General features: G+C 29.6%; 63 protein-coding genes and 1 other annotated feature (1 of these 64 running past the window's edge). Of the genes, 55 read left to right on the top strand and 8 right to left on the bottom strand.

What is annotated here, in order from left to right; genetic code table 11:
• Both ACVHXK_RS07525 and ACVHXK_RS07520 read right to left on the bottom strand, forming a co-directional pair.
• On the bottom strand, positions 1-282 hold the 5' portion of the coding sequence (locus tag ACVHXK_RS07525; RefSeq protein WP_461205762.1) for a chemotaxis protein CheA. Its footprint begins 1728 nt before the window's first position; 282 of the gene's 2010 nt are visible here — the first part of the coding sequence; its start codon is at positions 280-282; its stop codon lies beyond the left edge, outside the window.
• Between the two features lie 54 nt (positions 283-336).
• Positions 337-2064 carry a methyl-accepting chemotaxis protein gene (locus tag ACVHXK_RS07520; protein ID WP_461205761.1) on the bottom strand — a complete coding sequence of 576 codons (1728 nt, stop codon included), beginning with the start codon at positions 2062-2064 and terminating at the stop codon, positions 337-339.
• Between the two features lie 215 nt (positions 2065-2279).
• Between ACVHXK_RS07520 and ACVHXK_RS07515 the strand changes: the two genes are divergently transcribed.
• The 43 genes from ACVHXK_RS07515 to ACVHXK_RS07305 all read left to right on the top strand — a co-directional run bounded on the left by ACVHXK_RS07515 (position 2280) and on the right by ACVHXK_RS07305 (position 37534).
• Positions 2280-2636: a response regulator gene (locus tag ACVHXK_RS07515; RefSeq protein WP_461205760.1), complete on the top strand. Its 357-nt coding sequence runs from the start codon at positions 2280-2282 to the stop codon at positions 2634-2636.
• Between the two features lie 115 nt (positions 2637-2751).
• A complete protein-coding gene (locus ACVHXK_RS07510; protein ID WP_461205802.1) occupies positions 2752-3219 on the top strand; it encodes a chemotaxis protein CheD in 468 nt (155 codons plus the stop codon).
• Between the two features lie 42 nt (positions 3220-3261).
• Positions 3262-3594, top strand: coding sequence for a chemotaxis protein CheX (locus tag ACVHXK_RS07505; RefSeq protein WP_461205759.1), 333 nt, complete (start codon positions 3262-3264; stop codon positions 3592-3594).
• A 294-nt stretch (positions 3595-3888) separates the two neighbouring features.
• Positions 3889-4884 carry a flagellar motor switch protein FliM gene (locus ACVHXK_RS07500; protein ID WP_461205758.1) on the top strand — a complete coding sequence of 332 codons (996 nt, stop codon included), beginning with the start codon at positions 3889-3891 and terminating at the stop codon, positions 4882-4884.
• Positions 4884-5285, top strand: coding sequence for a flagellar motor switch protein FliN (gene fliN, locus ACVHXK_RS07495; protein ID WP_461205757.1), 402 nt, complete (start codon positions 4884-4886; stop codon positions 5283-5285). Before ACVHXK_RS07500 ends, fliN begins: the two co-directional genes overlap by 1 nt.
• Before the next feature lie 368 nt (positions 5286-5653).
• Complete coding sequence (gene flgM, locus ACVHXK_RS07490) at positions 5654-5968, top strand: flagellar biosynthesis anti-sigma factor FlgM (protein WP_461205756.1); 315 nt, start codon at positions 5654-5656, stop codon at positions 5966-5968.
• 2 nt (positions 5969-5970) lie between these two features.
• Positions 5971-6411, top strand: a complete 441-nt coding sequence (locus tag ACVHXK_RS07485; protein WP_461205755.1) for a flagellar protein FlgN — start codon at positions 5971-5973, stop codon at positions 6409-6411.
• Between the two features lie 12 nt (positions 6412-6423).
• Positions 6424-8067, top strand: a complete 1644-nt coding sequence (flgK, locus tag ACVHXK_RS07480; RefSeq protein ID WP_461205754.1) for a flagellar hook-associated protein FlgK — start codon at positions 6424-6426, stop codon at positions 8065-8067.
• Positions 8068-8077: 10 nt separating this feature from the next.
• Complete coding sequence (gene flgL, locus ACVHXK_RS07475) at positions 8078-8977, top strand: flagellar hook-associated protein FlgL (RefSeq protein WP_461205753.1); 900 nt, start codon at positions 8078-8080, stop codon at positions 8975-8977.
• Positions 8978-9223: 246 nt separating this feature from the next.
• Positions 9224-9667: a flagellar assembly protein FliW gene (gene fliW, locus ACVHXK_RS07470; RefSeq protein WP_461205752.1), complete on the top strand. Its 444-nt coding sequence runs from the start codon at positions 9224-9226 to the stop codon at positions 9665-9667.
• Complete coding sequence (gene csrA, locus ACVHXK_RS07465) at positions 9661-9876, top strand: carbon storage regulator CsrA (protein ID WP_461205751.1); 216 nt, start codon at positions 9661-9663, stop codon at positions 9874-9876. The genes fliW and csrA overlap by 7 nt, the downstream gene beginning before the upstream one ends.
• A 409-nt stretch (positions 9877-10285) precedes the next feature.
• Complete coding sequence (gene flgL, locus ACVHXK_RS07460) at positions 10286-11434, top strand: flagellar hook-associated protein FlgL (protein WP_461205750.1); 1149 nt, start codon at positions 10286-10288, stop codon at positions 11432-11434.
• A 208-nt stretch (positions 11435-11642) separates the two neighbouring features.
• Positions 11643-12038 (top strand): flagellar protein FlaG, encoded by a 396-nt coding sequence (locus ACVHXK_RS07455; protein ID WP_461205749.1) that lies wholly within the window; start codon positions 11643-11645, stop codon positions 12036-12038.
• A 16-nt stretch (positions 12039-12054) separates the two neighbouring features.
• Positions 12055-13668 (top strand): flagellar filament capping protein FliD, encoded by a 1614-nt coding sequence (gene fliD, locus ACVHXK_RS07450; protein WP_461205748.1) that lies wholly within the window; start codon positions 12055-12057, stop codon positions 13666-13668.
• Between the two features lie 121 nt (positions 13669-13789).
• Entirely contained in the window at positions 13790-14158 is a 369-nt protein-coding gene (fliS, locus tag ACVHXK_RS07445) for a flagellar export chaperone FliS (protein ID WP_461205747.1), read from the top strand.
• Positions 14143-14535 carry a hypothetical protein gene (locus ACVHXK_RS07440; protein ID WP_461205746.1) on the top strand — a complete coding sequence of 131 codons (393 nt, stop codon included), beginning with the start codon at positions 14143-14145 and terminating at the stop codon, positions 14533-14535. Before fliS ends, ACVHXK_RS07440 begins: the two co-directional genes overlap by 16 nt.
• Before the next feature lie 236 nt (positions 14536-14771).
• A complete protein-coding gene (gene flgB / locus ACVHXK_RS07435) occupies positions 14772-15176 on the top strand; it encodes a flagellar basal body rod protein FlgB (RefSeq protein WP_461205745.1) in 405 nt (134 codons plus the stop codon).
• A 2-nt stretch (positions 15177-15178) separates the two neighbouring features.
• Positions 15179-15607 (top strand): flagellar basal body rod protein FlgC, encoded by a 429-nt coding sequence (gene flgC, locus ACVHXK_RS07430; RefSeq protein WP_461205744.1) that lies wholly within the window; start codon positions 15179-15181, stop codon positions 15605-15607.
• A 13-nt stretch (positions 15608-15620) separates the two neighbouring features.
• Entirely contained in the window at positions 15621-15908 is a 288-nt protein-coding gene (gene fliE, locus ACVHXK_RS07425; protein WP_461205743.1) for a flagellar hook-basal body complex protein FliE, read from the top strand.
• Positions 15909-15948: 40 nt separating this feature from the next.
• Complete coding sequence (gene fliF, locus ACVHXK_RS07420; protein WP_461205742.1) at positions 15949-17556, top strand: flagellar basal-body MS-ring/collar protein FliF; 1608 nt, start codon at positions 15949-15951, stop codon at positions 17554-17556.
• A complete protein-coding gene (fliG, locus tag ACVHXK_RS07415; RefSeq protein WP_461205741.1) occupies positions 17546-18553 on the top strand; it encodes a flagellar motor switch protein FliG in 1008 nt (335 codons plus the stop codon). Before fliF ends, fliG begins: the two co-directional genes overlap by 11 nt.
• Entirely contained in the window at positions 18537-19253 is a 717-nt protein-coding gene (locus tag ACVHXK_RS07410) for a FliH/SctL family protein (RefSeq protein ID WP_461205740.1), read from the top strand. Before fliG ends, ACVHXK_RS07410 begins: the two co-directional genes overlap by 17 nt.
• 5 nt (positions 19254-19258) lie before the next feature.
• The gene (gene fliI, locus ACVHXK_RS07405; RefSeq protein ID WP_461205739.1) at positions 19259-20566 is read left to right on the top strand and encodes a flagellar protein export ATPase FliI; all 1308 of its coding nucleotides are present in this window, start codon (positions 19259-19261) and stop codon (positions 20564-20566) included.
• A gap of 9 nt (positions 20567-20575) precedes the next feature.
• Positions 20576-21019: a flagellar export protein FliJ gene (fliJ, locus tag ACVHXK_RS07400; RefSeq protein WP_461205738.1), complete on the top strand. Its 444-nt coding sequence runs from the start codon at positions 20576-20578 to the stop codon at positions 21017-21019.
• Between the two features lie 149 nt (positions 21020-21168).
• Positions 21169-23352 (top strand): flagellar hook-length control protein FliK, encoded by a 2184-nt coding sequence (locus tag ACVHXK_RS07395; protein ID WP_461205737.1) that lies wholly within the window; start codon positions 21169-21171, stop codon positions 23350-23352.
• Between the two features lie 10 nt (positions 23353-23362).
• Positions 23363-23770, top strand: a complete 408-nt coding sequence (locus ACVHXK_RS07390; protein WP_461205736.1) for a flagellar hook assembly protein FlgD — start codon at positions 23363-23365, stop codon at positions 23768-23770.
• A gap of 17 nt (positions 23771-23787) precedes the next feature.
• The gene (locus ACVHXK_RS07385; protein ID WP_461205735.1) at positions 23788-24207 is read left to right on the top strand and encodes a TIGR02530 family flagellar biosynthesis protein; all 420 of its coding nucleotides are present in this window, start codon (positions 23788-23790) and stop codon (positions 24205-24207) included.
• Between the two features lie 90 nt (positions 24208-24297).
• Entirely contained in the window at positions 24298-25554 is a 1257-nt protein-coding gene (locus ACVHXK_RS07380) for a flagellar hook protein FlgE (RefSeq protein ID WP_461205734.1), read from the top strand.
• Between the two features lie 30 nt (positions 25555-25584).
• A complete protein-coding gene (locus ACVHXK_RS07375) occupies positions 25585-26388 on the top strand; it encodes a motility protein A (protein ID WP_461205733.1) in 804 nt (267 codons plus the stop codon).
• A complete protein-coding gene (locus ACVHXK_RS07370; RefSeq protein WP_461205732.1) occupies positions 26381-27130 on the top strand; it encodes an OmpA family protein in 750 nt (249 codons plus the stop codon). Before ACVHXK_RS07375 ends, ACVHXK_RS07370 begins: the two co-directional genes overlap by 8 nt.
• An 18-nt stretch (positions 27131-27148) precedes the next feature.
• A complete protein-coding gene (locus ACVHXK_RS07365) occupies positions 27149-27601 on the top strand; it encodes a flagellar basal body-associated FliL family protein (protein WP_461205731.1) in 453 nt (150 codons plus the stop codon).
• Positions 27602-27642: 41 nt separating this feature from the next.
• The gene (gene fliO / locus ACVHXK_RS07360) at positions 27643-28026 is read left to right on the top strand and encodes a flagellar biosynthetic protein FliO (protein WP_461205730.1); all 384 of its coding nucleotides are present in this window, start codon (positions 27643-27645) and stop codon (positions 28024-28026) included.
• Between the two features lies 1 nt (position 28027).
• Positions 28028-28786: a flagellar type III secretion system pore protein FliP gene (gene fliP, locus ACVHXK_RS07355; protein ID WP_461205729.1), complete on the top strand. Its 759-nt coding sequence runs from the start codon at positions 28028-28030 to the stop codon at positions 28784-28786.
• Between the two features lie 10 nt (positions 28787-28796).
• Positions 28797-29066: a flagellar biosynthesis protein FliQ gene (gene fliQ / locus ACVHXK_RS07350; protein WP_461205728.1), complete on the top strand. Its 270-nt coding sequence runs from the start codon at positions 28797-28799 to the stop codon at positions 29064-29066.
• A 6-nt stretch (positions 29067-29072) separates the two neighbouring features.
• On the top strand, positions 29073-29837 hold the full coding sequence (locus tag ACVHXK_RS07345) for a flagellar biosynthetic protein FliR (protein ID WP_461205727.1): 765 nt from the start codon (positions 29073-29075) through the stop codon (positions 29835-29837).
• Positions 29838-29855: 18 nt separating this feature from the next.
• Complete coding sequence (flhB, locus tag ACVHXK_RS07340; RefSeq protein WP_461205726.1) at positions 29856-31091, top strand: flagellar biosynthesis protein FlhB; 1236 nt, start codon at positions 29856-29858, stop codon at positions 31089-31091.
• A 48-nt stretch (positions 31092-31139) separates the two neighbouring features.
• Complete coding sequence (gene flhA / locus ACVHXK_RS07335) at positions 31140-33164, top strand: flagellar biosynthesis protein FlhA (protein WP_461205801.1); 2025 nt, start codon at positions 31140-31142, stop codon at positions 33162-33164.
• A complete protein-coding gene (locus tag ACVHXK_RS07330) occupies positions 33154-34194 on the top strand; it encodes a flagellar biosynthesis protein FlhF (RefSeq protein ID WP_461205725.1) in 1041 nt (346 codons plus the stop codon). Before flhA ends, ACVHXK_RS07330 begins: the two co-directional genes overlap by 11 nt.
• Complete coding sequence (locus ACVHXK_RS07325) at positions 34191-35063, top strand: MinD/ParA family protein (RefSeq protein ID WP_461205724.1); 873 nt, start codon at positions 34191-34193, stop codon at positions 35061-35063. Before ACVHXK_RS07330 ends, ACVHXK_RS07325 begins: the two co-directional genes overlap by 4 nt.
• A gap of 19 nt (positions 35064-35082) precedes the next feature.
• Positions 35083-35811 (top strand): sigma-70 family RNA polymerase sigma factor, encoded by a 729-nt coding sequence (locus tag ACVHXK_RS07320; protein ID WP_461205723.1) that lies wholly within the window; start codon positions 35083-35085, stop codon positions 35809-35811.
• An 18-nt stretch (positions 35812-35829) separates the two neighbouring features.
• A complete protein-coding gene (locus ACVHXK_RS07315; RefSeq protein WP_461205722.1) occupies positions 35830-36594 on the top strand; it encodes a hypothetical protein in 765 nt (254 codons plus the stop codon).
• A 20-nt stretch (positions 36595-36614) separates the two neighbouring features.
• On the top strand, positions 36615-36779 hold the full coding sequence (locus tag ACVHXK_RS07310; protein ID WP_461205721.1) for a hypothetical protein: 165 nt from the start codon (positions 36615-36617) through the stop codon (positions 36777-36779).
• Entirely contained in the window at positions 36776-37534 is a 759-nt protein-coding gene (locus ACVHXK_RS07305) for a flagellar hook-basal body complex protein (RefSeq protein ID WP_461205720.1), read from the top strand. Before ACVHXK_RS07310 ends, ACVHXK_RS07305 begins: the two co-directional genes overlap by 4 nt.
• Before the next feature lie 180 nt (positions 37535-37714).
• Here ACVHXK_RS07305 and ispF read toward each other — a convergent pair whose 3' ends face one another.
• Positions 37715-38215 carry a 2-C-methyl-D-erythritol 2,4-cyclodiphosphate synthase gene (gene ispF, locus ACVHXK_RS07300; RefSeq protein ID WP_461205719.1) on the bottom strand — a complete coding sequence of 167 codons (501 nt, stop codon included), beginning with the start codon at positions 38213-38215 and terminating at the stop codon, positions 37715-37717.
• 423 nt (positions 38216-38638) lie between these two features.
• On the opposite strand from ispF, the gene ACVHXK_RS07295 reads away from it, so the two are divergent.
• Positions 38639-39559 (top strand): alpha/beta hydrolase, encoded by a 921-nt coding sequence (locus ACVHXK_RS07295; protein WP_461205718.1) that lies wholly within the window; start codon positions 38639-38641, stop codon positions 39557-39559.
• A 36-nt stretch (positions 39560-39595) separates the two neighbouring features.
• Here ACVHXK_RS07295 and ACVHXK_RS07290 read toward each other — a convergent pair whose 3' ends face one another.
• Positions 39596-39955, bottom strand: a complete 360-nt coding sequence (locus ACVHXK_RS07290) for a LapA family protein (protein WP_461205717.1) — start codon at positions 39953-39955, stop codon at positions 39596-39598.
• A 165-nt stretch (positions 39956-40120) separates the two neighbouring features.
• Positions 40121-40318, top strand: a binding site (T-box leader).
• Positions 40319-40556: 238 nt separating this feature from the next.
• Here ACVHXK_RS07290 and ACVHXK_RS07285 point away from each other — a divergent pair.
• The 4 genes from ACVHXK_RS07285 (at position 40557) to ACVHXK_RS07270 (ending at position 46646) form a co-directional block, all read left to right on the top strand.
• A complete protein-coding gene (locus ACVHXK_RS07285) occupies positions 40557-41621 on the top strand; it encodes a pyridoxal-phosphate-dependent aminotransferase family protein (RefSeq protein WP_461205716.1) in 1065 nt (354 codons plus the stop codon).
• A gap of 346 nt (positions 41622-41967) precedes the next feature.
• A complete protein-coding gene (gene serA, locus ACVHXK_RS07280; RefSeq protein WP_461205715.1) occupies positions 41968-43554 on the top strand; it encodes a phosphoglycerate dehydrogenase in 1587 nt (528 codons plus the stop codon).
• A gap of 11 nt (positions 43555-43565) precedes the next feature.
• On the top strand, positions 43566-44804 hold the full coding sequence (locus ACVHXK_RS07275) for a DUF1015 domain-containing protein (protein WP_461205714.1): 1239 nt from the start codon (positions 43566-43568) through the stop codon (positions 44802-44804).
• Between the two features lie 306 nt (positions 44805-45110).
• Positions 45111-46646, top strand: a complete 1536-nt coding sequence (locus tag ACVHXK_RS07270; protein WP_461205713.1) for an Ig-like domain-containing protein — start codon at positions 45111-45113, stop codon at positions 46644-46646.
• 215 nt (positions 46647-46861) lie between these two features.
• On the opposite strand, the gene ACVHXK_RS07265 is transcribed toward ACVHXK_RS07270, so the two are convergent.
• Positions 46862-47356, bottom strand: coding sequence for a hypothetical protein (locus ACVHXK_RS07265; protein WP_461205712.1), 495 nt, complete (start codon positions 47354-47356; stop codon positions 46862-46864).
• Between the two features lie 106 nt (positions 47357-47462).
• Between ACVHXK_RS07265 and ACVHXK_RS07260 the strand changes: the two genes are divergently transcribed.
• Positions 47463-47786 carry a thioredoxin family protein gene (locus ACVHXK_RS07260; protein WP_461205711.1) on the top strand — a complete coding sequence of 108 codons (324 nt, stop codon included), beginning with the start codon at positions 47463-47465 and terminating at the stop codon, positions 47784-47786.
• A 24-nt stretch (positions 47787-47810) separates the two neighbouring features.
• A complete protein-coding gene (locus ACVHXK_RS07255) occupies positions 47811-48113 on the top strand; it encodes an ArsR/SmtB family transcription factor (RefSeq protein ID WP_461205710.1) in 303 nt (100 codons plus the stop codon).
• Between the two features lie 36 nt (positions 48114-48149).
• On the opposite strand, the gene glgD is transcribed toward ACVHXK_RS07255, so the two are convergent.
• Both glgD and ACVHXK_RS07245 read right to left on the bottom strand, forming a co-directional pair.
• The gene (glgD, locus tag ACVHXK_RS07250; RefSeq protein ID WP_461205709.1) at positions 48150-49271 is read right to left on the bottom strand and encodes a glucose-1-phosphate adenylyltransferase subunit GlgD; all 1122 of its coding nucleotides are present in this window, start codon (positions 49269-49271) and stop codon (positions 48150-48152) included.
• An 18-nt stretch (positions 49272-49289) separates the two neighbouring features.
• Positions 49290-50435, bottom strand: coding sequence for a glucose-1-phosphate adenylyltransferase (locus ACVHXK_RS07245; protein WP_461205708.1), 1146 nt, complete (start codon positions 50433-50435; stop codon positions 49290-49292).
• A 345-nt stretch (positions 50436-50780) separates the two neighbouring features.
• Here ACVHXK_RS07245 and ACVHXK_RS07240 point away from each other — a divergent pair, with 345 nt between their 5' ends.
• The 5 genes from ACVHXK_RS07240 (at position 50781) to thrB (ending at position 55958) form a co-directional block, all read left to right on the top strand.
• Positions 50781-51725, top strand: coding sequence for a DUF6263 family protein (locus ACVHXK_RS07240; RefSeq protein ID WP_461205707.1), 945 nt, complete (start codon positions 50781-50783; stop codon positions 51723-51725).
• A 105-nt stretch (positions 51726-51830) separates the two neighbouring features.
• Positions 51831-53057 (top strand): peptidase T, encoded by a 1227-nt coding sequence (pepT, locus tag ACVHXK_RS07235; RefSeq protein WP_461205706.1) that lies wholly within the window; start codon positions 51831-51833, stop codon positions 53055-53057.
• 397 nt (positions 53058-53454) lie between these two features.
• Positions 53455-54024 (top strand): nucleoside recognition domain-containing protein, encoded by a 570-nt coding sequence (locus ACVHXK_RS07230; protein WP_461205705.1) that lies wholly within the window; start codon positions 53455-53457, stop codon positions 54022-54024.
• A 180-nt stretch (positions 54025-54204) separates the two neighbouring features.
• The gene (locus ACVHXK_RS07225) at positions 54205-54729 is read left to right on the top strand and encodes a spore maturation protein (RefSeq protein ID WP_461205704.1); all 525 of its coding nucleotides are present in this window, start codon (positions 54205-54207) and stop codon (positions 54727-54729) included.
• A gap of 326 nt (positions 54730-55055) precedes the next feature.
• A complete protein-coding gene (thrB, locus tag ACVHXK_RS07220; protein WP_461205703.1) occupies positions 55056-55958 on the top strand; it encodes a homoserine kinase in 903 nt (300 codons plus the stop codon).
• A 217-nt stretch (positions 55959-56175) separates the two neighbouring features.
• Here thrB and ACVHXK_RS07215 read toward each other — a convergent pair whose 3' ends face one another.
• A complete protein-coding gene (locus ACVHXK_RS07215) occupies positions 56176-57519 on the bottom strand; it encodes an MATE family efflux transporter (RefSeq protein WP_461205702.1) in 1344 nt (447 codons plus the stop codon).
• Positions 57520-57671: the final 152 nt, after the last annotated feature.

Here is a 57671-nt window from a genome sequence, read left to right as displayed (position 1 = left end):
GTCTGAAAGTGATGAGTAATCTACATTTTCAGGATGGCTTTCTCTCAGAAAGAAAAATAGATCTTCTATTGAGTGGGCAAGAGTACCGATATTATTAAAAACCATCATGTTTGAAGATCCTTTAATGGTGTGCATGAAACGGAATATTTCGTTAATAGCATCTTCTGAATAAGTCCCTTCTTTTTCAGAATTCATGATTGCTTGTTCTAATTGTTCTAATAATTGTTCTGTTTCAAATAAATACATGTCAAGCATTGATTCGTTAGAGTATAGTTCAGACAAATTAGTAACCCCCTTAGTGGTGTTTCTTATAATTGATTGAATACTTAATGTAATCTAGTATTTTCCAAAGTCAGTGTCGTTAATTATTATATCATCGTTATCATTAGAATAAATTGAATTTTCATAGAGTTCTTTGTTATCATTTTGTTCTTCTAGGACTTCTTTATTTTTTGACTCCATATTGTCCAAGATTTCTAGGACTTCTGGATTTAGTTCTTCTAGAGTGTCATTAACTAAGTCGGTGTCGTTACTTTTTAGCTTAAATTTATTAACTTGTTCTTTTAACATTTCAGCTTGATTAGAGAGAGTTTCACTTAGTGAAGAAGTTTGTTCTGATGTTGCAGAGATAGTTTGAACAACATTTCCTATTAATGCAACACCTTGGTTGATTTGCTCAACACCTACAGATTGTTCATTTGATGCAATAGATATATCGGATATTAAAGTGGCTGCAGACTCTATATCGTCGACAATTTTTTGTAGAGCTTCTGAGGTTATATTAGCTAAGTTAGTACCATCTTCTACCTTATTAATAGACTCTTCAATTAAAGCAGTTGTTTCCTTGGCAGCTGCGGAAGACCGGTTAGCAAGATTTTTAACTTCATCAGCAACTACTGCAAAACCTTTGCCATGTTCACCAGCTCTTGCGGCTTCAATAGCTGCATTTAAAGCTAGTATATTGGTTTGAAATGCTATTTCATCAATTACCTTTATTATTGTAGAAATATTGTTTGAAGAATCGTTGATTTTAGTCATTGCTGCAAGCATATGGTCCATATGAGCATTACCATTAACAGCGTTGATTTTGGCTCTATCAGTAATAGACTTTGCCATTTTAGCATTCTCAGCATTATGTCTTGTTTGTGAAGCAATTTCTTCAATTGAAGCTTTTAGCTGTTCAATTGAACTTGCTTGTTCAGATGCACCCTGTGATAAGGAAGCACTGGAATCGTATACTTGTCTAGCTTCTGTGGCTACTTCATTGGAAATTGAATTGATCTTTGATACAGTAGTATTTGTATTTTCGGCCATTTTGTTAAAGGCATTGGCTAATTCGTTCATTTCATCATCTGTATTCATATTAATATGAACATCTAAATTACCATCAGCCACTAAATTAGCTGAAGTTAAAATTTCCTTTATCGGGTTGTTGATTGACTTTGAAATAATTAAATTTGATACAATAGAAAAGAGTATTGCAATTATAACAAATATTATCATTGCAGTAAGGGTTGTATCAAAAGAATTTTGCATGTTTTCAGTCAATAATTTTGCTTGTAAGTTATTTTCTTCTATAAAGTTATTAATAGAGGTATCTACCGAGGTTTTTTTCCAATTGAGATCAGGGGCAACTAGCAATGCTGCATCATAATTATCTGCTTCTAAATATTTCCCCATAATTTCACTAGTGCTATTATAGTCTTCTAAACTTCCGAGAATACTATTTAATATAAGAGTTTCATCCTCTGTTAAATTATAGTTATTAAGAGTGTCAATTAAAGTAGAATTTTCATTTTTTAGTTCATTAATTGTATCTATTTGTTTATTAAAACCATTAAATCTTTTGTCATATAGTATATAGGAATAAGTGTTTTGAATATGGGATAAATTATTTTGTAATGTTGAAAGATTTTGTATAGGAATAAGTCTATCCTCATAAATTTCTTTTACGTTGTTATTACCGTTATTCATATTTATGATGCCTATTAGACCGATAGTAGCTGTTAGTATACTTATTAATGCAAAATTAATTAATTGCTTGGTTCTGATTTTTATTTTCATGTAGTAACCTCCTTCTGTATGCATATTTAAAATTGAAAATTAAGTGCTCCGAAATATGTTACAATATATATACTATTATATAATAATGTACAAATTAAACCAAGATATTTATACAATTTAGAATTGAGCCTTTAATTAGATTAAAAATTGAATAATATAAGTGCGTATGTTATAATTTCAATATAAAATGTGAACAATAGTGGAGGTGTTGCGATATGAAGAGAGTTTTAATAGTAGATGATGCTGCTTTTATGAGAATGACAATTAAAAATATGTTAGTTAAGAACGGATATGAAGTTGTAGGAGAAGCAGAGAACGGAAGAATTGCAATAGAAAAATATGCGGAATTAAAGCCTGATGTAGTTACAATGGACGTGACAATGCCAGACGTAGACGGGGTTAAATCATTAAAAGCAATTAGAGCATATGATGCCGATGCTAAGATTATTATGATAACAGCTATGGGACAAGAATCTATGGTTAAAGATGCTATTCTTTCAGGAGCCAAAGGATTTATTGTTAAACCATTTAAAGAAGAAAATGTAGTAGCAGCTCTAAATAAGTTATTCTAATATATATTTTTAAAATTAGCTATTATAATATTTTTACATAGAAGGAATTAATGGGTTTATATGGATAAAATGATGAATAAATTAATATATGTTTTGTTATGGGGTGTATTTGTTGATGATGGTGCTAGGTATAGGGGAATATTGTGTTACTAATGATAAAAGCAATACGATAAAAACGTATTCGCTTGGTTCTTGTGTGGCTTTGACTATGTATTGTTCGGCAAAAAAAATCTGTGGAATGGCACATATAGCCCTGCCTACTTCAACTAATAAAGAAAGGGATACACATCCTCCTGCATATTTTGCAGATTTGGCAATTTCTTTGATGCTGAATAAGTTTTGTTATAATTATGGTTGTAAATTAGAAAGTCTTCAAATTGGTATGTTTGGAGGAGCTTCATCAATGAGAAAAAACGATGTTTTTAAAATAGGGATAAAAAATGTGGAAACTATAAAAAGGATTATTTTGAATAATAATATGACGATTTACAAGGAAGATGTTGGGGGCCATTACAGTAGAACAGTTGAAATTGATGTTGAAACAGGTGCCGTAAAAGTTGACTGCCATCCAATCATTATTTAAAAGGATAATAACAGTATAAATTTATACTAAAGGAGATTGCTTATGAAACAAGAATATATTAATTCGTTTATCGAATCAAGTCAAAGTGTAATTGCTCAAGTTACAGGTTTGCAATCAACAGTAGGAGATATAGAGGTTAAAGATATACCATATAGAAGTGATGTTGTTGTAGTGTTGATAGGGCTAACGGGTCAGATTTATGGTAGCGTTATTATTTCTTTGTCAAAAGATTTAGCATGCAAGATAGCCTCTATAATGATGGGGGGTATGGAAGTTACCCAATTGGATGAAATCTCTAAGAGTGCTATTGCAGAACTAGGCAATATGATAATGGGAAACACCGCAAATAGCTTATATCAAAAAATAAGAAAATAGATATTACACCACCTACAGTTTTCACAGGAGATAATATGCAAGTTACTCCTAATAAAGCAGAAACAATTTGTATTCCACATATATTTGAAGATGGTGAAATTATAGAATTGGATATAGCATGTCAAGAAAAATAAGCTTTAAAAATATAAATAGTTATAATAGTAAATTGCGGGGGCGTTTTTGTCGCAATTTATTTATTTTTATTTTAAATATTAAACTCTTCTTTAGGTTGAATTATAGTTTGTGATATAATAAAGATATTTAAAATAGATCTTTAAATATTGAAGGGGAGAGATGATGGAAGAAGTACTTTCAAATACGGAGATTGAAAAACTACTTGAACAATTTGAATCTAATAACAAAAAAGAAGATAAAGCAAAAGATGATGATACCTACGATTTTTCCAAACCTCATAGTATTAAAAAAGAAAATATAGAAGCTTTGAAAATTATTTTCAGAAAATATACAAAATATTTAGCTAATTATTTTTCTGAGCTTACAAGAGAGTCTGTAAAAGGGAAATTAGATAATTTAGAATCTATAAGACAAGAAGAAATAGAATCGTTAGTCCCTAAAAATAGTATAATTGGAACTTTTACTTGTATGCCGTTGAATGGAGATTTTGTGGTTTATATGCCTGACGTTTTTCTTAGTCAGATTATGGAGATTATTTGTGGCGCTGATGTTAACGAGGTAGCTAGCTCTAAAGCTGATAAGATATTCTCTGAAACAATTTTCACTGATTTAGAAATGAGTATTATAGAGGATATTACAGATAGCATTATACAATTGCTAGTTCCTTCTTGGAAAGATTTATTGACTATGGAAGTTAGATTAAAACAAGTTCAGTCGCATAAGGATAGTGCAAAAATGGTTGATATAGGTAGATACTATTTAATTGCAACTATGTCATTGGATTTTTATGATATAAAAGGTGAAGTTTATTTATGTATTCCTTTTGAAGCCTTAGAGAATATAACAGATAAATTGAGACTTGATGATAATTTTGATACACTTACAGATAATGATAAATTAAAATATTCTGAAGATATGAATGAGGTTTTAGAAACTGTAAAGGTTAATTTGGAAGTTAGACTAGGGGAAGTAGACATGACTGTTGGAGATTTTATTCAACTAGAAAAGGGCGATGTGCTTCAATTAAATAAGCATATAAGTACTCCTCTTGACATGTACATAGAAGATAAACAGAAATTTAAGGTTGTCTCAGGGAAACAAAAGGGTAGTTTAGCAGTTAAAATTATTAAAATTACAGGTAAGGAGGGATTCTAGTGGATGATTTTTTATCAAGTGAAGAGATAGATATGTTGTTAGAAAATAGTGGTGGAGATACCGTTAAAAAGAAGACTGGAGAAGTTTTTACTGAATTTAATGATAAAGCTCAAGTAGATAATCTTCAGATGGGTAATGGGGTAAACGGAAACCTTGACCTTATTTTGGATATTCCCCTAGAAGTAAGTGTAGTCCTTGGAAAAGCAAAAAAATCTATAAAAGAAATAACAAGTGTAGTGCCAGGTTCTGTCATAGAACTAGACAAAGCAGCAGACGAACCACTAGAAATATATGCAAACGGCAAGAAAATTGCAGAAGGTGAAGCTATAGTTATTAATGAGAAGTTTTGTGTGAGGATAACTAAGATTGTGAGTAGGAGAGAACTTATTAGTAACCTTTAATTGAAAAAATTAGCAATTAGCAATTAGCAATTAGCAATTAAAAGATTAAAAGATTAAAAGATTAAAAGATTAAAGATTAAAACAAATTAGCAATTAAGGAGGATTTTCTTTCTTGCAGTTAGAAAATCTATATTTTACTTAAAAATTATATTAATGAATTAATGGATTCTCTTCCTTTGTGTAGGGAATCTTTTTTAATTAAAGATTTTCTGACCAACGGGAAGAAAATCATCCATAATTGTGCATTGTGCATTGTGCATTTCGCATTAAATTAATACCTATTCATATAAACATAATTGTGAAATAAATATAAAATAAAATAGATAAGAGCCGATAAATATTATGTAAAGACTATTAGGGGTGATTTTATGAAGATTTATAATAACAATTATTATGATAAAAATTTATATACTAACAATTCAACAAGTAAAGATAGCAAAGTATCTGAAAAAGAGAAAAAAGCTGTAAAGACTAGTAGTGGTGACAGGATTGAATTGTCTTCTACAGGCATTAAGCTAAAATCTTACATTGATAAAATAGAAGAAATAGACAAAGCTAGGATGAGTAAAATAGATGATATAAAAAGCAAAATTAAAGAAGGAAAGTATAAAGTTTCTTCAGAAGAATTAGGAGAAAAAATACTAGAGAAATTATCTAGTGATGACACAATTAAGGGAGAATAAAGATGAGTATATATCATTTGTATTCTAAGGAAGAAGAAATACTTCATAATTTAAAATCAGTTCTAATAAAAGAAAAAGAACTTTTGATAAATGGAAAGTGGCAAGAACTAAATAAAATAGTAGAAGAAAAAACTAAAATTTCTGAAAGATTAGGCCAATTAGAAAGTAAGAGATTAGCAGCAGATGAAAAAGTTTTATTAGATGAATTGACTGATGACCTGAAAGAAAAAAGTTTAATTATAAAAAATAATATAAGAGAATTAATTATAGATATACAAATACAAAATGAAACTAATACTTTACTAACAAAAAGCTCATTAAGGTACACAAAAGAAGTCCTTGGTAGTCTAGGAGTAGGTAATAAAACAAATACTTATGGTGCTAACGGTAAGGTAGGCCAGGCAACTAGAAATATAAATGTATCTATAAATAAATCTGTGTAAAGAGGCGATAATATGACACAATTGATGAGAAGTTTATATACACCTAAATTAGGAATGTACGATGCACAAAAGAGAATAGAAGTGGCAGGACAAAATATAGCTAACGTAAATACAGAGGGATATTCAAGACAAAGAGTTGAAACTGTAAGTGACAGAACTTACAACACAGATATTGTAGGTAAAAGTGAAAGTGGTCACGATACTTTAAGGGTAGCTAGGGTAAGGGATTCTTTTTTAGATAGCCAAATAAGACAAGAAAATGGAATTTTAGGAGAATACGAAAGTAAGGCAGAGGTACTAAGTGAGGTTGAAACTGCTTTCTTAGAGCCTTCAGATAATGGATTGAATAAGGCAATGTCAGAGATGTGGAATTCTTGGCAAGAACTAAGTAAGAACCCATCAGAAGTTAGTGTGAAAACTGTAGTTACACAGACAACAGAAAACTTTGCAGTAACATTAAACGTAATATCTTCGAGATTAGAAGATATAAAATTGAATTCAAAAGATGTAATAGAAAATGAGGTCTTTAATCTAAATAAGGCTATAGAAGGAATAGATAGCTTAAACGATCAAATATATAAATCAACTATTAGAAATGTTGCTCCAAATGAGCTTTTAGATCAAAGAGATTTGCTTTTGAATGAAGTATCAAAATCCTTAAATATAGATGTATCTCTTGATAAATTTAACAGAGCAACTGTTACAACTAGTGGACAGACATTAGTTGCAGCAGAACCAGATGTGGAAATTGAATATGAAGTTTCTTTTGTTGATTCTGTTACAAAGAATACAGCAGGTGATTATGAAGTTAAATTATCATTAGCAGGTGATGGAGTTGATAATTCAAAGACGATAACGATAGGGGCTAGTGATATCCCAAGTGGAAGTAGTTTCGAAGAAGAATATCCACATCTAACAGAAGGAAATGTTGTTTTCACAAAGAAAGATTTTGTTGATAAAACATCAATAGAAAAATTTGATAATGACGAGTTAACAGGAACTATTAAAGGATATAATGATTCTTACAATAAAATTGAAGAGTATACAGATAGTTTAGATGCATTAACTAATTCAATTGCACAAAGAATTAATGCCATTAATAAGGAAGAAGGTAGTTCTACAGGAGGAATTAAATCTTTTGATAGTGTAGGAATAGAATTCTTTACAGGGGCTAATGCAGATGGAAAATTTACTGCAAAAGATATAAAGGTCAATTCAGATATTACAAATAATCCTGAGAAGATAAATACAGATAGTATAAAAGATTCTTATGATGGGAAAAGAGCATTAGCTATAGCATCACTTAGAAATAATGATTTTTCAATAGAGGAAGAGTATGAAGCAACAGGGAATATTGCATATGTTGCTGGAAGTTTAGAATTTGATGCTGCAAATGATGGAGCAAGTTTTGATGATTATTATACAAACTTGATTTCGAATGTTGGTACAGAAAAACAAAGTGCAGATAGAATGGTTGATAACCAAGAAGTATTAATTGAACAATTGGACTTAAAAAAAGAATCTATATCAGGTGTTTCTTTAGATGAAGAAATAGCAAATTTAGTTCAATTTCAAAATGCATATGCTGCAAATGCAAAGGTAATGTCAACTTTAGTAGAAATGTTAGATACATTAATGAATAATACTGGTCTATAGGAGGTAAAAAATGAGAATATCAAATAAGGTTTTGCAAAACAACTTTATAAATAATTTAAGCAAAAATACTGAACAATTATATAAAATAGAAAAGCAACTTTCTTCAGGAAAAGAACTAGAAAAACCTTCTGATGACCCTATAGGTGTAGCTAAAATCATGAGTTTGACAAGAGATATTGATAATAGGGAACAATATATACGAAATATGGATGATGCCATGTCATGGAATGAAATGACAGATACATCTATGGCGAACATAGGCGATTCTCTTCAAAGACTTAGGGAACTAACAGTGCAATCAGCTAATGGATCCTATTCAGATAATGATAGACTTCAGCTTTTAGAAGAAGTAAATCAATTAGTTCGGCAAATTGGGCAAGATGGCAACACTATGTTTGATGGTAGATATATCTTTGCAGGTAATGATGTACATAGTACCCCTTTTGAAATAAATGAAAATACAGATGGTATTTTAGAGTTAGCGTATGTAGGTGATGATGGGGATATTATGATTGAAGTAAGTCCTTCTCTTAATGTTAAAACAAACACCACAGGAGAAGAGTTTAGTAGTGCAACAAATTTAGCTGATTCTCTAAAATCATTACAGGAAGCTCTTTCTAATAGTGATACAGATGCACTTGGTGGAGAAGTACTAGAAAAACTAGATGATTCAATTGAAGGAATTCTAAATCAAAGAGCAAAAGTTGGAGCTAGAACAGCTAGATTCCAGTCTATTAAAGAAAAAAGCGATGCAGAGATATTGAATATGAAAGAACTAATCTCAAAAACAGAAGATATAGATGTAGCAGAAAAAATGATGGAATTTATGACAATGCAAAGTGTTTATCAGACAACACTTTCTTCGGGAGCGAAGATAATACAGCCGACGCTTCTAGATTACTTAAGATAATTATAAAAGATAATTATAAAAGATAATTTTAAAAGATAATGCACAATGCACAATGCACAATGCACAATTAAGGAGAGCTTTCGTTGCACGAAAGCTTTTTAATTTAATAAAGATTTTGCTTTGCAAAATAATCCTTAAACTGTGAACTTTGCACTGTGACCTGTGAACTAAATCTTATAATATGAACTATGGTAATAATTTGGAAATGAAACCATAAAAATAAGATAGTTTGAGGGGAGAATTAATATGCTAGTTAAAAGTAGATTTTTAGGCGAACTCCAAATAGAAGAGGATAAAACAATTGAATTTGAAGATGGTATATTAGGGTTTGAGGAATATAAAAACTATTGTATAGTGCCTATTCCCCAAAAGGAAAAGTTTTATATAATGCAAAGTATAGAAGATGAAAATATATCTTTTATTTTAATAAATCCTTGGGATAGTTTTGAAGATTATGAAATTGATATAGAATATAGTCAGTTAAAGAAAATGGCAATAGAAGATTCTGAGCAATTAGCTATCTATAGTATAGTAAGTTTTAAAAAGAATGGAATGACAGCAAATCTTTTAGCTCCTATTGTAATAAATGCAGACAATAAAAAGGGTGCGCAGATAGTGCTACATTCTTCTAAGTATACAACAAAACATATAATTCCTACTTCTCAAAGTGAGGAGGAGCAATCATGCTAGTTCTTACAAGAAAAAAAGGAGAAAAAATCACATTAGGTGATGATATTGAAATAGAAGTAATAGCTCTAGATAATGGAAAAGTAAAACTAGGAATAAAAGCTCCAAAGGATTTGAAAATCTTCAGAACTGAAGTTTTAGACCAAATAAAAGAAGAAAACAAAGAAGCTTTAATCAATAATCAAGATTTATTAAAAAGTTTGCTGAAATAATAAAAAATATATCAAAAAAGGCTAAAACAATTTTGATAATAGCCGAAATATATAATATAAGTTATAAATGGTGATCACCCATTCTATAAAAGATACTTATTGAAGGATTGTTGATATATAAAAGTATTGTTTTTGTTAAGGGTTATTGTTTTTTTATTAGAGTGCAGAGTGCAATGTGCAATTTGCAGTGAAGGATGATTTCCTCATTCTTCGTAAATCTTTATTAAATTAAAAGATTTTGCGTAGCAAAATCATCCATTCACTGCACTCTGCACTCTGCAAATTGCACTCTAATAAAGAAACTAAAACTTAAAATTTAGACAAAACAAATTATATTCAGTAAGACTTTATATAAAAACAAAACATAAAACGGCAAGGATGCCAAACAAAATTCAAGGAGGAATTTACAATGAGAATTAATAACAACATAGGAGCTTTAAATACTTATTCAAAGCTTTCAGCAACAAATGCTTCAAAAGACAAATCTTTAGAAAAATTATCTTCAGGTTTAAGAATCAACAGAGCAGCTGATGATGCTGCAGGGCTAGCTATATCAGAAAAAATGAGAGCTCAAATCAAAGGACTAGATCAAGCAAATAGAAATGCACAAGATGGTGTTTCTTTAATACAAACAGCTGAAGGTGGATTAACTGAAACTCACTCAATGCTTCAAAGAATGAGAGAATTAACAGTACAAGCTTCTAATGGTACATTAACAGATACTGATAGAACTAATATACAAACAGAAATAGATAATTTAACAGAAGAAATAACAAGGATTGGTAATGATACGGAGTTTAATGGAAAGAATATTTTAAATGGATCACTAGTTACTTCTTTAGATGCAGCAACAAACGCAGACGTTGGAGCAAACACAACAATATCTGTAGAGGGAGCTGAAGCGGGAAGTTATGATGTTTCAGTTAGTGGTACAGAAGTAACTATTAAAGATGCAAATGGAATAGGACAAACAATAGATGTTGGAGCAGCTACAATAACTGGAGGAAATTCAATTAAGTTTGACCAATTTGGGATTGAAATAAAAGCAGTAGGAGGAGACATAACTCTTTCTACGGATTTAGGTGTTAGTACAACATCAGATTCCATTGTAGTAACTGGTGATGACCTGAAATTGCAAATTGGAGCTAATAGTGACCAAAACTTGACAGTTTCAATAGCAGATATGAGATCTTCTGCTTTAGGAAAATCAGTAACAGGGTTAAGTGCTGGTGCAACAGTTACTGATATATCAAAGATAACTGTTGAAGGTGACGATGATGATATTAGTGACAGTTTAAAAGTAATTGATAGTGCAATTAATGATGTATCAACACAAAGAGCAAAATTAGGTGCTTATCAAAATAGATTAGAGCATACAATGAACAACTTAACAACTTCTTCTGAGAACATAACTTCAGCAGAATCAAGAATTAGAGACGTAGATATGGCTCAAGAAATGATGACATTCACTAAGAATAACATTTTAAGTCAAGCAGCTACTTCAATGCTTGCTCAAGCTAACCAAGCGGGACAAAATGTACTTCAATTATTAAGATAGTTTTAAATGGGCTGGCTTTCAGCCAGACCCATTTTTTTTAATGCACAATGCACAATGCACAATGCACAATTAAGGATGATATTTTTTAGCAGAGCTAAAAAATATCTTTATTGAATTTAATTCAAAAGATTTTCTGAGAAACGAAGAAAATCATCTACAACTGTGAACTGTGAACCGTGCACTGTGAACTCCAATAGAGGTGATTAATTTGGATATCACAAAGGTAGTTTCAACTCAAAAATCTAATGAACCAATTGCAAGAGCTCCTAAAGTTATTCATGTTCAGAGTAAGTTGGATGGCGTTGATGGTAGTAGTATTAAGGAAGATAAGAGTAAGTCTAATAATGGACAAAGTACTCATCAGGGGAAACGAGAATTTAGTTCTGAATTTATAGAAGAACAGATTGAAAAATTAAATAAGGTTATGTTTGGGACAGATAAACATTTTGAGTTTTCTGTTCATAAAAAAACAAATCAAATTTTGGTTAAAGTAGTGGATACTGAAACAAATGAAGTAATAAGGGAACTTCCACCAGAGAAAATTCTTGACATTGTTGCTAAAATGGAAGAGATGGTGGGAATGTTAGTAGATGAAAAAGGATAATGATAGGAGGTAGACTATGTCAAGTATAAATTTTTTAGGGTCTTATTCAGGGATAGACCAAACTATGGTAGATCAATTGATGGCTGCTGAAAAAATGCCTCTAGTAAGTATGAGCACAAAAGTGCAAGATTATGAAACTGAAAAAAATGCTTGGAAAGACATTAATACGAGAATGAATACTCTAAGCACTAAAATAGATGAGTTAAAAGATGAAGATTTATATACAGATAAAAAAGTTTCTAATAGTAGTTCGTCAGTAGCTAGTGCTTCTGTAGATAACGATGCTATTGAAGGAACTTATGAAATAGAAGTAACTAAAATTGCAAAGAGTACAACAATGGTAGGTACTAAAGTAAAGTCGCCAAATGAGAGTTTAAATCAGTCAGGAACATTAAAAATAGATGTTGATGGAACTGAAAAAGCTATATCTGTTGAAAATTTAGATTCATTAAATGATATTGTTACAAAAATAAATAATGATAGTGAGCTTAAGGCACTTGTAACAGCATCTGTTGTTGATTCAGAATTAGTTTTAACTAGTGTAGATGCAACAAAGGTAGCTACTTTTACTGATGATCAATCAAATGATATAGTTAATGCTGTGAAAAATGATTTAAACCAAGAAGGAACTTTAAGTATAAAAGTTGGAGATAATGAAGTAGAAACAATAGATATTACTACAACTGATTCGTTAAGTGATATCGTTGCAAGAATTAATGAAGAGTTAGATAATGTTTCAGCAACGATTATAGATTATCAATTAGTACTAAAAAGTAAGGGTTTTGGTGATGAAACAATAACTTTAACAGATGATAGTTCAGATAGTATAATTGATGCTATTGGTATGAAGGCTACAGAACAAATATCAGATGAAAATGTAGCAAGAAGAGGAAATAATAGCGAATTTACTGTAAATGGAATATCAGTAACTAGATCTTCAAATGAAATAAGTGATGTAGTAGACGGACTTACTTTCACATTAAAAGACGAAGGAACAACAACTCTAACAGTTTCTAATGATTATTCAGATTTAGAAAGTGCTATTGAAAGTTTTGTAAGTCAATACAATTCTACGTTATCTTTTATGCAGTCTAAATCAGCTTCAGGTGACCCAGATGTTGAAGGAAGTGCTGGTGATTTAGCAGGAGATTCATCTCTTCAAAGATTAATATCCAATTTAAGAACTTCAGTTTCAGATACAATATCAGGGATTACAACAAATTATAAATCAGCTTCAAGTTTAGGAATTACTACAGTTGATAATTATGGAACGCTTTCCTTTGATACAACAACATTTGAAGAAGCTATGGATGATAATGCAGAGGCAGTAAAAGAATTTTTCTATGGAAATGAAGATGATGGAATTACTGGATTTGCTGATAAACTAGATACTTTCTTAGAGTATTATACAGATGATTCAGATGGAATTATACAAAGTAAACAAACGAGTTTAGAAAGTATGATGGATACAGTTAATGATCAAATAGAGGCTTTCAATGATAGAATGGAAGCAAAAGAGGCATACTACATTAAGATATTTGCTGCATTAGACACATATATGGCGCAAGCAGAGACAACAACATCATATCTTACTTCACAATTTAGTTCTATGATATCTAGTGACAACTAAATTTTTAGATATTATAACTGTGAACTGTGAACTGTGCACTGTGAACTGTGAACTAGTATAAGTTAGTGTTTATAAAATAGATTTTTAAATTATCTCTACATAAAGAGTGGGGGGGAACCGTATGTATTACAACAATACTGCAAATGCATATAACACATATAAAAATAATCAAGTAAATACAGCTTCAAAGAAGCAATTATTACTGATGTTATATGATGGGGCAATAAAATTTTTGAGATTCGCAGTTATATCCATAGATAATAAAAATATAGAGGACTCTCATAAATATATAGTTAAAACAGAAGATATTTTGATTGAATTAATGTCGACTTTGAATTTTGAAGTCGGAGATATTTCCAAAGATTTGTATAATCTTTATGACTATATGAAAGACGAATTAATTAAAGCGAATATAAAAAAAGACAGAGAAAAAGTTCTAAGTGTAAAATCTATGCTAGAGGAGCTTAGAGAGACATGGGCTCAAATATAGATTACTTAAAAGAACTACTCTGGAAGTTAGATGATAATCTGAATAAATTAGATGAAGAAATAGATAAATTAAAGGATTTAAATCAAGAAGATCAATTTCAAAAGATATTTTCGTTGGTAGATAAAAAAGAAGAACTCTTGTTAGAGATTAAAAATAATATAGAAAAAGAAACTTTATTATCAAAAGAACTAGAAGAGTTACTGAGAGAAATATATTCAAAAGCTTTAATAGTTACAGAAAAAGAAATGAAATTTTATAGTGAAAATAAAATTAAAATCAAAAATATAATGCTGCAGATTAGAAAGAAAGATAAGGTTAATAATGAATATATGAAGAAGATTACAAATTCTTACTTCATTGACAAGAAAATTACATAATTAGCCTAAAAGCCCACTATTGTTAAGTTTATTAGAGAAATTTAACACTGGAGGGCTTTTTTTGTCTTTTTTTGCATTGACTAGTTATTATTAATGATTTATTATTAATTTATGTATAATTATTATTTAATCGTAGTTTTAAGTTGATTAAAAGTTGATTAAAAGTAATATAAATTTTAGAATAAACTATATTTTTATTCTTATTTTTATTATAATTAGAAAAAGAGGTCGATATTATGTCTAATATTGTAAATAACAATACATACGATTTGTTAAAAAGTTCCTTAGACGCAGTTAATTTAAGACAAAGTGTAATATCTAATAATATTTCCAATGTGAACACTCCAAATTTTAAAGCTAGTAGAGTCAGTTTTGAAGACAAACTTAAAGCTGCAATTGGTGAAGGGACATTAAGCTTAACGGGTAATAATGAAAAACACATTGGGACAGGTAATATAGAAAATATTGATGCAGAAGTTTTACAAGATAAAGATTTGAAAGTTAATGAAGATGGAAATAGTGTTGACATAGAAAAAGAAATGGTCGATATGGCGTCAAATCAGATTTTATATAATGCATTAGTACAACAAGTTAATAAAAAATTGTCGAATTTAAGCTATGTAGTTACAGGAGGTAGATAATTATGTCCATTTTTAGGAATATGGAAATAAGTTCAAGTGGATTGTCTGTAGATCGAATGAAAATGGAATTAATTTCTTCTAATATTGCTAATGAATCTACTACTGTAGATGAAAATGGAGATGTTTATAGAAGAAAAATACCAACATTTAAAGAAAAATTTAAAACTGTAATAGATGAACAAGGCAATCAAGATAGATTGGGTAGTGGGGTAGAAATAAAAGAAGTAGTTGAAGATGATTCTGATTTAAAAGTAGTTTATGAGCCAGATCATCCTGATGCTGATGAAAATGGATTTGTAACATACTCTAATGTGGATGTATTAGATGAAATAGTAGATATGATGAAAGCAACAAGGTCATATGAGGCAAATGTTACAGCCTTTAATTCAAGTAAAAGTATGCTACTTAAAGCTCTAGAAATCGGAAGATAAGAGGTGCTATTAAATGAAAATTGGAAATATAGAGAGTATTACTAATGCGCTGCCAGTAAGTAATTCAACAAAAGAAGAAGATTTTTCTTTTGGAAGTTTATTAAATGAGCAATTGCAAAATGTTAAAGACCTAGAAATAAAATCAGATGAACTTTCAGAAAAAATGGTAGCAGGTGAGGTGCAAGATATTCATAAAGTGATGATAGCTACAGAGGAAGCACAAATAGCTCTTCAACTTACAGTTCAAATAAGAAATAAAGTAATTGAAGCTTATCAAGAAGTCAGTAGAATGCAATTATAGAAGCGAGAGATACAGAAAGCTTACAAAAGGGGTTTAATGAATGGGTGTTTTGAAAGGGTTTACTGACAGAATTTCAAATGGATGGAAATCGTTGGACAAAGGCATGAAGGTGGTCATAGGAGGAGTTGGAGTTTCTGCAATTGTTTCTATGTTTATTTATTTTACTGTTTTTGCGGGTACAAATTATGAAACACTATATACTGATCTTAGCCTAACAGATTCTGCTAATATTGTAAGCCAGTTAGAGACTCTGAAAATTGAAAAATATAAATTAGAAGACAATGGTACAACAATACTTGTTGATGAAAAACAAATAGACAAGCTTAGATTGGATCTTGCAATGTCTGGTTCTTTGCCTAATAGTGGTTCTGGATACGAATTGTTCGATGACATAGGTATCATGGTTACCGATGAAGATAGAAAAATTATGTATCAACGTGCACTAGAGGGCGAACTTCAAAGGTCAATAGCATCTCTTCAAGAGATTAATAGCGCAAGAGTTCACCTAGTTTTAGCAGAAGATAGCCTTTTTAGTGATGAAGGAGACCCTGCATCGGCATCAATACTTTTAGATATTAAACAAGGTCAGACTCTGTCTACTGCTCAAGTAAAAGGAATAATATCGCTTGTATCAGGTGCTGTAAATAATTTATCGGAAGAAAACGTAAAAGTTTTAGACTCTGAATCAAATTTATTAAGTGCAGGTGTAATTGCTGGCAGTGAATACAATGATACTACAGCAGCAATGAACAAATTAGATTTAGAAAATACAAAAAATATGGAGATAGAATATAAAATAACAAATACGCTAGAAAAAACTTTTGGAGCAGGTAAGGCTGTTGTAAATGTTTCGGTTGAAATGGATATGGATACAGAAGAAAGTATAAGCAAAGATTATACTGGAGACCCTGTGGTAATAAGTGAACAAAAAAATTATGAGAGTATCGAAGAAACAGATACAGGGGAAAATCCATCTGACACAGGAGGATATATAGCTGACGATGATATTACATCAGATCCTAATACTCAATCCTATGATGTTATACGTAATTATGAAACAGGTGAGATAACTAGGACTGTAAAAAAAGCCGTTGGGACTATAGAAAAAATCTCTGCCAATATTATAATGGATGCTGAATTAACTGATGATGAAAAACAAACTATTAAAGACATTGTAATTGCATCAATAGGAGCAAGTGAGGCAAGAGGAGATGTTATTAATGTAGCAGGAATTCCTTTTGATACAACACTTCAGGATGCTATTCAAGATGATATAAACAGCGAAGTACCAGAGACAGGAGCTATGACAAGTATTTTAAATGCAGTATCAGTACCTGTTTTAATAGGGATTATAATTGGATTATTGCTAATTATATTAGTGCCAATAATATTACTTGTAAGACGTAGTAGAAATAAGAAAGAAAAGAATAGAGAAAAAGAGTTAGATAAAATTATTTTAGAAGGAACTCTTTCTACAGATGAAATCAAGCATAAGGAAATAGTAGATGAAGTGATCATAGATACTGGAAAAGTAAAAAGAACTATGCAGGATGAGATTAATAAATATGCCAGTGAAAACCCTAAAGAAGCAGCAGAGCTATTAAAATTGTGGCTCATAGAAGGGAGAGAAGCAAAAAATGAAAAATAATATTACAGGTATCAAAAAAGTTGCTACTCTTTTGATTGTTTTAGGGCCAGAAACTTCGGCAAAAATACTTAAAGAATTTCCAGATAACTTAATTGAAAGTATAATTACTGAAATAGGAAAAATAAGTTATGTTGGGGTAGAAGATAGAAAAAAAGTAGTTGAAGAATTTGGGCAAGTGTTGAATAAAAGACAATTTGTAAGTGCTGGTGGGAATAAATACGCTGAAGATGTATTAAATAAGGCGGTAGGTCAACAAAAAGCACAAAAACTTTTGAAAAATATGAAAAGTAGTTCTGGTGAGAAAAAACCATTTGAAATAGCGAGGAAAATAGAGGCAGATCAATTGATTAAAGTTCTATCAAAAGAGCAACCTCAAACAATTGCAATGGTTCTTTGTCACCTTCAAGCAGAAAAATCCGCAGCGGTATTATCTGGATTACCTGAATCTATTCAAAGTGAAGTTGCTGATAGAATTGCAAATATGAAGGCTGTATCGCCTATTGCTATGAAAAAATTGGAATATGCATTAGAAAAAAAACTTATTAGTGGAAGTTTTATGGAAAGCGATACAATAGGTGGAGTAGATGCACTTGTAAATATTCTGAATTCTGTAACTAGAACTACTGAAAAAAATATTTTAGATGGAATTAGTATTAAAAAACCAGAACTTAAAAATGAAATTAAAGCTAAATTATTTATATTTGAAGATATTAAACTTCTTGACAAAGGATCTATTCAAAAAGTTCTTAGAGAAGTATCAACAGGAGACATGGCACTAGCTATTAAAGGCGCGTCAGAAGAAGTAGTAAAATTGATTTATGAAAATATTTCGTCAAGAGCAAGTGAGGCCGTTAAGGAAGAAATAGAAATGATGGGTCCAGTAAAAGTTATTAAGGTTGAAGAAGCGCAGCAAAAAATTGTTGCTATTATTAGAAATCTAGAAAATAAAGGTGAAGTAATTATTAACAGAGGTGGAGACGATGGCACTATATACTAATATTATTAAAAAAAATACTGTTAATAATACAATAATAAAAAAGTATAGAGTAGAGGCCTTTGATACTTTAGAAATATTTTCTAAAGGATCTAATCCTGATGAAAAAGAAAAATTTTCATCTTCAGGAATAAATCGTGCCAAAGAAGAAGAAATTATAGAAAAGGCTTTAGAAGAAGCAGAACAAATAAAAAAAAGAGCTAGAACAGAGGGATATGAAGAAGGCTTTGAACAAGGTACATCTTTAGGCTATGAAGAGGGATACAATAAGGCTATGGAAGATGTACAAGCTCAGAAAGAAGGAGCAACAGAATTATTGTTGCAAGCTGAAAAGAAAAGAAAAGAGCAGTTGATTAATTTAGAAGATGAAATAATTGAGATGGCTATAATGATTGCTCAAAAGATAACTAAGATATCAATAGATGATAATGATAAAAAGATTATGCCAATGATTAAGTCAGTTCTTAATGAGTTAGTAAATAGAGAAAGAATGATTATAAGAGTCAATGCTGAAAATTTAGAAATTTTAAATAAAAATGAAGAAGAATTAAGAAAAATTTGTCCAAATGCCATTTTTACATTTCTTGAAGATAATTCATTAGATACAACTAATTGTATTATAGATAGTGAAATCGAACAAATAAATCTCGACACAAAATCTCAAATAGACAATATTATAAAAGAATTTTCTAAGGTAAGGTAGATAATATGGAAAGAAACTTTCTAGAAAAGTATAAAAAAGCTTTAGAAGATAAGAAGTTTTATGATTCATATGGCAAAGTAAAGGAAGTAATAGGGCTAACTATACAAGTGGAAGGTTTGAAATCATTTGTAGGGGAAGTTTGCCAGATTATTTTAAATAAAAATGAAATAATAGAAGCAGAAGTAGTTGGTTTTAAAGGCAATACAGCTTTATTAATGCCTTTAGGAAACCTTAGAGGTGTAAATTCAGGTGCACTTGTGAGGCCTACAGGAAAATCCTTATGTGTAAAAGTAGGGCCAGAATTATTGGGTAAGATTTTAGATGGTTTAGGCAATGTTATTGATGGTGAAAAACTTAATTTAAAAGATGAATACAATATATATAATGCACCTCCAAATCCATTAAAAAGAAAAAGAATTAAGGAAATAATGCCTACTGGGGTTAAAGCTATTGATGGACTTTTAACTTGTGGGGAGGGTCAGAGAATTGGTATATTTGCAGGTAGTGGAGTAGGTAAAAGTACACTCCTTGGAATGATGAGCAGATATTGCGAGTCAGATGTAAATGTAATTGCCCTAATTGGTGAAAGAGGAAGAGAGGTACTAGATTTTATTGAGAGTAATTTAGGGGAAGAAGGACTAAAGAAAACAATAGTTGTTTGTGCAACTTCAGACCAGCCGGCACTTATAAGATTAAAAGGGGCTTTCGTAGCTACTGCTATAGCAGAGTACTTTAGAGACCAGGGTAAAAAAGTTATGCTTATGATGGATTCAGTTACTAGATTTGCAATGGCGCAGAGAGAAGTTGGCCTTGCTATAGGGGAACCTCCTGCAACAAAGGGATATACACCATCTGTGTTTGCAATATTACCACAATTATTAGAAAGGTCAGGAACCTCTGATAAAGGTTCTATAACTGCTTTTTATACAGTGTTAGTTGAAGGCGATGACATGAATGAACCTATTGCAGACTCTGTTAGAGGTATTTTAGATGGACATATTATATTAACGAGAAAAATAGCAGAGAAAAATCATTTTCCTGCCATAGATGTACAAAAAAGCGTTAGTAGACTTATGAAAGAAATAGTTACAAAGCAGCATTATAGAGCAGCAAGTGAGCTGCGAGATAACTTAGCTACCTATGAGAAGGCAGAGGATTTAATAAATCTCGGTGCTTATAAAAAGGGAAGTAATATTAAAATAGATAGAGCAGTTAAATTAAATACTGAAATAGAAAAATTTTTACAACAGACTGTTGAAGAAAGAATACATTATGAGGAAGTTGTCCAAAATATCACTAAAATATTTCAATAGGAGACTAATATGAAAAAATTTGAATATTCATTGCAAAGTGTTTTGAAATATAAAGAAGATAAAGAGGATAGTGTAAAAGAAGTTTTTTTGAAGCTTAATAATAAAGTTAAAGAACAAGAAGAAATTTTGGAGAGTTTAAATATTCAATTAGAAGAAAGTTGTGTGCAACTTCACAATAAAACAAACTTAACTACAATAAACTTAAAGAATTGTTATTCTTATATGTACACACTGCAGGACAAAGTAGATAAACAAGAAAAATTAGTAAAACAATATAAAGAAAAGTTAGAAGAGATAAGGAAGAAATTGATAATAGCTCAAAAAGAAAGAAAAACAATAGAAGTTTTAAAAGAAAAGGAATATGATTCCTATAAAAAAGAAATAGAAAAAGAAGAACAAAAGCTTAATGATGAATTAGGCCTATATGCTTACTTAAGAAAAGCTACTATTTAAAACAAATTTGCAATTTATATATTAAAACAAATTTGCAATGTGCAATTTGCAATTTGCAATTATGGATGATTTTGCTACGCAAAATCTTTAACAACTGTGAACTATGCACTGTGCACTTTGAACTATACCCATGAAAGGGGGTGAAAAAAATGGAAGTAATGGCAGCAATAAATGCACAATTAGGGAGTAAAAACAGTAAAAGTAATGATGTTAAGATAGAAAGTGGAGATTGTAAGTTTTCAGATTTGATGAGTGGAATTTTTAAGAGTGAAGAGATTCAAGATACTAAAAGTGTAAAAGTTGAAGGAGATACATCACAGGGAGATTCAAGTTTTATATTTAACTTAGATGTTGAAGATAAAAAAGGAAATGAGGATAAAATTGATGAAACTAAATCTTTAGATGATTATATTGAAGATGATACATTAAATTTAGCCTCGTTACAATATGAATTTAACAGCACACAAAAACTAATTGAAATATCTCAAGAAGTAATGAAAATCACAGAAAAATCAAGCGAAATAACACAAAAAATGAGTGGAAGTTCAAAACAAACAATGATCCAAGGGTTAAGTTCAATAATGCAAGAAAGCAATACCCTAACTGGAGATACAATCGTAACAACTCACAAAACAAATATACTAAATCAACATGCAAGTATAGTAGCTAAGCAAAATAATACAGTAGAAAACTACTATATTAACCTAAATAATAGTGTTGTAGGTAATGAAATAGCGCAGCTAGATTCTGTGAAAAGTGAACTTCAAAATATACTTACTGAGATAAGCAATCTTGACCAAAACAGTGAAACTATACTTTTAAAAGAAGTTGAAAATTCAATAAAGGATATTATTTCACAAATAGGTAACTATGAAAAAATAGACACTAACAAAGATGTAAAACAAGACTCAAAACAATATTTGGAATATGAGGTAAGCCTGTCAAGTCAAGTAGTGAATAAACAAATTAACGAAGAAATTGGCAATAAAATTAATTATTTACAGGATGATATAGATAACTTAGTCAGCAATGTGGCTGAATTTATTGGTATGAAAAATGATATCACTGATCCTAAAATACAAGAGATAATAAATGTATTACAAGGTAATCCTGAAAATAGTATTTCTAATACAAAAGAAGATCAGAATGCGTATGATACTATTAAAAACTTACAAAGCAGAGGACAAAATAAAATTGAATTCAAACAGAATATTGCTATGGATGTTAACCACAATGAGCAGAAAAATCAAGAAGTAAATAATTATAAAAACGAGTTTACTGTGTTAAATGAGACTAACTATGATAATGAGGTTAATCAAGTTAAAATTGTGGAAGAGAAATTAATAAGTGTCATAAAAGAGCTGAAAGTTATCCAGACTAATTTATCTACTATACAAAATGAAGAAACAATTACTAAGTATAATAGTGCTACTACCGTAAATCAACAATATGAAGCAATTGTCGATTTAAGTAGAGTAAATAGGATATTTAATCTGCAAAATGATACAATAGAAATTGATTCTCAAAAAAGCATATCAAAAGAAAAAGATGCAACTGATAGTAACTCTGTAGATAAAATTTTAAATTTTAATTTTGATGAAAACAATGAAGAGATCAAATTTATAGACAAGACTCTAAATAATACATTCACTAAGTCAGAAAATCTAAAGTTAAATAATTTGTCATTTATAGCTAAAGATGAATCTACTAAAGATAATTTAACAGAGATTAGTGATAAAGATAAACCACAAGTGGATAATATCAAAAGTACACTGCAAAATTTAAATATCTTTAACACTACAGCGCAAGGTAACAGTAATGATTTAACAATAAGTAATATAAATACAACAGCAGAAGTTCAAATTGAAAACTTTGATGAGGTAATTAAGGAGTTAGAAATAAAAACTGATGGAATAAAAAACAATGAAGAGATGACAATGTCAGTAAAATTGAAGCCACAAGAGTTAGGTGAGCTAAATATACAAATAGAAAAAAAAGACAACGAAATGATAGCAAAAATAATAGTCAGCTCAAATGAAACAAAGGAACTTATTCAAAAGAATATGCATCTTATTAAGACATCTCTAGAGAATGCCAATGTAAAAATAATAGAAGTTAATGTAAATGATAAGACTAGTTATGCTAATAATTTTTCTTTTAATTCTCAAAATGGAGAGAATAGCAGAAATAATGATTTCTATAACGAAGAAAATGGAAATGGTACAAACTCTAGTAATGAAAATATTGAAGAACTTTATACAGAGGATGACAAAAAAACACTTAGCAAATCAGCTACAATGTATTATGATAACAAAATAAATATATTAACATAGGAGGATCAAAATGGCAGTAAGTTCAATCAGTAACTATGATATTAGTCAATTAGGCCAAAGTTCAGAATTGACTCAGAAAAGTTTAGGGAAAGATGATTTTTTGAAGATATTAACTGCTCAACTTCAATATCAAGACCCTATGGAATCAATGGATAACAGTGAATATATAGCACAAATGGCACAGTTCAGTTCTTTAGAGCAAATGCAAAATTTAAGTGATAATCTTATGACTTTAATTAGCCTTCAAAACACACAATTAGGAGCATCTCTTATTGGAAAAGAAGTAAAAGTATCTAGAGATGGAGAAATTTATTCTGGAATTGTAAGTAAAACCAGTAATTTAGATAGTGAATTGACAATGACAATAGACGGCAAACAATTTAATGTAAGTGAAATAGAAGAGATAATTGGGCAGTAGCTAAGGTAGGTGAAATTTTGAGCTTTAAAGTTAATAATGATTTTTATAATAATTTAAACAAACAAAATAATAGTAAAAGAGTTGGAACGAATAAAACTTCTTTTGAGGACATGCTCCAAAAGCAAATTAATAGAGATTCATTAAAGAACAAGGATTTTAATGTTAACAAAGCAAATGGTAGTGATATAAAAATATCAAAACATGCTCAGAGAAGGCTTGATAGCAGAAATATAGAATTAACTTCAAAGGATATGACATCCTTAAGCAATGCTATGGATAAAGCAAAAGACAAAGGCGCAGAAGAAAGTTTATTAATTTATAAAAATTTAGCTTTTGTATCTAATATTTCAAGCAAAACAATAATCACAACTATGGAAATAGACGGAGGAGAAGGGAATATATTTACCAATATTGATAGTGCAGTTTTTGTAAAATAAAAAAATGGCTGGACCCTAACGGGAAGCCTCCTCACTGTGGAATGATAGAAGCGGTGAAATAAAACTAAAAAACTTTAGGAGGATTTTAATATGTTAAGATCGTTATATTCAGGTGTAAGTGGTATGAAGAGTAATCAGGTAAAGATGGATGTTATAGGTAACAATATAGCAAATGTAAATACAACAGCTTTTAAATCAAGTAGGGTTAAATTTCAAGAAACATTAAGTAATACTATGTCTACAGCACTAGGACCGGATACATCAGGTAAAGGTGCTAAAAACCCTAAACAGGTAGGACTAGGAACTACAGTAAGTTCTATAGATACTTTAATGACAGATGGAGTTCATGAACCTACAGGAAGAGAATTAGACTTTGCTATTGAAAATGAAGGATTTTTCGTAACTTCTGCTGATATAGATGGTAATTCAGCTCCTGACGCAGTTAGTTTTACTAGAGATGGTTGTTTTTACAGAGATTCTTATGGGACACTTGTAAATTCATCAGGTAATAAAGTAATGGGATATCCAGCTATAGATGCTAATACTGTATTAGATGGTGTTACAAATATTGATGTAACAGGTACAGGAACTCCTTCAACTACCCTTATAGCAGAATTAACAAGTGTTATTAATGATGCATTATCTGTTGCAGAAACTATTCAAAAGGAAGTTGAAAATGATGCGACACAAAATGCTACTGCACAAACAGCTATTGATGATTTAAAAGCAATCTCCTTAACTGCTACATCAACATATACCAATTTGAGTGATGCTAAAACTGCAGCGATAACTGCGGCAACCAGTATACAAAGTATTGCAAAATCACTTGCCGATGGTTCTGGTCAAGCAATTCAAGACTTTGGTTCAGACAATTTAAGAACATTAGAAATTCCTACGACTTTTGTAAGAGATGATGAAACAGGGCTGTTAATAAAAGACTCAGATACAGGTAAATATGAGAGTGTTGCAATAGGTACAAATCAAACAGAGGTAACACTAGATACTTTCAACGTAGATGCCTCAGGTCAAATAACTGCAATTTGTAGTGATCAAAATAGTTACAAGATAGGAAGACTTGCAGTAGCTAAATTTAAAAATAGAGAAGGTTTAACTAAAGAAGGTTCAAACTCATATGGTAAAACAGCCAACTCAGGAGATCCGGAATATGGAGTAGCAGGAGAGGATTCTTTTGGAACAATAACACAAGGGGCACTAGAAGTATCAAACGTTGACTTAGCAAATCAATTCACAGATATGATTATTACTAGTAGAGCTTATCAAGCAAATTCTAGATCGATAACAACTTCAGATGAAATGCTCCAAGAATTACTAAACTTGAAGAGATAATTAAATTAACATAAAAGTGGGGGGATTCGTTTGAAGAATAGTTTGACAGCCATGGCAGGATTATTCCTAGGTTTTACACTTATCATTGTATCTATAATTGCATCTGGAGATATAAGGGGATTTATAAGTGTTTCATCCTTTATGATTACAATAGGTGGTTCTTTTATGGCTTTGATTATTAGTGAACCGATGGATAATATAAAAAAAATGCCGGCGGTACTTAAAGTAGCTTTTTCTGAAAGTACACAAAGTAAATCGGAGCTAATAGATCTTTTTATAGAATTAGCTAAAAAGGCTAAAAAAGAAGGCTTTAACTCTTTAGAGAATAGTCTTGAAGAGGTAAATGATAAATTTCTTAAAAAAGGTGTATTAATGGTTGTCGATGCAATGGATGTAGAGTTGATAAAAGAAATATTAAATTTAGAGATTGAGGTAGCAGAAGAAAGACATAATGAGGGCCAAAGACTGTTTAGTAAATGGGGCGAATATGCCCCAGCCTTTGGTATGATTGGTACTATAGTAGGTCTCATAAATATGCTAGCAGACCTACAAGATGCAGCAGCAATTGGTGTAGGTATGGCAGTTGCTTTAGTTACTACTTTTTATGGTGCTTTATTTGCTAATTTAATGTTATTACCTATAGCAAGTAACTTAGAAAATAAAGCAAATCAAGAAGCAATCATGTGTTCAATGATGATTGACGGTATTCTTTCTATTCAAGAAGGTTTAAACCCTATGGTTATAGAAGAAAAGCTTACAACATATTTGACGCCTAAAGAAAGATTGGATAGAAATCAAGGAAGTAAATTTAAGGTGGATTTAGAAAATGCGTAAGAAGAAGAAAAAACAATCGAGTGGTTCACCACTATGGATGGCTACTTTTTCGGATTTAATGACGCTGTTACTTACATTTTTTATTTTACTTTATTCTATATCTAATGTTGATCAAAATAAATTTATTGATGTTGCAAATGGATTAAGAGATATATTAACTAATAATAGTAACTCAGTTATAGAAATGGTAGAAACTGTTGAAATTCCAGATGCAGAAAATGAAATAGAAGAGAACGTAGATCAAGAGGAAGATGAAGAGTTGTCGGAAGAAGAGGAAATATTTCAAGATCTTAAAGTTATCATTGACCAATATGTTCAAACAGAGGGATTGACAGAAAGCGTAGAAGTTAGTATTAGTGAAATAGGAGTACATATTGATATAAAAGATAAACTTTTCTTTGAGGAAGGTAAAGCAGATCTAAAAGAGGATGCTTTTGGAATATTGGATAAAATAAGTCAAAAAATAATTGAGCTACCTAATAATATTATGGTAGAAGGTCATACAGATAATATTCCTATACATACTGTTGAGTTTGATAGTAACTGGGAGTTGTCGGCTGCAAGGGCTATAAATGTTATCAGATATTTTGCGGAGAAAAAAGGGGTAGATCCTAGTAGAATGAGGGCGGTAGGATATGGTGAATATAATCCGAAAGTACCTAACACTTCTGATGAAAATAGACAACTCAATAGAAGGGTCAATATAGTTGTTCAGTATTTAGAACATAATACAGAAAATTAGTAAAAAGGCAGGATTAGAATGGAAGAGAAAAATATAAAAAAGAAAAGTAAAAAGAAACTTATAATAATATTACTAGTAGTATTATTATTGGCTTGTATAGGAGGTACTTTTGCATTTTTTAAAGTAACAGGAAGAGAATTACCTTTCTTTACAGAAGAAGAACAAGTGGAAAGTGTAGTATCTCTGCAACAATTTATTGTAAATTTGAAAACTAGTGATTCTAAAAATAGTTATCTTAAGGTGACGGTCGTTCTAGGCTATATGGAAGAAAATGCAAATTTAACAATAGATGAAAATACAGAAAAAATAAGAGATAGAATAATTGAAATACTTAGAACTAAGTCAACAACGGAGTTTGAAGAGGATGATGCAACTCTTGTTTTAAAAGCAGATATCAAAAACAGTATAAATGAATTACTAGGAGAGCCATTAATTACAAGTATATATTTTAATGATTTTATGATTCAATAGAAGCAGTTATTAGAAATAATGGTAGAAAAGAGGATATCTAAATGGCACGAGATTTTAATTTCATTTCTTCAATTTTTCAAATGATATTTGCATTAATTATTGTACTTTTAATCATTTATTGTGTTTCAAAGATAGGTGGAAAGTATACTAATAAATCTGTTAAAAAAAATCTTAAAATTTTAGATAGACTTCCACTTTCTAATAAGAGCAGTGTATGTGTAGTCAAGGTAGGGGAAGAGGTTTTACTACTAGGAGTAACTGAAAATAATATCAATGTATTAGATAAACTTCCAGATAATTTTGTAGAGAGTTATTTGTCAGACGAAACATCTAATAGATTAAATTTTAATAAACATGATAGTGCTACTGTAATGCAGGAATTTATTAATAAGGGAATAGCTAAATTCAGGAAGGATAATAAATGATATGAAAAAAAAGATTACAATTTTCGGGCTGGCTTTATTTTCATTGATTATGTTTTTAAATATAACGGCTTTTGCTGAACCAATTCCAATTCCCAATATAGGCATTGATATAGGGCAATCTTCATCACCTAGTGAAACCATGGATAGTATAAACCTATTGGTTTTACTTACAGTGTTAACATTAGCTCCTTCAATATTGATTTTGATGACTTCCTTTACTAGAATAATTGTTGTGTTTTCTTTTTTAAGAAGTGCACTTGGAACCCAACAAAGTCCACCGAATCAAATTTTAATTGGACTCGCAATGTTTTTAACATTTTTTATTATGGCACCTGTTTATAATGATGTAATGGCGGGGGCAGTGAACCCCTATTTAGAGGAAACTATAACCCAAGAAGAGGCCATAGAAATTGGGTCCAAACCAATAAAAGAATTTATGCTAAAACAGACTAGAGAAAAAGATTTAGCACTTTTTATCGAACTTTCAAACACAGATATACCTGATGAAGCTATGGATATGGGGTTTGAAATAATAGTTCCAGCCTTTGTTATTAGTGAACTTAAAACTGCATTTCAAATTGGATTTTTAATATTTATACCTTTTGTTGTTATAGATATGGTTGTAGCAAGTATTTTGATGTCCATGGGTATGTTTATGTTATCGCCTGTTATGATATCATTGCCATTTAAAATTCTTTTGTTTGTAATGGTTGATGGATGGCATCTGATAGTTAAGTCTTTAGTTGAAAGTTTTATTTAGGGGGCTAATCATGAGTGAGACAATGGCATTAGATATTTTGAAGGATGCATTTTTTACTATAGCTAAAGTTGCAGGTCCAATTTTGATAATAGCTTTATTAGTAGGTCTTATTATTAGTATTGTTCAGGCTACTACACAGATACAAGAGCAGACGCTTACTTTTGTACCAAAGATTTTAGCTGTATTTTTAGCTCTTATTATTTTCGGTAATTATATGTTAAATACAATGATTGGCTTTTTTACAAGAACTATGGGAAATATATCAAATATATTACGGTAGGTGCTTATGGTAGCCTTAAATTTTACTGCGTTTGTGTTAATATTAGTGCGAGTTACGTCTATGTTTATAACTACACCATTATTGAGTATAAAAGGGATTCCAAATACCCTTAAAATTATGTTTTGTATTGTACTTTCCTATATTATGTATTTTAGTGTTGCGCCTACTGATGTGCTAGTAGAGATAGGTACACCAATGCTTGTTGTTTTACTGATAAAAGAAGCACTTGTAGGTCTCTTTATCGGGATGCTTGTAAATATTATTTTTATGTCTATTCAAATGGCGGGTCAATTTATTGATATGCAAGGAGGTCTTGCATCGGCAGCACTGCTAGAGCCAAATTCAAAAAATAGCTTATCTATTTATGGAAGAATTTATTTCAATTTAGCTTTAGTATTATATTTTATTTTCAATGGACATCATTATCTTATTATCGGTTTAGAAAAAAGTTTTGAAATAATAAATATTTATGATTACACTGTTAACTTTGCTGGATTAATTGACGCAGTGGATATAGTAAATCAAAGTTTTGTTATTGCAGTTCAAATAGCAGCACCTATGCTTTTGGTTTTTGTAATATCTGATTTAGTTTTAGGGATAATGTCAAGAACTGTTCCTTCTCTTAATGTATTGATATTAGGAATGCCACTAAAGGTTTTAGCAGGAATACTTACTTTTATAGTAATAAGCCCGATTATAATTAAACTAATTTCAGGAGTATTAGATATTATTCCAGATAGTATGGAGAATATTATTAAATTTATGTCATAGTAAAACAGGGTGGAGTATTTGGGATATAACGATTTATTATTTTTAAATATAATAAGTTTAATTATTGGAATATTATTTTTCAATATTTTTTTAAATAGCATAAAAGTTGAGTCGATTGATTTTAGAGGAAATATAGCGGTAAAAAGAAAACTCAGTATTAATTTTATGTTTATGGCTGATGATAAAACAGAAGACCCAACTCCAAAAAAACTTGAAGATGCTAGAAAAAAGGGCCAAATAGCGAAGTCACAGGATTTGAACTCTGCACTACAATTATTCATATTTACGCTAGTTGCATCTTCGCTCGGAAATTATATTTATAATGGAATATACTCATTTTTCAAATCAGGATTTCGAGTAGATTATAACATGAGTTTCTCTAATAACAATGTAAATGTATTTTTAAAAAGCAATATACTTAGTTTTATAAGTATTATATTTCCAGTTTTCGGAGTTTTGTTTTTGGCAGCTCTAGTCATAAATCTAGCGCAAACAAAATTCAATTATTCTTTGCATCCGATAAAACCTGATTTTAAGAAGCTAAATCCCATTGAGGGATTTAAAAAAATATTTTCAAAAAAAGCACTTTTTGGGTTACTTAAAAATCTAGCTAAATTAGCTCTTGTAACTTATATATCTTATAGTTTTATAAAGGATAATATTTTTGAAATTCAAGGGATAGCCCTTACATCAGTTTACAATTTTTATACGTATTTAGGCGATATTCTAGGAGGATTTATCTCTAGAGTTGCTACTATTTTAGTAATTATCGGAATCATAGATTTTGTTTATCAAAAGTATGATTTCAAGAAAAGCTTAAAAATGACAAAACATGAAGTTAAAGAAGAGTATAAAGAAGTAGAAGGTGACCCTATAATTAAGTCACAAAGAAAGCAAAAACAAAAACAATTAGCTATGAATAGGATGATGGCGGATGTTGAAAAGGCAGATGCGGTTATTGTCAATCCAACACATATATCCGTTGCAATTAGGTATGATGAAAAAGAAGAAAGCGCACCTAGGGTTTTAGCAAAGGGTGCTGACAATATAGCTTTAAAAATTAGAACTATAGCAAAGGAAAAAAACATACCAATAGTAGAAAATAAACCTCTTGCGAGGTTATTATATAAAAAAGTAAAAGTAGGTCAGCAAGTTCCAGTAGAGTATTATGGAGCATTAGCTGAAATATTAGCGTTTGTTTATAAATTAGAGCAGAAGAAAAAAAGTTTTTATAAATCTAGAAAAAGGATGTAGGTGAGCGTGTTGCAAAAAAATACTAAGCCGAATAGAATTATTAATAATATGGATACCATAGCAGCCTTTGGAGTAATGGGGATTATTGCGATTATAATATTACCAATCAACCCAGCAGTTCTAGATATACTATTAGTGTTTAATATTACTTTTGCACTTATAATTTTTATACTAAGTATGTTTACAACTAGTATTTTGGAGTTTTCAGTATTTCCAACACTACTGCTTATAACAACATTATTTAGGTTATCACTCAATATTTCATCTACAAGACTTATATTAAGTGAGGGAAATGCAGGCTCGGTAATACAAGCTTTTGGTAATTTTGTAACCGGTGGTAATTATATAGTTGGTGCAGTTATTTTTATTATAATAGTAGTTATACAGTTTGTAGTTATAACAAGTGGTGCTAGTAGAGTTGCTGAGGTTGGAGCGAGGTTTACCCTTGATGCTATGCCTGGAAAGCAAATGAGTATAGATGCTGATTTAAATGCAGGAGTAATTAATGATATTCAGGCGAAGAAAAGAAGAGAAGACCTTCAAAAAGAAACAGATTTTTATGGCTCAATGGATGGTGCAAGTAAATTTGTTAAGGGAGATGCCATAGCTGGTATTATAATTGTAATCATTAACTTTGTTGGTGGTATAGCAATATTTTCACTTCAGAAAGGTTACAGTATAACAGAGGCCCTTGAAATATTTGGCATACTAACAATTGGTGATGGCCTTGTAGGGCAAATACCAGCCTTACTAATTTCTACTGCAACTGGTATATTGTTAACACGCTCAAATTCCACTTTTAATTTTGGTACGGAATTAAGCAAACAGCTTTTTGCTATGTGGAAGGTAATTTCAATCGTTGCGGTTATATTGTTTATAATAGGTACAGTACCTGCTTTCCCTACGCCTCCGTTTTATATTATGGCAATAATAATGACAGCAATAGCGTTCTTATTATATCAAGATCAAAAAAATAAAGTAGTAGAAGATGTAAAAGAGATGAAAACTGAAGAAATTGAAGAAGTACCTTCTGAGGTAAAAGTAGATCAATTTGAATCTCTAGAAATAGAAATATCTTATGATTTAATACCTCTAGTAGATAAAGATTCAGGGGGAGATTTAGTTCAAAGAATTTCTTCTATGAGAAGACAGATTGCAAATGAATTGGGATTAGTAATAAGACCCATTAGAATTAGAGATAATTTGATGCTTTCACATCATGAGTATTCAATTAAAATAAGAGGAATTGAAGTAGCTAAGGGTACCATTATTCATAACAACCTTTTGGTAATGGACCCAGGTAGCGATAGTATAGATATGAAAGGAATAGAAACTGTTGAGCCAGCCTTTGGTTTGCCAGCTTTGTGGATAGATGAGAAGCAAAAGGATATGGCTGAGATGAAGGGTTATACTGTTGTTGATCCTGTAACAGTTTTAATAACACACCTTAAAGAGATTATTAAATTGCATAGTTATGAACTTATTACAAGGCAAGATGTCAAAGAACTTGTGGAAAATGTAAAAGAAGAAAATGGTGCAGTTGTGGAAGAACTAATACCTGATTTACTAAGTTTAGGTGAAGTTCAGAAGATACTGCAAAATCTACTTAGAGAAAAAGTATCAATAAGAGATATGGTTACTATTCTTGAAACTTTAGCAGATTATGCTGTAAATACAAAGGATATCGAGTTGTTAACTGAATATGTTAGATATAAGTTAGGTAGAAGTATTGTGATGGAGTATTTAGATAATGATCAAAAATTAAATGTTATTACAATTCAACCTCAGTTAGAAAAGCTATTAGGAGATAATATTCAAAAATCTATTCAGGGATCTTTCCCTGCAATAGATCCTAACACTAATACGAAAATACTTCAAAAGATACACAGTAATATAGAAGTTTTGGCTATGCAAGGAAAAGAGGCAGTTATTTTAGCTTCACCAAAAGTTAGGCCTGCCTTTAAGAAAATGATTGAGATGGCTTTCCCTAAAGTACCTGTTATTTCGCTAAATGAAATACCTAATAACATTGATATAGAAGCAGTTGGGATGGTGAAATTGGATGATAGTTAAAAGGTACGTTGTTAGTAACATGCAAGAGGCAATGATTAGGATAAAGATGGACCTCGGCGATGATGCTGTAATTATAAGCGATAGATATATTGATGAAGGTGGGTTACTTAAATTTTTTAAAAAGAAAAAAAGAGAAGTAATTGCAGCTATAGATGACCAAGCAATTGATGAAGAAGTTCAAATAATAGAAACAGAAGAAACAGAAGAAATAGAGAAAATAGAAGAAAAACAAAAAAAAGAAGAAAAACAAAATTTAAGATTGAATTTTGATATGGAAGAATTATTTGAAAACATAGATATCAATAAAGATGTTCAAAAGGATTTTTATAATTATTGTAGAATTAATGGATTAAAAGAAAAAGATGTAAATAAATTTGTCCTAAATGAGTTTTTATGGGAACAAGTTAAGAATAATGTTGAAATAAATGAGAACTTAGAAAATAAAATAGTATCATTTATAGGACCTACAGGAGTTGGAAAAACAACTACTATTGCAAAAATTGCAGCAAAAGAGTCTATAGGAAATAATAAAAAAGTAGCTTTAATTACAATAGATACCTATAGAATTGGGGCAGTAGAACAACTTAAAACTTATGCAGATATTTTAAATATACCTCTTGAAGTAGTTATAAAAAAAGAAGATATGCAAAAGGCTCTTAAAAAATTTTCAACTTACGACTTGGTGTTAATTGATTCAACTGGCAGAAGTTATAAAAATGGAGAGCAAATTGATGAACTTAAGGAATATATAAGTGGCATTGTAAATATGAGCACATATTTAGTTATTAGTCTAACAACAAAATATAGGGATGTAAAAGCTATAATTGATAGCTATAGCACTGTTGGGTTTGATAAGTATATACTTACCAAAATTGATGAAAGCTCTGGCTATGGAAATATACTAAATATAGCTAGATACATACATAAGCCACTATCTTATATTTGTACTGGACAAAATGTACCTGATGATATTGAAAGAGCAAATATTGATAAACTTTTTTATTATATCTGGGGAGAGATTAGAGTATGATAGACCAAGCGCAAAACTTAAGGGAAATGGTTTTTTCAAAGGATAAGTTAGCAAAACCTAGTGAAAATAAGATACTTATATATACTATTGCTAGTGGAAAAGGTGGAGTTGGTAAGAGTAATTTTACTTTAAATTTAGCTATAGGTATGCAAAATAGAGGAAGAAGTGTTTTAATAATAGATGCCGATTATGGTATGGCAAATATAAATGTATTACTTGGAGTGAGAGCTAAAAAAACGCTCTATGATGTGATTAATAAGAATATACCTCTTAAAGAAGTAATAATAGAAAGTACATCTGGAATAAAGATAATTTCAGGCGGTTCAGGACTGTTAGAAATGGCAGAAATGGGTGGAACTAGGCAGCGAAAACTGTTGAATGACTTGTCTCAATTAGAAGGAATTGATACTATATTAGTTGATACTAGCGCTGGTGTATCTAAAAGTTTACTATCGTTTATATCTTTTTCACAAGATATGATTTTAGTTACAACACCTGAGCCCACTTCATTAGCGGATGCTTATAGCTTGATTAAAATTGTTAATAGAATGAAAGTAAAAGATAGTATCAAAGTAGTTGTTAACAAAGTTAGTAATGAAGAGGATTCCATAAAATCTTTTGAAAAATTAGAGAGAGTTGCAGCTAATTTTTTAAGTATAAGATTAGATGAAATTGGATTTATTATTGAAGACAAAAAAGTAAAAGAAGCAGTAATGGGACAAAACCCTTTTATTATCGAGTATCCTAAGTGCATGGCTAGTAAAAATATAAATAATATTATTGATACTTTATTATCTCAGAATAGTGATGATAAAGGCATAAATTCTATGAAACAGTTAATAAATAGAATGATTAAAGTATTCTCATAAAGAAAATTAGGTGATCTTATTGAAAGAAGAGTATAAAATTGAAAATATAAGTAGAGACGAAATGATAACTCAAAATCTATCTCTTGTTCATAAGATTGCAAGAGGTGTAAAATTAAATAATAATATGAGTCTTACGCAAGAAGATTTATATAGTGTTGGTATTATCGGACTTATGGAAGCAGTTGATAAATATGATAAGAGTAAAAATGCTGCTTTTGCTACTTTTGCTACTTTGAGAATACGAGGGGCAATGATTGATGAAATAAGAAAACACTCAAATATTTCTAGGGGCAAAGTTAAAAAAATAAATGAATATAATGCAGCACTTAACTATCTAAGACAGAAACTTTTAAGAGAACCTTATGATAAAGAAGTAAGTGATTATATGCAAATTAGTCTTGATGAATTAGATAGTATAAAAAATATTGCTGGAGATATTGCTATAAATTATTTGGACAAAAAGATATCAGGAGATTCAGAAGGTGAAAATACTTTAAAAGACTTATTAGTAGATAGAAAAGGAGTTTCACCTGAAGATGAATATTTATTAAAAGAAAAAAATATTTTATTAGTTAAAGCGTTAGATAGTTTGCAGGAAAGAGAAAGAATTATTTTAAATTTGATTTATAAAGAAGAATTAGCCCTTAAAGAAATAGCATATGTTATGGATATTTCTATATCTAGAGTATCTCAAATTCATGGTAGAGCTCTAAAAAAATTAAAAGTATATTTAGAAGAAAGTTTATAATACTTTAGGAGAAAAATAATGGTATATTTAATGCTAGTAGTTGGTGTATGTATTTCTGCTTATGGAATAGTTCTAATAAAAAAAGAAATGAAAGAAAGAGAATTAATTTCTGAGGAAAAAGAAGAAGTAATTTTTAATGAAGAAGATATTTATAATGAAGAAGATTTATATGAAAATGAAGATGTTTATGTAGATGGATATGCTAAAGTGGAAAATGATAATGATAAAGAAGTAGAAAATAATAAAGATTTTAATGAAATAATTAAAGAAAAGATGAGCAGCATAGATGTTCAATATGACAAAGAAAAAGATGAAAAAATATACGACAAACTTAATAAAATAGAAGAAATGTTGAAGCCTGTTATGGATACTTCAGATAGAGAGAAGAAACTATTGCTCTTTGAGAAAGAGCTAATAAAAAGAGAAAGAGCCATTAAAAGAAATGAAACAAGAATAGACAAATTAGTTGAAGCAAAGATGAAGACTATATCTAAGACAAAAGGTGTAACTACAAAAAAGATAGTTACAGCTTCAGGAGATACCTCAGAAATGAAAAGTAGGAAAACTCCAACAGCAACAGGGATGAAAAGAAGTTCAACGGTATCAAATAGTAGTCAAATATTAAAGGATAAATTGAATGTGCAGAATGAAAATGATAAAAATACAATTATACAAAAGATAAATGCATTAGAAGAGGAAGGCAAAAGCCTTGAAGATATAGCTTCTCAATTATCATTAGGCAAAGGGGAGGTTTTATTATTAAGAAGTATACAGAGGCAATAATAAAAATATTTTCACCTAAAATGATTCTAGGAATAGGTTTAGGAATAGTAATTACATCATTAATTTTAATTCCATCCTATAAAACTTATGATGATAGTTATATTGAGAAAAGGGCTAAAGCTATGGGTATGATTTATGAAGACCAAGTTAAGGTAATAGATACTAGTGAGGTGTTGGATAAATGATAAGAGGACTCGAAACGTCAAGATCAGCAATGAAATATCTGCAAAAAAAACAAGAAGTTGTGGGGAATAACATAGCTAATACAGGAACTACGGGCTTTAAAGAACAGATAGCAATAGCAAATACTAAGGAAGAAATGAACATAATTAATAGAAGAACAGGAGAACAAGTAGGTACAATAAATCCTGGGATAAATATTGAGGATATATATGAGATATCTTCTCAAGGAATTTTTGAAGATACAGGAATAGATACAGACTTTGCAATTTTAGGAGAAGGATATTTTACTTTAGAAAAAAATGATGGTTCATATGTATATACTAGAAATGGAAACTTCAATTTTGATGCAAATGGTAAATTAGTAAATGAAAATGGATATTCTGTAATTGCAAAGAATACAAATACAGGGGCAAATTCATATATTTATTCAGGTGATGATGATATTAGTGTTACTCCTGAAGGAATTATGAAAAATACAGATACAGATGGATTGAAATTTAACGTTGTTAAATTTGATGATGTTCAGCTACTAGCAAGAGCTGGAGAAAGTTTATATACAGCAGAAGATGTACAACCTATTGAAGATAACGATAGTTATATAAAACAATTTTCATTAGAGAATTCAAATGTTGATATGACTGGCCAAATGATAAAGATGATAGAAGTAAGTAGGGAATACTCTGCTAATCAAAGAGTTTTGAAATCTACTGACGATACACTTCAGAAGGCGGTTAATGAGCTAGGAAGCCTTAAGTAAAAGATAATGCACAATGCACGATGCACAATGCACAATGCACAATGCACAATTATGGAGGGAATTTTTTAGCGGAGCTAAAAAATTCCTTTTATTTTATAAAAGATTAAAAGATTAAACTCATTGAGTCTTTGTTTTTTAGCTTAATATAAGATTTTCTGACCAAAGGGAAGAAAATCATCCTTAATTGTGCATTGTAAATTGTGCATTGTGCATTGAATTAAGTAGGCATATACTTTGACTTGAGATTCCTAATCCATTTCCTGTGAATCCAAGACCTTCTTCAGTAGTTGCTTTAATATTAATTTGATTGATATTTATTTTAAGTGAATTAGAGATGTTTATACGCATTGTGTCTATATGAGGTGCCATTTTAGGCTTTTGAGCAATGATAGTAGCATCTATATTTACTATTTCAAAATTATTTTTTTTAAGTAAAATTTGTACATGTTCTAATAATTTGATTGAAGATATGCCTTTATATTTATTATCAGTATCAGGAAAATGTTTTCCTATATCCCCCAAGGCAGCAGCACCCAGTAAGCTATCCATTATAGCATGTATTAGCACATCGGCATCTGAATGACCGAGTAGTCCTTTTTCAAAAGGGATGTCAACTCCTCCGAGTATTAATTTTCTGTTTTCAACAAGTTTATGAACGTCGTAACCCATACCTATTCTCATTTTGATTCCTCCTAGATATAAAATATAGCTATATATAGAAGTATATCACACATTTAAAAAAGATAGAGTGAAGAGAGCAATTTGTAGAGCTTATTAGTGGATGACTTTCTTATTATTAGGAAGTTTTTTATTGCTTAAAGATTCTCCGAGGTACGAGGAGAATTATCTATAAATTAAAATAAAATTAAAGATAAATCAAAAAATAACATTTTATCCACAGGCTGTTGATGCTGTGGATAAAAAAATGTACTTAAATGTGCATTTTAGGACAAGCAGTTATGAAAATAAGACAAATTATGTAGAATTACTTGTTATTAGTAGTATAATTAACACATAATTAACAACTTATACACAGGCTGTCTGTGGACAATGTGGATAACTTGTAATATATTTATTAATATATAATAAAAGTAGGAGGTAAAAATGCGATATTTTTTAGTAATTATAATGATTTTATTGGTTATTGTAGTATACTATTTCGTCAATTACTATTTTAAAGAATCAGTAAAAATGAAAGTAGTTGATTATTCCAAATTATATAATAAATATTCCTCTGAAGGATTATTTAATAAGGATTACTATGAAGGTTTAAAAAAAGAAAAAATTGAAATTTTATCAGAGGATGGTTTTAGAATAAAAGGAATATATATTGAAGGCCAAAGTGAAGATAAGAGAACAATAATTTTTGTACACGGAATTACTGCTAATTTGAGTACATCGATAAAATTTATAGAAATGTTTCATAGTAAAGGGTGGAATGTTTTACTGTATGACCAAAGAAGACATGGAGAAAGTGAAGGAAACTATTCTACTTATGGATTTTATGAAAAGTTTGATTTAAATAAGTGGGTTCAATGGATAATTGAAAAAAATGGACAAGACTCTTTATTAGGGTTGCATGGAGTATCTATGGGTGCTGCAACAGTGCTTCAATATAATAGTATAAATAAATATGTTGATTTTATAATATCAGATTGTGGCTTTTCCGATTTAGATGAACAATTTAGGATAAGCATGAAGAAAGCCTTGAGTGTTTTATTGTTACCAGTGTATACATTTGCTAAAATAAGAATTTTAAGAAAAGCTAAATTTTCAGTGGATAAAGTTAAACCTATAGAAGACATAAAGACTTCAGATATCCCTATTTTATTTATCCATGGCAAAGAAGACAAATATGTACCCACATATATGAGTGAGAAAATGTACCAGGCTAAAAAAAATAATAAAGCTATTTATTTAGTAGATGGTGCAAAACACGCAGTGGCTTTTGATGTTGATAAAGAAAGATATGAGAAAGAAATATTTAGGTTTATTTATCATTATTTTCCTGAAATAAAGAAATAGTAAAAATAAAAAAAAGTAGCTGAGCTACTTTATAAATTATATTTTTTCTTCTTCAATTTCAATTGCATCTTGAGTATTAGGCGTTTCGATGTTTTTTAACTCGTCAATTTCAGAATTTAATTTAGATATATTTTCATTTAAAGTTACTTTTTCATTCTCTAATTGTGTAATTTGTTTAGTTGCTTTTTTTAGATTACCTCTTATTTTTAATTCTCTGTAAAATCCAAGAATTGCAAATATTATTGCTCCTGCAACAGCAGAAATAAAAATAACGAGAGCTTGTGAAACTTCTACATTAGCAAATAAAAAATTTACATTAACTGCTGTCGCATTTTGAAGAGCAAATATTGTTACTAGAATTGCGAATAATAGGGAAAAAATGAATCCTATTTGCATTGATTTACCACCTCTCACATGAATAGTATACTGTATTTATTATATATTATTCTTTATAAATGTAGAAAATCCTCTAAATTTAGCAAAAAATATATTAAATTTGTTGCTAATATATACTTGCAATAAGATTAGTTTTTCATTATAATTATACATAAATTAAATAAACGAAAAGCTTTGAAAGGTAGTAGTAAATAATAAAATGTTTATAGAGAGCTAATGTTTGGTGTAAGTTAGTAGCATTTTTCATTGAATCCGACCTAGAGCAATGTGAGGGTAATAAACTCATATCGGTTATCCGTTATCCGTAGAGGCTATGATTAGCAAAATAAGGTGGTACCACGTAGAAATATCTCCGTCCTTGTCTTTTAGACATGGGCGGATTTTTTTATTTAAATATAGTGTGAAGTGTGAAATGATGGATGATTTTCTCATTCTTCGAAAATCTTTTAATTAAATAGTCGATTTTGCTACGCAAAATCATCCTTAACTTCACACTACAGATTTCACACTTCACATTAGTATTGAATAAAATTTAAAAGAATAACTACACTCTTGAGTAATGTAATATTAAAAAAAGTAAAACAAAAAAGGGGGCTTTTATATGAGTAAAATACTTATGACTCCAGGACCAACTACGGTGCCAGATAGAGTTTTAAGAAAAATGAGTGAACCAGTATTACATCACAGAACTGATGAGTATAGCAAAATTTTTAGTGAAATGAGTGAAAAATTAAAATACGTATTTAGAACAAAAGGGGATGTTCTAACATTTACTTCATCTGGAACAGGTGCTATGGAAAGTTCAATTGTAAATATGTTTTCAAGAAATGATAAAGTTTTGGTTATATCTACTGGTGTATTTGGCGATAGATTTGCTAAGATTGCTGAGGCTTATGGCGTGCAGGTAGATCTCTTAAAAGTAGTATGGGGAAAAGCTGTAAGTATTGAAGAAATTAAAAAAAGATACAAAGAAGATTATAAAGGAATAATAGTAACGCATAACGAGACATCAACAGCAGTAGTTAATCCTATAAAGGAAATTGGCGATTTTATGAAAGATAAAGAAGGAGTATTGATTGTTGATTCTGTAAGTGGTCTTGGTGGTGTGGATATTAGAATGGATGAATGGAATATAGATGTTTTGATAACAGCTTCACAAAAGGCTTTAATGTCACCACCAGGGTTGGCTTTTGTAGGGGTTAGTGATAAGGCTTGGAGAAAAATAGAAACATCAGATTTACCTAAATTCTATTGGGACTATAAAGAAAACAGAAAGTTTTTACTCAAAGAAAAACCATTTAATCCATTCACACCAGCTGTTTCACTAGTGGCAGGGGTAAATGAAGCACTTTCAATGATACAAGAAGAGGGTTTAGAAAATGTACTTTTAAGGCATGAGATATATGCGAATAGAGTAAGAAACTGGGCAAAATCTAAGGGCCTAGTAGTATTTGGAGAAGAAAGTTGCAAATCAAACAATGTAACACCTATTATGACAGATAGAGCTAACGAAATAAAGAAGAAAATGTCAAAAGAATTTAATATAGAAATTGCAGGTGCAAAAGGCGAACTTAGCGGAAAAATGATAAGAATAGGTCATATGGGGTATGTTACAGAAGAGATGATTACGAGAACTATTGATTCACTAGACAAATGTTTCTTTTAAAACAAGAGTGCAATGATTTTTTAAATGTTCAATTAGCAATGTGCAATTAGCAATTAAGAATGATTTTGCTGCGCAAAATCTTTTAATAAACTTAATAATTAAAGATTTTCTAACCAAAGGGAAGAAAATCAACATCAATTGCAAATTGCAAATTGCAAATTATCTTTTGAAAAGCAATGTGCATTATCAATTATGTAATGAAGCAAATAATAAGATATAGAATTTAAATAAAGCAACAGAAGATTTTGTTTTAGATTAAAATTTTCTGACGTAAGGAAGAAAATTATCATTAATTGTGCATTGTGCATTGTGCATTGTGCATTATCTTTTAAAAGGGGGCATTAACATGGCAAAGGTAATTATTGCAGAGAAAATTGATGATTTAGGTATTGAGATGTTAAAGAAAGAATTTGATGTAGATGTTTGTATAGGAATAAGTAGAGAGGATTTGTTAGAGAAAATTCATGAATATGATGCTCTAATTGTGAGAAGTGCTACTAAGGTTAATGAAGAACTTTTAGAAAAAGGTGTAAAATTAAAAATAGTGGGAAGAGCAGGAAATGGAACAGACAATATAGATATTCCAGCAGCTACTAAAAAAGGAGTAATTATTGCAAATACACCTGATAGTAATAGTATTTCAGCATGTGAGTTAACTATAGGGCTAATGCTTGCTCAAGCTAGAGATATTGCTAGTGCAGATTTATCTTTAAAAGAATGTAAGTGGGAAAGAAATTCTTTTGAAGGAACAGAACTATTTAATAAAACTTTAGGAATTATAGGTCTTGGTAGAATTGGTTCATTAGTAGCTAGGAGAATGAAAGCTTTCGGAATGAATATAATAGGCTATGATCCGTATATTTCTCAAGATAGATTTGATAGATTTGATGTTCAGAAAAAAAATACATTAGAAGACTTATTAAAAGAGTCAGATTTTATTACGATTCATACACCTAGAACTGAAGAAACTATTGGAATGATAAGCTATAAAGAATTTGAAATAATGAAACCTAATGCAAGACTTACAAATGTTGCAAGAGGAAGAATTGTTGATGAAGAAGCCTTATATTATGCACTTAAAAATAATAAAATTGCCAGTGCTGGTTTAGATGTACATGAAAAAGAACCTAGAGGAAATTCTCCATTAAATGAATTATGTAATATTATAGTTACTCCTCATATTGGAGCTAATACTGTTGATGCACAACAAAATGTAGGCGAATCTATTGCAAGTCAAGTTATTAGTGGATTAAATGGGCAAATAGTTTTAAATGCAGTCAATCTTCCAGGAGTACATTTAGATGAGTTTGAAGCGATAAAACCTTACCTTAGAATGATGGAGAGGTTAGGAAAATTATATTATCAATTAAATAAAGAATCAGTAAAATATGTAGAGGTTACATACTGGGGAGATATTGCAAAAGCTGACACAGGACTAGTTAGTATAGCATTTTTAAAGGGTTTACTAGAACCTATTATGGGGGCATCTATTAATTATATTAATGCGAATATTTCAGCAGAAGCAGCTGGAATTGGAATTAGCTATAAGAAAATAAAAGAAAGTCATAAGAATTTTTCTAATCTAGTGGAGATTAAAATAATTAATAATAAAATGGAAGAGTTTACTATGTCAGGTGCTGTATCAACTAATGCAGAGGGTAAGTTAGTTAATTTGAATGGATATGAGGTTGATGTTAAATTGAGTAGATATATGTTATTTATTCAAAATAATGATGTGCCAGGGGTAATAGGGAGTGTAGGAACATTGATTGGTACATGTGGAATAAATGTAGCTACAATGCAAGTGGGTAGAGTGGTAAAAGGAGATAAAGCACTAATGCTTTTAAATATTGACGATGTAATTACAAAAGAAAATATTGCTAAGTTTAATGAAGTAAATGATATTATATGGGCAAAATCAGTAACTTTATAGGAGGAATAATTATGGCTATTATAAAAAGTTTTAAGGGAGTTCGTCCTAAAAAAGAATTAGCAGAAAAGGTAGCTGCATTGCCATATGATGTAATGAATAGTGATGAAGCAAGAGAAGTAGTTAAAAATAATCCATACTCTTTTCTGCATGTAGACAAAGCAGAAATTGATTTAGATGAGAATGTTAATTCTTATGATGAAAAGGTATATTTAAAAGCTAAAGAAAATTTAAATAATATGATAAATAAAAATATATTAAAAGAAGATACGGAATCAAGTTTATATGTATATAGATTAGTGATGAATGGTAGAAAACAAACAGGTTTAGTTTGCTGCTCTTCTGTAGATGATTATTTAAATAATATAGTAAAAAAACATGAACATACTAGAGAAGTTAAAGAAAATGATAGGATAAAGCATGTTAAATATTGTGAAGCTCAAACAGGACCTATATTCTTAACTTACAGGAATAAAGCTAATATAACAAGTATCATTGAAGAATGGACGGTTAACAATGCGCCTGATGTGAACTTTAAGGCTGAAGATGGAATTGAACATATTGCTTGGGAAATAAATGATGAGAAAATAATTTCATCTATAGTTAGCATGTTTAATGAAGTAGATTCATTATATATAGCAGATGGGCATCATAGATGTGCCTCTGCTGCAAAGGTTGCTTTAATGAGAAGGGAAGAATTAAAGGGATATACAGGAGAAGAAGAATTCAATTATTTTCTTTCAGTAATTTTCCCTGATGATGAATTATATATAATGGATTATAATCGAGTAGTATCTGATTTAAATGGTTTAAGTAAAATAGAATTTTTAAGTAGAATAGAAGGAAAATTTGATATTCAAAAAAATAGTGAAATGTATAAACCTTCTAATAAGGGCTGTTTTGGAATGTACTTAGAAGGAGAATGGTATAAATTAAAGGCAAAAAATGGATCATACGATTCTAACGATGAAGTTGCATCACTAGATGTTTCAATTTTACAAGAAAATTTATTACATCCTATACTGGGAATAGAAGATCCAAGAAAGGACGATAGGATAGATTTTGTTGGAGGAATTAGAGGGCTTGAAGAATTAGTTAAAAGAGTAGAAGGTGGAATGAAAGTAGCTTTTTCAATGTATCCTACAAGCATAAAAGAATTGATGGATATTGCAGATAAAAATGATGTTATGCCACCAAAATCAACTTGGTTTGAACCTAAGTTAAGAAGTGGTTTGTTTATTCATAACATTTAGTGTCTATAACCTACGATATTAATAGAAAAGAGATATTCTAGTTAAGCTAGAATATCTCTTTTTTTATGCATATTTTTAACATTATAAAAATTAAGTAATTTAAATAGCAGTAATATTTTAAAATATAGACTTATTATATAATAATAGCAAATCATAAAGAAATCCCGGCATAAACAGAGAAATTGGTAAAAAAAAGAATATAGTTTAGTGATAAATTTAATTATAAGAAAAAATTAATTAAATATTAATAAAATTATTGAAATTAACTTTGTTTTGTTGTAAAATTATTTTAACGAGGTGATAACATTGAATAGAAAATTTAATTTTATTAAAATATTAATTATAGCATTAGTAATTGTTTTGATTTCCAGCGTGGGATTTGTATCTGCCATTGATAAAGCATATCTTGCAGATAGATATGATGTGTCAAATGTTAAGTCATGGAAAATAACTTTTTCAGAGGGACTTGATAGGGAAACAATTGAAGGAAATATTAAAGTAGTTAATAGTGAAGGACAACAAATAGATGTTAAATTTACTTTATTAGAAGATAGTAAAACTTTAGTAATAGACCCTCCAGCAAAAGGGTACAAGCCTAATAGTGTATATTATTTGAAGTTGAATGCAAATGTAAAGTCAGTTAATGGAAAAAAATTAGAAGAAGAAATGACTATGAAGTTTGTACCTTCAAATAATTATAATGATGCTACTAATGATGAAAATTTGCCAATGGTTCAAAAAGTTAATACAAGTCAAAGTCCTGTAATTGCAAATAGTAATATTGATTTCAATATTACTTCAAATACAGATGCCAGTGTTCAATATAGGGTTTATATATTTAAATATCCTAATAATTATTACGATGCTCCTAACCAATATACATCTACAAATTATAGTGAGCTTACAGCTGGATTTACAGGTGCTACAAGTGGGACAAGCAGTTATAAATTTTCTGTTGAAAGTGGTTTATCTACAGGTAAATATCAAGCTGTAGTATATGTAAGAAGAGCTAATGAGGAAGGTTCTCATAAAAATGAATTAACTGATTACGATAATTATTATACATATTATTTTAATGTATTAGATAAAAATATTATAGCTACACCTAATGCAAATGAAACAATTACTTATACTAATTATACAAAAACTTTAGAAGAAGCAGCAGTAAACCAGTTTTCAAGTGGATTACCTGTTAATGATCATGGTAGCACATGGGTTAGAGCTAGTAAGGAAATTATAAAGTACTATATGAATCCAAGTAATTTTATTGATGATTATGGTAAATATCAATTTTTAGATCTTCATTACATGGAAGGTGTTACTGTAGAAGATTTAAATGGTATTCTCGCAGGAAAAGGTGTTTTAGAAGGAAAAGGTGAAGTATTTTTAAATGCAGCAAAAGATAATAATATAAATCCTATATATTTAATTTCTCATTCATTACTTGAGACAAACAATGGTAAATCTGTTTTAGTAAGCGGTATAGAAGTATCAGAGGTTGATGGTAATGCAGTTGAAGCAAAGGTAGCATATAATGCATTTGCAGTACATGCCTATGATGATAATCCAAACAAATATGGTTCAGAATATGCTTATCAGCAAGGATGGTTTACTGTAGATGATGCTATTAAAGGTGGAGCAGCTTATATAGGAAGTGGATACATTAATAATGCAAAATATAATCAAAATACTATTTATAAAATGAGATATAACATAGAAACTAGTTGGCATCAATATGCTACAGATATAGGATGGGCATATAAACAAATTAAAAATATAAAAACATTAATGGACAGTTGTACTGGAGCAAAACCAGTATTTGAAATACCAGTCTTTAAATAATAATAATGTGCAATTAGCAATTAGCAATTTGCAATTTAAGATGATTTTCTTCGTTCCTCAGAAAATCTTTGAATTAATAAAAAGAGTTCGCTTAGGCGAACTCTTTTTACTTTAAAATTTTTAATAAATTAAAAGCTTCTCGACCAAAGGGAGAGAAGCATCCACAATTGCATATTGCACATTGAAAATTATCTTTTAAAAGGCATTGCAAATTATCATTTTCCATTATCATTTATAGTATAACTAAAATCTTCTTCATCCATATATTTTTTGAATGCATTTATATTAACGGTAGAATTCGAGCTGTCACTTAACAAGATAAGAACATTACTTTTATTGGTAATATACTCGTTTTCTTTACAATATTCTACTAAAGAAATAAGTGCATCATTTATGTTTTCTAAGAAAGCTTGATTATCATTAGCAATTTGCAAACTAGCTTTAGAATAGCCTTCTACTTTAGTAACCTTGTTATATTTATTTACTTTTAATACAATTTTGTTAGGTGTTGAAATAATAACTGTAGATGTTGCTTTTAGATTGGAATGAATAAAAAAGATTGTCCAAATAATTATTGATAAAGAGATTAAGATTAATAGGCCTATATTTTTTAGACTGAAAGTTTTTTTAGGTTTTTTTTTATTTTTTTTATTGTAATACATTTCCATTTTTTCTTCTAATGATATTACTTTATTATTATTTTGTTTCATAAAATACCCCACTTTTGAAAGATTATTATGTTCAAGTCTGCTATAATAAAATTATCATTCTATATCATTAAAAAGTCAATAAATAGTTTTTGTGAAGGAGAATATAATGGATAAATTAAATTCTATAGAAGATATTAATAGAGTAATTACAAATGGTAAAATAGTAGTTATATATGTCACATCATCTAAATGTAGTGTTTGTAGTGTTATAAAACCTAAATTAGATGATATAATTAATACTATGCCAAAAATTGAAGGTTATGAAATATCAATAGATGAGGTAAGTACTATTGCAGGAGAATTATCAATTTTTACACTTCCGGCTATTTTGGTTTTTATAGAAGGGCAAGAAGTAATTAGAGAAGCTAGATTTATAAGTTTAGATATTTTAGAGGCAAAATTGAAAAGATATTATGAAATGTTATACTAAAAAATATTTATTTGAGGTGTTATTATGGATAATGAAGAGGTGTATGTGAAAATATTTAAAGCATTAGCTCATCCTATAAGAATTAACATAATTAAAATGCTTAAGGATGGTTCAAGATGTGTTTGTGAACTAAATGAGTTAGTTGAATATAGCCAATCAAATTTATCTCAGCATTTGAAAATATTAAAAGATGTAGGAATATTAAAAGCACATAAAGAAGGATTAAAAATAATTTATTGTATAAAAGATGAGAGATGTATTGAACTTTTAGATTTAGCGCAGCAAATGACAATGGATAGGATAAAAGCCTTAAATAAAAACATATAACCGAGTAATATTACTCGGTTATATTAATATTTGATATTATTTCATCATACTATAATAGTGTTTTTTCTCTATTACTACTGGGTGCTCAAAATCACCTTTAAGTTCTTTGTTTTTGTCAATAATTACATTTTTATCAATAATAACATTTTCTAGTTTTGCGCCTTCTTTTATTGTACAGTTCTGCATAATAATACAATTTTTAATCTGTGCTCCTTTTTCAACAACACAACGTCTATGTAGAACACTATTCTGCACAGTACCTTCTATTACACAACCATTGGCAACCATTGAATTATTTACTGAGGAAGAATTACCATACCTTGTTGGAGGAGCATCTTTCACTTTGGTCCATATAGTTCTTTCTGCGAAGAACAATTCTTTGTTTATTCTAGGTTTAAGCATATCCATATTTATTTTATAGAAATTAGTTAGAGAATTAACACATTCTAAATATCCTTCAAAACTATATGAGTTTACAGATAAGTTAGATACATTTAAATAGATATATTCTCTTATGGAATTATAATATCCTGTAGAAATACAAGTACTTAACATATCTAAAAGGCATTCTTTTTTTATTATCATCATATTCATTGAAATATTTAAATTTTCAATGGTTCCAATATTTCTTCCAACACTCAAAACAGTTCCATCTTCATCTAGGTTTAGAGTATTGCAATCAAGAAATTGATTTTTCCCATCGCATATTTTTTTATAAATCATTGTAATATCTTTCCCAGATTTTTCATGAAATTCTATGGCTTTTTTATAATCTAAGTTACATATCATATTAGAAAAAGAATAGATAACCTGATTCTGCTTACTTCTATAAAAATACTCTAGATTATTTTTCATCATTTGTATATCATTTCGTTTAGATGATCCATCATTAGAATTGAAAAGAAAAAGTCCGTTAAGTCTTCTATCCAAATCAAAATCTTTGCCTGAACCTAAATGGTCCATTAGAGATCTGGAATTACTACTTGTAAAGATACCAACGTTTTTTATTCCTGCATTAACCATATTAGAAAGAGCAAAATCAATGATTCTATACCTTCCACCTATAGGTATTGATGCTAAAGGCCTTGATCTTGTTAAGTTTTTTAAGTTTGAATCATCTTCAATAAGACTAATGATGCCCATATAATCTTTTATCATAGTATCACCTCCAGTAAATTATTTTATTATTGAATTTGATTTGATTTCTTCATTATCTGCAATAACAGTTATATCCTCAGAATTACCAATTACACTATTTTTTCGTATGGTAACATCATTACTAATAATGGCTTTTCTGATAATTACATTATCACCAATTCTAGTATTTGACATTATTACAGAGTCTTCAATTATAGTGTTTTTACCTACATGGACGCCAGGGAAAAGAACAGACCTTGAAACATCACCAAAAACTGTGCACCCTTCAACTAATAAAGAATCCTTTATTTTTGCGTTTGGTCCAATATATTGAGGTGGTTTGTTTGGATTAACAGTATATATTTTCCAATCCTTATCATAAATATTTAATTTATTTTCTGGGTCTATTAAATCCATATTAGCTTCCCAATAGCTTTCAAGAGTCCCTACATCTTTCCAATATCCTTTAAAAGGATACGCATATAGTTTGTTTTCGTCGGCTAATAATTTTGGAATAATATTTTTGCCAAAATCATGACTTGAATTTTTATCTTTTGCATCGTTAATTAGGTATTTCCTTAGAATTTTCCAATTAAAAATATAAATACCCATTGAGGCATTAGTACTTTTAGGATTGGCTGGTTTTTCTTCGAATTCATAAATTGTATTGTCCTCATTGGCATTCATTATACCGAATCTTGAAGCTTCTTCTAAAGTTACTTGAATAACAGCTATTGTTGCAGCAGCTTCTTTTTCTTTATGGTATTTTAACATTTTGGAATAATCCATTTTATAAATATGATCTCCAGATAGAACAAAAATATATTCAGGATCAAAAGTATCTACATAATTAATATTCTGGTATATAGCATCTGCCGTTCCACTATACCAATAACCACCATCTTGTTTCATGTGGGGTGGTAGAGAACTAATCCCCCCATTATTTCTGTCTAAGTCCCATGGAGTTCCAATACCTAAATGGGTATTTAAAGTATGAGGTTGATATTGAGTTAAAATTCCAATTGTATCAATACCAGAATTAGAACAATTACTAAGAGTGAAATCTATAATTCTATATTTTCCACCAAAAGGGACAGCAGGTTTTGCATTTGTTGTTGTTAAAGATTTTAATCTAGAGCCTTGTCCACCTGCTAATATCATAGCCATTGTTTCTTTTTTTAGCATTCAGTTCACCATCCTTTTCTGTTGAATTAAATATTTTATTTAGCTAAAATCATTCATACTACTATATTACAATATTTAGTAAAATCATTCAACAAAATAGTAAAAATATGTATGCTAATTCATAAAAAAATATCACTCTATACATGAAAGAATTATAATAACTAAGTTGAATGAAGAGTATTAAATAATTTATTAAACGTTTACACAAATAAAATAATTATACCTATAATTATTTTATCATACCTAAGTAATTATTTATATCTATTATAGCTATAAAAATAATAAAAATAACAATAATATAATATAGAGTGTTTTATTAATTTATTTAAAGAATGGAGAGTAGATATGAGTAGAAAATTAATTATAGTAGTGGAATTAGTAATTATTAGTTCATTAATTTCGGCATGTATGGGTGAAAAAGTTAATATGTCTTTAAAATTGAAAAAAGGGGATAGGTTTTCGATAGAATATTTAAGTGAAGAAGAAATTGATAATAGCATTAAAGAAATAATTAATTTTAGTAAGTTAAAAAAAGAGATTAAATATAATTGCGAAGTGGTAGATATAGATGATAATAAAAACAGTAAAATAAATGTAAAGTTTGATGAAGTTTCTTTTTATTTATTATCAAATGATGGAAATAGCATAGAATATACTTCCCAATTGATAGAACAACAGGATAATTTATTGTTTGCATTTTTTTCTTCCTTAATAGATAAATCTTTTGAGGTTTACATAGGAGAAAACGGTAAGGTAGATAAGATAATTGGATTAGATAAAATAATTGAAGATGGATTCGCAATGATAAATACTGAGGTAATTAATAATTTTGAACAATATAAACAGATTATTTCAAAGGAATTTAGTAGTGAAAGCATGAAAACAAACTTAAATAGTATGAATTCATTTTATAATAGTGAGAACTTAAAAGTAGGATCTAGTTTTGAAAAAGAAAGTGATTTGAAAATAATAGTACATTTAATGTCTAATAATAAGTATGAATTAGAAGATGTTTCTGATAATAGTGCTAAGATAAAGTTGAGTAGTATCATAAAAACCAAGCCTGAAAATGATACGATCGTAGTAGGGGAAAATAATTATGCAGTAGATATTGAAGGAGAGCAAAATGGGTTTATAGTATTAGATAAAGATTCATCATTGATGAAAGAATATAATACAAATTATGAACTAACAGGAATGATTAAAATTACATCTGGAAATCCAGAAAAGGGAGCAAGAGAAATACCATTAGTTATAAAAGGAAAGACAGAGGTTATAATCAGAAAATAGAATATTACCAACATATTGATTAGATATAATAGAATATTGTCATGAATTAAATTATAATTAACTTAGATTATGATTTAACATAATATGTTTTGAGGAGGAAATTATATGATAAAAGTTACTGAACGATTTTTAGAATATGTAAAACATAATACTAAGTCGGATGATGAATCAGAAACGGTTCCATCAACTAGTGTACAGTTGGAATTTGCCAAATTTCTTAATGAGGAATTACAAAGTTTAGGTATGGAAAATATTTCTTTGGATGATAAGGGGTATCTTATGGCAGAGTTACCTTCAAATACAAAAAAGAAAATACCAACAGTAGGATTTATTGCACATATGGATACATCACCTGATATTTCTGGCGAAGGAGTTAAACCTAAAATTGTTAAAAATTATGATGGAAAAGATATAATTCTTAATGAAGAAAATAATATAGTGCTATCTCCAAAAGATTTTCCGGAAATAAAAAAATATATAGGTCAGGATTTAATTACTACAGATGGAAATACTTTATTAGGAGCCGATGATAAGGCAGGAATAGCAGAAATTATTACTGCAATGGAATTTTTGATGGAGAATCCTGATATAGAACATGGATGCATAAAAATAGGATTTACTCCTGACGAGGAAATTGGTAGGGGTGCAGATTATTTTGATGTTGAAAAATTTAGAGCAGATTTTGCCTATACAATGGACGGTGGGGAAATTGGCGAATTAGAATATGAAAATTTTAATGCAGCAAGGGCAGATATTAATATAAAAGGAAGAAATGTTCATCCAGGAACCGCTAAAAATAAGATGATAAATTCAATTTCTATAGGCAATGAATTAGTAGGGTTACTTCCTAAAGAGCAAGTCCCAGAAAAAACAGAAGGATATGAGGGCTTTTATTTATTAATGGGCTTTGAAGGAACAGTAGAGAACACAAAGCTTAAATTTATAATAAGAGACCATGATAGGGAAAAATTTGAAAACAAGAAAAAGATAATGAAAGATATCGAAGTAAAACTAAATAATAAATATGGAAAAGATACTGTTGAAATACAAATAAAAGATCAATATTATAACATGAAGGAAAAGTTAGAGCCTGTAATGCATATTGTAGAGGCAGCTTCTGAAGCAATGAAGACTTCAGGTGTAACTCCACTAATTCAGCCTATTAGAGGTGGAACTGACGGAGCTAGACTATCCTTTATGGGTCTACCTACTCCTAATATTTTCACAGGTGGTCATAATTTTCATGGAAGATATGAATATATACCTATAAATTCTATGGAAAAAGCAGTAGAGGTAATTATAAACATAGTTAAATATTATAGTAATAAGTAAAACTCATTTTATTAATTATCAATTAGCAATTTGCAATTAGCAATTAATGATGATTCTCTTCATGCCTCAGAGAATCTAAAATAAAAAAATTTTAAGCTCTATTAAAGCATAGAAATATGTTTTGATAGGGCTTTTTATTATAGAATTATTGAGTTGTAAAGTATTGTTATATTAATAAAAATTATTATTTAATGTGTGAAATGTGGAATGTGAAGTGTGAAGTTAAGGATGATTTTGCTACGCAAAATTTTTGAATTAATTTAATAGAAAAGATTTTCTGATCAAAGGGAAGAAAATCAACAACAATTGCAAATTGATTATAAAAATAACTTATTAATAAAATGAATTGTACAAACATAGATATATATAAATAATAAGGAATAAAAAGAGGTAAGAAATGATTAATTTTATTTGGTTTTTCTTAATAGCTGTAGGGATTGTTATTGGACTAGCTACAGGAAATGGTGAAATAATATCAAAGTCAGTTATTACAGCTACAGAAGATTCTGTTCAATTAATAATAGGGCTTATAGGTATAATGTGTCTCTGGAGTGGAATAATGAAAATTGCTCAAAAGAGTGGAATTACAGATAAATTAGCAAAAATACTTAGCCCAATACTTAAATTAATATTTACAGATATGCCGCCTAAAGCTATGAGTAGTGTTCTTTTAAATCTTACTTCCAATATGTTAGGTTTATCTAATGCAGCAACTCCATTTGGTGTTAAAGCTATGGAAGAAATGCAGAGGGAAAATAAAGATAAAGAAAGAGCAACAAATGATATGGCTCTATTTTTAGTTTTAAATGCAGCCTGTATACAGCTTATTCCTACATCAGTTATTTCTATGCGTGCTGCCTGCGGTTCAGAAAATCCTGGAGTAATAATAATACCAGCAACAATAGCGACGGGTTTTGCAGCTGTAATGGGGGTTGTTTATTGTAAGATACTTCAAAGATTTTTTTAATGTGCAATTTGCAATTAGCAATTTTTAATTAAGGAAGATTTTGCATAGCAAAATCTTTGATTTAATAAAAAATAAAGATTCTCGACCAAAGGTAGAGAATTATCAATAATTGCACATTGCACATTGCTAATTGCAAATTAGTATTTAGTTGTGTATTGTGCATTGATAAGAGGTGTTAGTATGAAATACATAGTAATTTCTATTATCCCTCTTCTAATCCTAGGAATTGTTTCTTATGGAATAGTAAAGGGAGTTAAAGTGTATGAATGCTTTATTGAAGGGGCTAAAGAAGGGCTCGTTTTATGTTTTAATATTTATCCATATTTGCTGGCAATGTTACTTGCTGTAGGTATATTTAGAGATTCTGGAGGACTTCATTTTTTTATAAATCTAGTTAAACCCTTGGTAAGCATTATAGGGTTACCACCGGAAGTTGTCCCTCTAGTTATGATAAAACCTCTTTCAGGAAGTGGCGCTCAAGGTGTATTCTTATCTATTTTAAAAGATTATGGAGCAGATAGTTATATAGGACTTGTAGCATCAATTATTATAGGTACAACAGAAACAATTTTTTATACCCTTACAGTATATTTTGGGGCTATAAATATAAAAAGAATTCGGCATACATTATGGGCAGCTATACTTGCAGATATAACTGCTGTTATTGCGGCTGTGACTATTTCTAGGATGTTCTTTTTGAAATAGACTAATTAAAAAAATGCACAATGCACAATTAAGGATGACTTCTTCATTCTTCTGAAGTCTTTAAATTAATTAAAGATTCTCCGAGGTACGAGGAGAATCATCATTAATTGCAAATTGCAAATTGAACATTGAAAATTAATAAAGAAGGAATACTTTATATAAAAACATAACTTTTGCTTATCAACAACTCTTTAAAACATAGCTTTTGCATATCAATAAAAGCATTGAGTAGATTTAGAAGATATGGTATTATAAATTTAAGTTTATATGCATAAGAATGTATGGTTATACAATGATATATTAACTAGCAAAGGGGATGTAAAGTAATGTTTAGGATAAAAGTTCCAGCTACTACTGCAAATATGGGACCTGGATTTGATTCTTTTGGTATGGCGCTAGGAATAAGTAATGTATTTGAATTTGAGGAAATAGATAAGGGCTTTGAATTTTACATTGAAGGTAAGGAAACGGATATAGCCATTGAGGATAATCTTATTTTTAATACTTTGTTTCAAGTTCTTAATAAATATAATTATTCTTTTAGAGGAATAAAACTTAATATATCAGAATGTCCAGTTCCTTTATCTAGAGGTCTTGGTAGTAGTGCAACTTGTATAGTAGCAGCTGTGCTTGCGGCCAATATTCTAATGGATGGGAAGATGACACAAGAAGAAATCATAGAGGAAATTGTACAGGCGGAAGGTCATCCAGACAATGTAGTTCCAGCTCTTTTAGGTGGAATGGTAGTATCGATGATGGCTGACGAAAAAGTGATTTATTCAGAAGTGAAAGTGCCTGACAATATTTCTTTTGTAGTAATGATACCTAACTTTAAAACTAGTACAGAAGAAGCAAGAGAGGTTCTTCCAGAAAAATATACTAGGGAAGAGTGTGTTTATAATCATTCTAGAACTGCTATGCTAGTAAATGCTTTTAATACAGGAAAACTTGATAATTTAAGATTATTTATGATGGATAAAATTCATCAAGAATATAGAAAAAAACTGATAACTAATTCTGATTTGATATTTGAAAAATCTAAAGAATTCGGTGCTTTAGCGGAATTTGTAAGCGGTTCAGGATCGACTTTGATTTCAATAATAAAAAATGATGATTGTGATTTCATAGATAAAATGACAGAGTTCTTAAGTGGTTTAGATGATGAATGGAAGATAATTAAACTAAAACCTGATTATGAAGGAGCCACACTTTTTAAGTGTGAAGTGTGAAGTGCGTTTCTTTTAAAATCTTAGAGTGCTTCTCAAAGAGAAGAGTGTAATTTGCAATGTGCAATTTGCAATGTGCAATTTGCAATTAAGGAAGCTTCTCGACTTAGGGTCGAGAAGCTCTTGTTTTCGTTTTTAATAAATTAAAGATTCTCCGAGGAACGAGGAGAATTATCATTAATTGTGCATTGTGCATTTTCTTTTATCCTTTATCTTTTAATCAGTAGTGGCCTGATTTAAAACTCCTATTAAATATAAAGACAATAGCTATTGCTTCAAATAACCATTGTATTGCAGTTATCCACCAAACATACACAACAGGGTATTTCAGATAATAAATAAATATTATCATCAATGGTAATCTAATAAGCCAACTTGAAATAAATGATACTTTGAAGGGGCCTTTCGTGTTACCAGAACCTTTTAATGCGCCACCTAAGACCATTGATATAGCAATAGGTATTTGCTCGAGGGCAGCTACTTTTAAGCAAAGAGCACCTAATTCAATAACTTCTGTACTAGTTTTTTCTATAAATAATGATACTAAAAATCTAGGAAACAAGAAAAATAGAAGAGCACAAAATGCCATAGTTAAGACACCGAATAAGGTGGAAATATAAGAATATTCTTTTGCTTTTTTATAATTATTTTCACCAATTGCTTGTCCGGCAAGTGTTGTAGATGCTACGGCAAATCCCCAGCCAGGCATGAATGAAAGTGATTCTATCGTAGTTGCTATTTGGTTTGATGCAAAGGCAATTTTACCAGAATACATAATTATGAAAATACACAGTAACCGGCTTATATCTAAAGAAGCCTCTTGCATTGAAGACGGTATAGCTAATTTTACGACTTCTATAATATCATGCCTTTTTATCTCTTTAACTAATCTAAAATTAATTTTAATTTTGGATTTCTTTATTATATATATAGTTATGAATAAAAATCCACATATATGTGCCACTAGAGTAGCAATGGCAGCACCTTTAACTCCTAAAGTAGGAAAAACCCAAAATCCAAAGATAAGTACAACATCTAAGCTTAAGTTTATTATATTTATAATAACAGACACTATTAATGGGGTGACAGTGTTACCATATCCTCGTAGAACTCCATTTAGCATACTTGTAAGCATATTGAAAAAAAGTCCAATAGAAACAATTTTAATATATATATTTGATAAATATAGTATTTCACCAGTAGCATTAGCAAAGGTTAATATATTTTTTGAAAATAAGAATATGGATAAAGATATTATTAGAGAAATAAGTAATCCTAATATAAAACCTATAGTTGCGTATTTTTCTGCTAAATCTTTTCTTTTTTCACCAGTTTTTCTTGCAACAAGTGAAGTTATTGCAACTGATAAACCCACAGATATGAAAATATTTACAAAAGTATATAGTATCTCTGAGGATAAACCGACGGCACTTACAGCATCTTCACCACCAAAATTCCCAACCATCATTGTATCAAATACCCATATCATCATATATAAAATCATTTCACCTACAGCTGGAATTGCTAGCTTTAAAACTTCTTTGATCATTTTTTTATTAAACATTGAGTTTTCTCCTAAATTTTTATCTATACCGTTAAATATTAGTATAAAATTTGAATAATAGCAATTTATAATAAAAATGCACAATGCACAATGCACAATGCACAATGCAGTGCGTCCAGCTAAGCTGGACCATACTAACTGATGAAAGTTCA

Source organism: Clostridium sp. DL1XJH146, assembly GCF_054819755.1.
The sequence above is the reverse complement of the archived record's forward strand: the minus strand, read 5'-3'. Positions and strand labels throughout refer to the sequence as shown.

Excerpts from the sequence above, each read along its gene's own strand:
- ACVHXK_RS07230 (WP_461205705.1), top strand. The coding sequence starts at position 53,455 with ATGATTAATTTTATTTGGTTTTTCTTAATAGCTGTAGGGATTGTTATT.
- ACVHXK_RS07500 (WP_461205758.1), top strand. The coding sequence starts at position 3,889 with ATGATGGAAGAAGTACTTTCAAATACGGAGATTGAAAAACTACTTGAA.
- ACVHXK_RS07295 (WP_461205718.1), top strand. The coding sequence starts at position 38,639 with ATGCGATATTTTTTAGTAATTATAATGATTTTATTGGTTATTGTAGTA.
- ACVHXK_RS07380 (WP_461205734.1), top strand. The coding sequence starts at position 24,298 with ATGTTAAGATCGTTATATTCAGGTGTAAGTGGTATGAAGAGTAATCAG.
- ACVHXK_RS07485 (WP_461205755.1), top strand. The coding sequence starts at position 5,971 with ATGAGTATATATCATTTGTATTCTAAGGAAGAAGAAATACTTCATAAT.
- csrA (WP_461205751.1), top strand. The coding sequence starts at position 9,661 with ATGCTAGTTCTTACAAGAAAAAAAGGAGAAAAAATCACATTAGGTGAT.
- ACVHXK_RS07310 (WP_461205721.1), top strand. The coding sequence starts at position 36,615 with ATGATTCTAGGAATAGGTTTAGGAATAGTAATTACATCATTAATTTTA.
- ACVHXK_RS07505 (WP_461205759.1), top strand. The coding sequence starts at position 3,262 with ATGAAACAAGAATATATTAATTCGTTTATCGAATCAAGTCAAAGTGTA.
- flgC (WP_461205744.1), top strand. The coding sequence starts at position 15,179 with ATGTCCATTTTTAGGAATATGGAAATAAGTTCAAGTGGATTGTCTGTA.
- flhA (WP_461205801.1), top strand. The coding sequence starts at position 31,140 with ATGGATACCATAGCAGCCTTTGGAGTAATGGGGATTATTGCGATTATA.
- ACVHXK_RS07410 (WP_461205740.1), top strand. The coding sequence starts at position 18,537 with ATGGCACTATATACTAATATTATTAAAAAAAATACTGTTAATAATACA.
- fliW (WP_461205752.1), top strand. The coding sequence starts at position 9,224 with ATGCTAGTTAAAAGTAGATTTTTAGGCGAACTCCAAATAGAAGAGGAT.
- ACVHXK_RS07315 (WP_461205722.1), top strand. The coding sequence starts at position 35,830 with ATGGTATATTTAATGCTAGTAGTTGGTGTATGTATTTCTGCTTATGGA.
- ACVHXK_RS07365 (WP_461205731.1), top strand. The coding sequence starts at position 27,149 with ATGGAAGAGAAAAATATAAAAAAGAAAAGTAAAAAGAAACTTATAATA.
- flgB (WP_461205745.1), top strand. The coding sequence starts at position 14,772 with ATGTCTAATATTGTAAATAACAATACATACGATTTGTTAAAAAGTTCC.
- ACVHXK_RS07265 (WP_461205712.1), bottom strand. The coding sequence starts at position 47,356 with ATGAAACAAAATAATAATAAAGTAATATCATTAGAAGAAAAAATGGAA.
- ACVHXK_RS07330 (WP_461205725.1), top strand. The coding sequence starts at position 33,154 with ATGATAGTTAAAAGGTACGTTGTTAGTAACATGCAAGAGGCAATGATT.
- fliS (WP_461205747.1), top strand. The coding sequence starts at position 13,790 with ATGTATTACAACAATACTGCAAATGCATATAACACATATAAAAATAAT.
- fliO (WP_461205730.1), top strand. The coding sequence starts at position 27,643 with ATGGCACGAGATTTTAATTTCATTTCTTCAATTTTTCAAATGATATTT.
- fliE (WP_461205743.1), top strand. The coding sequence starts at position 15,621 with ATGAAAATTGGAAATATAGAGAGTATTACTAATGCGCTGCCAGTAAGT.
- fliI (WP_461205739.1), top strand. The coding sequence starts at position 19,259 with ATGGAAAGAAACTTTCTAGAAAAGTATAAAAAAGCTTTAGAAGATAAG.
- ACVHXK_RS07240 (WP_461205707.1), top strand. The coding sequence starts at position 50,781 with ATGAGTAGAAAATTAATTATAGTAGTGGAATTAGTAATTATTAGTTCA.
- ACVHXK_RS07290 (WP_461205717.1), bottom strand. The coding sequence starts at position 39,955 with ATGCAAATAGGATTCATTTTTTCCCTATTATTCGCAATTCTAGTAACA.
- ACVHXK_RS07345 (WP_461205727.1), top strand. The coding sequence starts at position 29,073 with ATGGTAGCCTTAAATTTTACTGCGTTTGTGTTAATATTAGTGCGAGTT.
- ACVHXK_RS07515 (WP_461205760.1), top strand. The coding sequence starts at position 2,280 with ATGAAGAGAGTTTTAATAGTAGATGATGCTGCTTTTATGAGAATGACA.
- ACVHXK_RS07285 (WP_461205716.1), top strand. The coding sequence starts at position 40,557 with ATGAGTAAAATACTTATGACTCCAGGACCAACTACGGTGCCAGATAGA.
- ACVHXK_RS07395 (WP_461205737.1), top strand. The coding sequence starts at position 21,169 with ATGGAAGTAATGGCAGCAATAAATGCACAATTAGGGAGTAAAAACAGT.
- ACVHXK_RS07305 (WP_461205720.1), top strand. The coding sequence starts at position 36,776 with ATGATAAGAGGACTCGAAACGTCAAGATCAGCAATGAAATATCTGCAA.
- ACVHXK_RS07260 (WP_461205711.1), top strand. The coding sequence starts at position 47,463 with ATGGATAAATTAAATTCTATAGAAGATATTAATAGAGTAATTACAAAT.
- ACVHXK_RS07225 (WP_461205704.1), top strand. The coding sequence starts at position 54,205 with ATGAAATACATAGTAATTTCTATTATCCCTCTTCTAATCCTAGGAATT.
- ACVHXK_RS07520 (WP_461205761.1), bottom strand. The coding sequence starts at position 2,064 with ATGAAAATAAAAATCAGAACCAAGCAATTAATTAATTTTGCATTAATA.
- thrB (WP_461205703.1), top strand. The coding sequence starts at position 55,056 with ATGTTTAGGATAAAAGTTCCAGCTACTACTGCAAATATGGGACCTGGA.
- ACVHXK_RS07440 (WP_461205746.1), top strand. The coding sequence starts at position 14,143 with ATGGGCTCAAATATAGATTACTTAAAAGAACTACTCTGGAAGTTAGAT.
- fliD (WP_461205748.1), top strand. The coding sequence starts at position 12,055 with ATGTCAAGTATAAATTTTTTAGGGTCTTATTCAGGGATAGACCAAACT.
- flgL (WP_461205750.1), top strand. The coding sequence starts at position 10,286 with ATGAGAATTAATAACAACATAGGAGCTTTAAATACTTATTCAAAGCTT.
- pepT (WP_461205706.1), top strand. The coding sequence starts at position 51,831 with ATGATAAAAGTTACTGAACGATTTTTAGAATATGTAAAACATAATACT.
- fliJ (WP_461205738.1), top strand. The coding sequence starts at position 20,576 with ATGAAAAAATTTGAATATTCATTGCAAAGTGTTTTGAAATATAAAGAA.
- ACVHXK_RS07370 (WP_461205732.1), top strand. The coding sequence starts at position 26,381 with ATGCGTAAGAAGAAGAAAAAACAATCGAGTGGTTCACCACTATGGATG.
- ispF (WP_461205719.1), bottom strand. The coding sequence starts at position 38,215 with ATGAGAATAGGTATGGGTTACGACGTTCATAAACTTGTTGAAAACAGA.
- glgD (WP_461205709.1), bottom strand. The coding sequence starts at position 49,271 with ATGATAAAAGATTATATGGGCATCATTAGTCTTATTGAAGATGATTCA.
- ACVHXK_RS07245 (WP_461205708.1), bottom strand. The coding sequence starts at position 50,435 with ATGCTAAAAAAAGAAACAATGGCTATGATATTAGCAGGTGGACAAGGC.
- ACVHXK_RS07510 (WP_461205802.1), top strand. The coding sequence starts at position 2,752 with ATGATGGTGCTAGGTATAGGGGAATATTGTGTTACTAATGATAAAAGC.
- flgM (WP_461205756.1), top strand. The coding sequence starts at position 5,654 with ATGAAGATTTATAATAACAATTATTATGATAAAAATTTATATACTAAC.
- ACVHXK_RS07390 (WP_461205736.1), top strand. The coding sequence starts at position 23,363 with ATGGCAGTAAGTTCAATCAGTAACTATGATATTAGTCAATTAGGCCAA.
- fliP (WP_461205729.1), top strand. The coding sequence starts at position 28,028 with ATGAAAAAAAAGATTACAATTTTCGGGCTGGCTTTATTTTCATTGATT.
- ACVHXK_RS07275 (WP_461205714.1), top strand. The coding sequence starts at position 43,566 with ATGGCTATTATAAAAAGTTTTAAGGGAGTTCGTCCTAAAAAAGAATTA.
- flgK (WP_461205754.1), top strand. The coding sequence starts at position 6,424 with ATGACACAATTGATGAGAAGTTTATATACACCTAAATTAGGAATGTAC.
- fliG (WP_461205741.1), top strand. The coding sequence starts at position 17,546 with ATGAAAAATAATATTACAGGTATCAAAAAAGTTGCTACTCTTTTGATT.
- flgL (WP_461205753.1), top strand. The coding sequence starts at position 8,078 with ATGAGAATATCAAATAAGGTTTTGCAAAACAACTTTATAAATAATTTA.
- ACVHXK_RS07325 (WP_461205724.1), top strand. The coding sequence starts at position 34,191 with ATGATAGACCAAGCGCAAAACTTAAGGGAAATGGTTTTTTCAAAGGAT.
- serA (WP_461205715.1), top strand. The coding sequence starts at position 41,968 with ATGGCAAAGGTAATTATTGCAGAGAAAATTGATGATTTAGGTATTGAG.
- fliF (WP_461205742.1), top strand. The coding sequence starts at position 15,949 with ATGGGTGTTTTGAAAGGGTTTACTGACAGAATTTCAAATGGATGGAAA.
- fliQ (WP_461205728.1), top strand. The coding sequence starts at position 28,797 with ATGAGTGAGACAATGGCATTAGATATTTTGAAGGATGCATTTTTTACT.
- ACVHXK_RS07255 (WP_461205710.1), top strand. The coding sequence starts at position 47,811 with ATGGATAATGAAGAGGTGTATGTGAAAATATTTAAAGCATTAGCTCAT.
- ACVHXK_RS07215 (WP_461205702.1), bottom strand. The coding sequence starts at position 57,519 with ATGTTTAATAAAAAAATGATCAAAGAAGTTTTAAAGCTAGCAATTCCA.